Source organism: Pigmentiphaga aceris, assembly GCF_008119665.1.
GTDB lineage: Bacteria > Pseudomonadota > Gammaproteobacteria > Burkholderiales > Burkholderiaceae_B > Pigmentiphaga > Pigmentiphaga aceris.
Genome location: NZ_CP043046.1, coordinates 4,602,500 through 4,660,170 on the forward strand (window position 1 = coordinate 4,602,500; position 57,671 = coordinate 4,660,170).

Annotated in this window: 53 protein-coding genes and 1 tRNA gene (2 of these 54 running past the window's edge); 27 read left to right on the top strand and 27 right to left on the bottom strand. The window is 60.4% G+C overall.

The genetic code is table 11. The features are described 5' to 3' along the window. Together FXN63_RS19970 and FXN63_RS19975 are read right to left on the bottom strand one after the other, a co-directional pair. Positions 1-269, bottom strand: partial view of a peptidylprolyl isomerase gene (locus FXN63_RS19970; RefSeq protein WP_148816908.1) — the 5' portion only. It extends 13 nt beyond the left edge of the window; only the first 269 of its 282 coding nucleotides appear in the window; its start codon is at positions 267-269; the stop codon falls past the left edge of the window. An 80-nt stretch (positions 270-349) separates the two neighbouring features. After that, positions 350-1,468: an HD-GYP domain-containing protein gene (locus FXN63_RS19975; protein ID WP_148816909.1), complete on the bottom strand. Its 1,119-nt coding sequence runs from the start codon at positions 1,466-1,468 to the stop codon at positions 350-352. A 280-nt stretch (positions 1,469-1,748) separates the two neighbouring features. Here FXN63_RS19975 and FXN63_RS19980 point away from each other — a divergent pair, with 280 nt between their 5' ends. Next, the gene (locus tag FXN63_RS19980; RefSeq protein ID WP_246164907.1) at positions 1,749-2,558 is read left to right on the top strand and encodes a prephenate dehydratase; all 810 of its coding nucleotides are present in this window, start codon (positions 1,749-1,751) and stop codon (positions 2,556-2,558) included. A 31-nt stretch (positions 2,559-2,589) separates the two neighbouring features. On the opposite strand, the gene FXN63_RS19985 is transcribed toward FXN63_RS19980, so the two are convergent. The 3 genes from FXN63_RS19985 to FXN63_RS19995 all read right to left on the bottom strand — a co-directional run bounded on the left by FXN63_RS19985 (position 2,590) and on the right by FXN63_RS19995 (position 5,375). Next, complete coding sequence (locus tag FXN63_RS19985) at positions 2,590-3,501, bottom strand: DNA-3-methyladenine glycosylase family protein (protein ID WP_148816911.1); 912 nt, start codon at positions 3,499-3,501, stop codon at positions 2,590-2,592. 14 nt (positions 3,502-3,515) lie between these two features. Continuing rightward, a complete protein-coding gene (locus FXN63_RS19990; protein ID WP_148816912.1) occupies positions 3,516-4,055 on the bottom strand; it encodes a methylated-DNA--[protein]-cysteine S-methyltransferase in 540 nt (179 codons plus the stop codon). An 84-nt stretch (positions 4,056-4,139) separates the two neighbouring features. Beyond that, entirely contained in the window at positions 4,140-5,375 is a 1,236-nt protein-coding gene (locus FXN63_RS19995; RefSeq protein WP_148816913.1) for an MFS transporter, read from the bottom strand. Positions 5,376-5,509: 134 nt separating this feature from the next. On the opposite strand from FXN63_RS19995, the gene FXN63_RS20000 reads away from it, so the two are divergent. After that, positions 5,510-6,313 (top strand): AraC family transcriptional regulator, encoded by an 804-nt coding sequence (locus tag FXN63_RS20000; protein WP_222863948.1) that lies wholly within the window; start codon positions 5,510-5,512, stop codon positions 6,311-6,313. Positions 6,314-6,419: 106 nt separating this feature from the next. Here FXN63_RS20000 and FXN63_RS20005 read toward each other — a convergent pair whose 3' ends face one another. The 4 genes from FXN63_RS20005 to FXN63_RS20020 all read right to left on the bottom strand — a co-directional run bounded on the left by FXN63_RS20005 (position 6,420) and on the right by FXN63_RS20020 (position 11,168). After that, entirely contained in the window at positions 6,420-7,601 is a 1,182-nt protein-coding gene (locus FXN63_RS20005; RefSeq protein ID WP_148819613.1) for an MFS transporter, read from the bottom strand. A gap of 86 nt (positions 7,602-7,687) precedes the next feature. Next, positions 7,688-9,061 carry a 3-oxo-isoapionate kinase OiaK gene (oiaK, locus tag FXN63_RS20010; protein WP_148816914.1) on the bottom strand — a complete coding sequence of 458 codons (1,374 nt, stop codon included), beginning with the start codon at positions 9,059-9,061 and terminating at the stop codon, positions 7,688-7,690. Further along, positions 9,058-10,302: a ribulose-bisphosphate carboxylase large subunit family protein gene (locus FXN63_RS20015; RefSeq protein WP_148816915.1), complete on the bottom strand. Its 1,245-nt coding sequence runs from the start codon at positions 10,300-10,302 to the stop codon at positions 9,058-9,060. The genes oiaK and FXN63_RS20015 overlap by 4 nt, the downstream gene beginning before the upstream one ends. Positions 10,303-10,337: 35 nt before the next feature. Continuing rightward, positions 10,338-11,168, bottom strand: a complete 831-nt coding sequence (locus FXN63_RS20020; protein ID WP_148816916.1) for a phosphogluconate dehydrogenase C-terminal domain-containing protein — start codon at positions 11,166-11,168, stop codon at positions 10,338-10,340. A gap of 211 nt (positions 11,169-11,379) precedes the next feature. On the opposite strand from FXN63_RS20020, the gene FXN63_RS20025 reads away from it, so the two are divergent. The 6 genes from FXN63_RS20025 (at position 11,380) to FXN63_RS20050 (ending at position 18,889) form a co-directional block, all read left to right on the top strand. Next, complete coding sequence (locus FXN63_RS20025) at positions 11,380-12,096, top strand: transcriptional regulator NanR (RefSeq protein ID WP_148816917.1); 717 nt, start codon at positions 11,380-11,382, stop codon at positions 12,094-12,096. 149 nt (positions 12,097-12,245) lie between these two features. After that, positions 12,246-13,838, top strand: a complete 1,593-nt coding sequence (locus FXN63_RS20030) for an ABC transporter substrate-binding protein (RefSeq protein WP_148816918.1) — start codon at positions 12,246-12,248, stop codon at positions 13,836-13,838. Positions 13,839-13,906: 68 nt separating this feature from the next. Continuing rightward, positions 13,907-14,848, top strand: coding sequence for an ABC transporter permease (locus FXN63_RS20035; RefSeq protein WP_148816919.1), 942 nt, complete (start codon positions 13,907-13,909; stop codon positions 14,846-14,848). Positions 14,849-14,876: 28 nt separating this feature from the next. After that, positions 14,877-15,752: an ABC transporter permease gene (locus FXN63_RS20040; protein WP_148816920.1), complete on the top strand. Its 876-nt coding sequence runs from the start codon at positions 14,877-14,879 to the stop codon at positions 15,750-15,752. Further along, positions 15,749-17,365: an ABC transporter ATP-binding protein gene (locus FXN63_RS20045; protein ID WP_148816921.1), complete on the top strand. Its 1,617-nt coding sequence runs from the start codon at positions 15,749-15,751 to the stop codon at positions 17,363-17,365. Before FXN63_RS20040 ends, FXN63_RS20045 begins: the two co-directional genes overlap by 4 nt. 51 nt (positions 17,366-17,416) lie before the next feature. Continuing rightward, positions 17,417-18,889, top strand: a complete 1,473-nt coding sequence (locus FXN63_RS20050) for an amidase (protein WP_222863949.1) — start codon at positions 17,417-17,419, stop codon at positions 18,887-18,889. Between the two features lies 1 nt (position 18,890). Here FXN63_RS20050 and FXN63_RS26775 read toward each other — a convergent pair whose 3' ends face one another. The 5 genes from FXN63_RS26775 to FXN63_RS20070 are packed head-to-tail and all read right to left on the bottom strand — an operon-like array spanning position 18,891 to position 24,036. Further along, complete coding sequence (locus FXN63_RS26775) at positions 18,891-19,766, bottom strand: ABC transporter ATP-binding protein (RefSeq protein ID WP_187394958.1); 876 nt, start codon at positions 19,764-19,766, stop codon at positions 18,891-18,893. Beyond that, positions 19,763-20,770: an ABC transporter ATP-binding protein gene (locus tag FXN63_RS26780; RefSeq protein ID WP_187394959.1), complete on the bottom strand. Its 1,008-nt coding sequence runs from the start codon at positions 20,768-20,770 to the stop codon at positions 19,763-19,765. The genes FXN63_RS26775 and FXN63_RS26780 overlap by 4 nt, the downstream gene beginning before the upstream one ends. After that, the gene (locus tag FXN63_RS20060) at positions 20,767-21,585 is read right to left on the bottom strand and encodes an ABC transporter permease (protein WP_148816922.1); all 819 of its coding nucleotides are present in this window, start codon (positions 21,583-21,585) and stop codon (positions 20,767-20,769) included. Before FXN63_RS20060 ends, FXN63_RS26780 begins: the two co-directional genes overlap by 4 nt. Then, a complete protein-coding gene (locus FXN63_RS20065) occupies positions 21,582-22,505 on the bottom strand; it encodes an ABC transporter permease (RefSeq protein ID WP_148816923.1) in 924 nt (307 codons plus the stop codon). Before FXN63_RS20065 ends, FXN63_RS20060 begins: the two co-directional genes overlap by 4 nt. Before the next feature lie 7 nt (positions 22,506-22,512). Further along, on the bottom strand, positions 22,513-24,036 hold the full coding sequence (locus FXN63_RS20070; protein WP_148816924.1) for an ABC transporter substrate-binding protein: 1,524 nt from the start codon (positions 24,034-24,036) through the stop codon (positions 22,513-22,515). Between the two features lie 219 nt (positions 24,037-24,255). Between FXN63_RS20070 and FXN63_RS20075 the strand changes: the two genes are divergently transcribed. From FXN63_RS20075 to FXN63_RS20085, 3 genes are read left to right on the top strand one after another with little or no spacing between them, the layout of a single operon-like run. After that, positions 24,256-25,425: a M20 aminoacylase family protein gene (locus FXN63_RS20075; protein ID WP_148816925.1), complete on the top strand. Its 1,170-nt coding sequence runs from the start codon at positions 24,256-24,258 to the stop codon at positions 25,423-25,425. Next, positions 25,422-27,755 (top strand): molybdopterin-dependent oxidoreductase, encoded by a 2,334-nt coding sequence (locus FXN63_RS20080; RefSeq protein WP_148816926.1) that lies wholly within the window; start codon positions 25,422-25,424, stop codon positions 27,753-27,755. The genes FXN63_RS20075 and FXN63_RS20080 overlap by 4 nt, the downstream gene beginning before the upstream one ends. Positions 27,756-27,772: 17 nt before the next feature. Then, a complete protein-coding gene (locus tag FXN63_RS20085) occupies positions 27,773-28,240 on the top strand; it encodes a YybH family protein (RefSeq protein ID WP_148816927.1) in 468 nt (155 codons plus the stop codon). Positions 28,241-28,248: 8 nt separating this feature from the next. On the opposite strand, the gene FXN63_RS20090 is transcribed toward FXN63_RS20085, so the two are convergent. The 5 genes from FXN63_RS20090 to FXN63_RS20110 all read right to left on the bottom strand — a co-directional run bounded on the left by FXN63_RS20090 (position 28,249) and on the right by FXN63_RS20110 (position 31,386). Continuing rightward, the gene (locus FXN63_RS20090) at positions 28,249-29,211 is read right to left on the bottom strand and encodes an alpha/beta hydrolase (RefSeq protein WP_148816928.1); all 963 of its coding nucleotides are present in this window, start codon (positions 29,209-29,211) and stop codon (positions 28,249-28,251) included. Positions 29,212-29,244: 33 nt separating this feature from the next. Next, positions 29,245-30,024 carry an SDR family oxidoreductase gene (locus FXN63_RS20095; RefSeq protein WP_148816929.1) on the bottom strand — a complete coding sequence of 260 codons (780 nt, stop codon included), beginning with the start codon at positions 30,022-30,024 and terminating at the stop codon, positions 29,245-29,247. Between the two features lie 127 nt (positions 30,025-30,151). Then, positions 30,152-30,568: a GFA family protein gene (locus tag FXN63_RS20100; RefSeq protein ID WP_148816930.1), complete on the bottom strand. Its 417-nt coding sequence runs from the start codon at positions 30,566-30,568 to the stop codon at positions 30,152-30,154. A gap of 198 nt (positions 30,569-30,766) precedes the next feature. Continuing rightward, the gene (locus FXN63_RS20105; RefSeq protein WP_148816931.1) at positions 30,767-31,201 is read right to left on the bottom strand and encodes an SUKH-3 domain-containing protein; all 435 of its coding nucleotides are present in this window, start codon (positions 31,199-31,201) and stop codon (positions 30,767-30,769) included. 100 nt (positions 31,202-31,301) lie between these two features. Then, positions 31,302-31,386, bottom strand: a tRNA-Leu gene (locus FXN63_RS20110). 161 nt (positions 31,387-31,547) lie between these two features. Here FXN63_RS20110 and queA point away from each other — a divergent pair. The 9 genes from queA (at position 31,548) to FXN63_RS20155 (ending at position 42,701) form a co-directional block, all read left to right on the top strand. Then, positions 31,548-32,720, top strand: coding sequence for a tRNA preQ1(34) S-adenosylmethionine ribosyltransferase-isomerase QueA (gene queA / locus FXN63_RS20115; protein ID WP_425468743.1), 1,173 nt, complete (start codon positions 31,548-31,550; stop codon positions 32,718-32,720). Further along, positions 32,717-33,910, top strand: a complete 1,194-nt coding sequence (gene tgt, locus FXN63_RS20120) for a tRNA guanosine(34) transglycosylase Tgt (protein ID WP_148816933.1) — start codon at positions 32,717-32,719, stop codon at positions 33,908-33,910. The genes queA and tgt overlap by 4 nt, the downstream gene beginning before the upstream one ends. 62 nt (positions 33,911-33,972) lie before the next feature. Next, positions 33,973-34,323: a preprotein translocase subunit YajC gene (gene yajC / locus FXN63_RS20125; protein ID WP_148816934.1), complete on the top strand. Its 351-nt coding sequence runs from the start codon at positions 33,973-33,975 to the stop codon at positions 34,321-34,323. A 164-nt stretch (positions 34,324-34,487) separates the two neighbouring features. Next, positions 34,488-36,359, top strand: coding sequence for a protein translocase subunit SecD (gene secD / locus FXN63_RS20130; RefSeq protein WP_148816935.1), 1,872 nt, complete (start codon positions 34,488-34,490; stop codon positions 36,357-36,359). 1 nt (position 36,360) lies between these two features. Beyond that, on the top strand, positions 36,361-37,302 hold the full coding sequence (gene secF / locus FXN63_RS20135; RefSeq protein WP_148816936.1) for a protein translocase subunit SecF: 942 nt from the start codon (positions 36,361-36,363) through the stop codon (positions 37,300-37,302). A 298-nt stretch (positions 37,303-37,600) separates the two neighbouring features. After that, positions 37,601-38,119 (top strand): RNA polymerase sigma factor, encoded by a 519-nt coding sequence (locus FXN63_RS20140; RefSeq protein WP_148816937.1) that lies wholly within the window; start codon positions 37,601-37,603, stop codon positions 38,117-38,119. Positions 38,120-38,239: 120 nt separating this feature from the next. Continuing rightward, positions 38,240-39,319, top strand: a complete 1,080-nt coding sequence (locus tag FXN63_RS20145) for a FecR family protein (RefSeq protein WP_246164908.1) — start codon at positions 38,240-38,242, stop codon at positions 39,317-39,319. A 110-nt stretch (positions 39,320-39,429) separates the two neighbouring features. After that, on the top strand, positions 39,430-41,940 hold the full coding sequence (locus FXN63_RS20150; RefSeq protein WP_148816939.1) for a TonB-dependent siderophore receptor: 2,511 nt from the start codon (positions 39,430-39,432) through the stop codon (positions 41,938-41,940). Positions 41,941-42,020: 80 nt separating this feature from the next. After that, complete coding sequence (locus tag FXN63_RS20155; RefSeq protein WP_148816940.1) at positions 42,021-42,701, top strand: cytochrome b/b6 domain-containing protein; 681 nt, start codon at positions 42,021-42,023, stop codon at positions 42,699-42,701. 76 nt (positions 42,702-42,777) lie between these two features. Here the strand turns inward: FXN63_RS20155 and FXN63_RS20160 are convergent, their stop codons facing one another. Then, positions 42,778-43,242, bottom strand: a complete 465-nt coding sequence (locus FXN63_RS20160; RefSeq protein ID WP_148816941.1) for a c-type cytochrome — start codon at positions 43,240-43,242, stop codon at positions 42,778-42,780. Between the two features lie 142 nt (positions 43,243-43,384). Then, on the bottom strand, positions 43,385-44,317 hold the full coding sequence (locus tag FXN63_RS20165) for a LysR family transcriptional regulator (RefSeq protein ID WP_148816942.1): 933 nt from the start codon (positions 44,315-44,317) through the stop codon (positions 43,385-43,387). Positions 44,318-44,591: 274 nt separating this feature from the next. Between FXN63_RS20165 and FXN63_RS20170 the strand changes: the two genes are divergently transcribed. From FXN63_RS20170 to FXN63_RS20180, 3 genes are all read left to right on the top strand, one after another. Further along, positions 44,592-45,929, top strand: a complete 1,338-nt coding sequence (locus FXN63_RS20170; RefSeq protein WP_148816943.1) for a DUF3100 domain-containing protein — start codon at positions 44,592-44,594, stop codon at positions 45,927-45,929. Between the two features lie 12 nt (positions 45,930-45,941). Beyond that, positions 45,942-47,117 (top strand): M20 aminoacylase family protein, encoded by a 1,176-nt coding sequence (locus FXN63_RS20175; protein WP_246164909.1) that lies wholly within the window; start codon positions 45,942-45,944, stop codon positions 47,115-47,117. Positions 47,118-47,373: 256 nt separating this feature from the next. Continuing rightward, positions 47,374-48,774: an ATP-binding protein gene (locus tag FXN63_RS20180; protein ID WP_148816944.1), complete on the top strand. Its 1,401-nt coding sequence runs from the start codon at positions 47,374-47,376 to the stop codon at positions 48,772-48,774. A 33-nt stretch (positions 48,775-48,807) separates the two neighbouring features. On the opposite strand, the gene FXN63_RS20185 is transcribed toward FXN63_RS20180, so the two are convergent. After that, positions 48,808-50,256 carry an L-serine ammonia-lyase gene (locus tag FXN63_RS20185; RefSeq protein ID WP_148816945.1) on the bottom strand — a complete coding sequence of 483 codons (1,449 nt, stop codon included), beginning with the start codon at positions 50,254-50,256 and terminating at the stop codon, positions 48,808-48,810. A 97-nt stretch (positions 50,257-50,353) separates the two neighbouring features. On the opposite strand from FXN63_RS20185, the gene FXN63_RS20190 reads away from it, so the two are divergent. Further along, positions 50,354-51,277 carry a LysR substrate-binding domain-containing protein gene (locus FXN63_RS20190; protein WP_148816946.1) on the top strand — a complete coding sequence of 308 codons (924 nt, stop codon included), beginning with the start codon at positions 50,354-50,356 and terminating at the stop codon, positions 51,275-51,277. A 46-nt stretch (positions 51,278-51,323) separates the two neighbouring features. Here the strand turns inward: FXN63_RS20190 and FXN63_RS20195 are convergent, their stop codons facing one another. Next, entirely contained in the window at positions 51,324-52,211 is an 888-nt protein-coding gene (locus FXN63_RS20195; protein ID WP_148816947.1) for an HNH endonuclease signature motif containing protein, read from the bottom strand. Between the two features lie 35 nt (positions 52,212-52,246). Continuing rightward, complete coding sequence (locus FXN63_RS20200; protein ID WP_148816948.1) at positions 52,247-53,080, bottom strand: SIR2 family NAD-dependent protein deacylase; 834 nt, start codon at positions 53,078-53,080, stop codon at positions 52,247-52,249. 90 nt (positions 53,081-53,170) lie between these two features. Here FXN63_RS20200 and FXN63_RS20205 point away from each other — a divergent pair, with 90 nt between their 5' ends. Next, the gene (locus FXN63_RS20205; RefSeq protein WP_148816949.1) at positions 53,171-53,788 is read left to right on the top strand and encodes a hypothetical protein; all 618 of its coding nucleotides are present in this window, start codon (positions 53,171-53,173) and stop codon (positions 53,786-53,788) included. Positions 53,789-53,803: 15 nt separating this feature from the next. Further along, positions 53,804-54,217, top strand: coding sequence for a helix-turn-helix transcriptional regulator (locus FXN63_RS20210; protein WP_148816950.1), 414 nt, complete (start codon positions 53,804-53,806; stop codon positions 54,215-54,217). A 23-nt stretch (positions 54,218-54,240) separates the two neighbouring features. Here FXN63_RS20210 and FXN63_RS20215 read toward each other — a convergent pair whose 3' ends face one another. After that, complete coding sequence (locus FXN63_RS20215) at positions 54,241-55,074, bottom strand: SIR2 family NAD-dependent protein deacylase (protein WP_148816951.1); 834 nt, start codon at positions 55,072-55,074, stop codon at positions 54,241-54,243. Between the two features lie 281 nt (positions 55,075-55,355). Beyond that, a complete protein-coding gene (gene purB / locus FXN63_RS20220) occupies positions 55,356-56,741 on the bottom strand; it encodes an adenylosuccinate lyase (RefSeq protein WP_148816952.1) in 1,386 nt (461 codons plus the stop codon). A 185-nt stretch (positions 56,742-56,926) separates the two neighbouring features. On the opposite strand from purB, the gene FXN63_RS20225 reads away from it, so the two are divergent. Continuing rightward, the gene (locus tag FXN63_RS20225) at positions 56,927-57,541 is read left to right on the top strand and encodes a glutathione S-transferase (protein WP_148816953.1); all 615 of its coding nucleotides are present in this window, start codon (positions 56,927-56,929) and stop codon (positions 57,539-57,541) included. Positions 57,542-57,659: 118 nt separating this feature from the next. On the opposite strand, the gene mnmA is transcribed toward FXN63_RS20225, so the two are convergent. Continuing rightward, a protein-coding gene (mnmA, locus tag FXN63_RS20230; RefSeq protein ID WP_148816954.1) for a tRNA 2-thiouridine(34) synthase MnmA crosses the window boundary here: on the bottom strand, positions 57,660-57,671 show its end. It continues 1,086 nt past the right edge of the window; 12 of the gene's 1,098 nt are visible here — the last part of the coding sequence; its start codon lies beyond the right edge, outside the window — the gene reads right to left on this strand; the stop codon is at positions 57,660-57,662.

The following is a 57,671-nucleotide window of genomic DNA, read 5'->3' on the forward strand; positions in this document are numbered from 1 at the left end:
GCGGTGACTTCGAGCAGGTGATAACCGAACTGGGTCTTCACCGGGCCTTGAACCACGTTCACCGGGGCGCTGAACACGACTTCGTCGAATTCCTTGACCATCTGGCCGCGGCCGAAGGTGCCCAGGTTGCCACCGTCACGCTTGGACGGGCAGCTGGAGTTGTCCTTCGCCACTTGCGCGAAGTCAGCGCCGCCTTCGATGGCAGCCTTCAGTTCGTTGCACTTCTCTTCCGTGGACACCAGGATGTGGCGGGCGGTAGCTTGGGCCATGAGTCTTGCTCCTAAAAATTGAACCCTAGAGAGTAACGCACTCGCGGCAATCGCCGCTCACCGCGCGCAAAAGCGCCCTTTCAACACAGTGAATACAGCGTCTCCGATGACACCCGCGCCAGCACCAAGCGCTCTTCCAAGGTGGTGGAAATCGCATACTCGGGCGACGTGGTGTCGCGCATCACCGGTTCGACAATGGTGTCGCCATGGCAGCTGATGATGGCTGCGACAACAGGCGTGTTCGCGTTGCTGCCCCGCCGCACCACAATGGCAGCTTCACCCGATGCCAATTGCACGAAGCAGCCCGGCGGGAAGATGCCGAATTCTTTGATCAGCAAGGCGGCAAGCGGATGGCCTTGGCTTTGCAGATATAGCTCGCGCGCCACCTGTTGCGCAGGAATGGCACCCCGATCAGCCCGCCATGCATGCTTGGCGGCGAACTGGTCGGCGAAACGCAGAATCTGTGCACCATCGGTTGGTGTTTCGATGCCACGCGGGTAACCCTGTCCACTCATCTCTTCGTGGTGCTGCTCGACCTTGGCAAGCCACTCTTCGTCTACCAATCCCACTTCGCGCAGCATGGCTGCACTGGTCAACGGGTGGGCATGGATCAAGGCGCGATGCGCATCCGTCAGGGGATCGAGCCGGCCCGCAAGCGTGCCCTGCAGCTCGATGATCGACAGGTTCATGGTCAACGCGGCACACACCAGTCGCAGATGCCGCGTCATCGACCAGCCCAGACGCCGCGCCAGCACACTGCAGACCGTGGCGACGTGCAAGGAGTGCACCGAACCATAGATGGCAAAGCGCGTGTAGTCGTGACGAATGATCAGGAAGATCAGCTGATCCACATTGCGCTCGGTGAGGCTGGCAACGGCCTCTGCAATACCGCGAATGCGCGCGATGAAATCAGCCTCTTCGGGGTGGCTCAGCAACCATGCCAGCTCCAGTTTCAAAGAGGCGTATCGAACCGGCAACGGCGGCGGCACCTCGACCTCGCCCGTTGGTTTGCTGGCATCTCTGAGATGGACGCAGCCACCACGCGCAATCAGGTTTTCAAGGATTGAATCGTTCGCGAGAAGATGGCCACGCGCAAGCAGCAATTGCCCCTCGGCGTCATGCACATCCCAAGGCAGCGGCATGCCCGAACGCACATCCAGCGACGGAATCTCCGCAAGTAAAACCGATCTGATCTGCACAGCAATCCTCTGTGGTCCGGCCAACCTCCACAGGTCTACAGCCGACTGAAGCGCGAGATGCTATCGATTGATTGCGCGTATTTTGTGACTGGCAAGCAGAGTTGAGCCTTGCCAGCAGAGTATTGCGCTGTAGGACTGACAGGTTGACGAAGAGACGCCATTGGGACATTCCGTGACCCAACCGCCGGGACCTGCCGGTTTTTTTCACGATGGAAAAATCCTTGGAGTCACAGTGATGATAATTTCTGCTCCTGGCTTCCTGTCTGAAAACCGTTCCCTCATGAGCACCCACACTTCAGCTTCGGTTGGCTACATTGGTCCGCCAGGCTCCTGGACTCACCAGGCATGTCTCGACCTTTTCAACGACCAGCCACTGGTACCGCTATCGCGCGAGGATCTGTTCGAGCGCTACAGCAAAGGTGAGATCGCATGCATTTGCGTGCCGGTGGCGACCTCTGTCGTAGGCGTCACCCCTTACCTGGACGATGTGCTTGCATTACCCGTGCTGACGGTCGTCGCCGAGTACCCGAAGATGCTTGGCTACAGCCTGCTGGTGCGACCCGGAACCAGGCGGGAAGACATCACCGACGTGTTTGCGCACCCGGTTGCACTTGAAGAAGTGAAACCCTGGCTTGACCGCGAGATGCCTCATGTGCGCAGGATTCAGGCAAGCAGCGGAGGCGCGGCAGCGCAAACGGTCGCCAACAGCGCAGGGCTGGACAAGGCGTCTCTGGGCCCGATGGTTGGCAGCTCGCTTTATTCGCTGGTGTCGCTGGAAGATGGCATTGAAGAAGGCCCGCACAACGTCACGCGCTGGTGGGTGCTGGGCCGCGATGTGCCCGCGCCCAGCGGGCACGACAAGACCTCGTTGCTGGTGGACACGTCGGACGATCAGTTCGGTGCCGTGCTCGCCTTGCTTGCCAATGCTCGCGTGCAGATCCTGACCATCTATGAACGTCCGAGCAAGCAGACGCTGGACACGCATCGTTATCTCATCGAGGTAGCGGGCCATGCGGAAGACGATCATCTGGCTGCGTTGCTTGCGCAGCACGCCGTCTTCCGTGTGCTGGGGTCCTATCCAAGAAAGTGAAGCGCAACAACAAGGCCTGCATTCTGCAAGATCAATAATTCGACGACTTGTTCAGACTGGCCCACAGATGCGCCGCTGCCATGGTTCGGTGGGGTCGATAACGGGCCAGCAGCGTCTCGGCTGCGGCAATGCTTGGGCGCGTCTCATGGCCCCATAAATTGGCGATGGCGGCACGCACGGCAACGTCGCCGTGCAGCGAACAGTCTGCATATCCATAACCACGCAGCAAGGCGTAATTCACGGTCCACGGCCCGATCCCTTTGACCGCGAGCAATGCCGCGCAAATGGTATCCAGCGAGTTGGCCGGGCTTTCCTGAAGATCGATCTGCCCGCTTGCAAGCAAGTCGGCCAACCTTAACAAAGTCTCTGCCTTGGCGCGCGAGAACTGCCGTGACGTCAGTGCCTCGATATCGATGCGTGCCGCGTCCGCCGGACTCGGATAACAGATCAGTCCACTGCTGTGGGGCTGGCCCGCCAGTCGGATGAAACTGCGCCGCAAGGACACCGCAAACGCCACGTTGATCTGCTGGCCCATGATGGCCCAGGTGAGCGCCTCGAAGATCGACGCCGACTGTGCAATGCGCAAGCCCTGCTGGCGTGCGGTCAAGGGACCGAATACCGGGTCTGTCTCGACGAAGGCCAGGAACGCGGCCGGATCGATATGCAGCCCCAGCATGCTGGCTGCAATGTGTTTGGCCTGCGACTGCATGGCGATGTTGATCGGTGCATCGGACAGCGCCACGCAGCAAGCTTGCTCAAGGGACGTGTCGAGCGCGATGTCGATGACTGTCGGCACATCACCGAGCAACACTGCTTTCTTGATCTGTTTTGTTATCGGCGTGTCGCTGACGATTTCGGACAAGGCATCCTTGTCTCGGGCGTGAAAATTCAATATATCCGCAACGATGTAGCCGCGCGGCAGAGGCAGCGTGAAATCGAACATTGATGCAGAAATACTCACCACGCCAACACGGTCTGTGCAGGAGCCACACGTCCGCGAGCATCGTCGCGATCTGACGAATGTCCTTCCAAGGCAAGCAGCATTTCCTTCGCCTTCAGCCCGCCAGCAAACCCGGTAAGCGCACCCGTCGAGCCGATCACACGATGGCACGGCGCAATGATGGAAATGGGATTGCGGCCATTGGCGGCACCAACCGCCCGCACCGCAGCGGGCCGGCCGATCTGTCGGGCAATGTCGCCGTAGGTTCTGGTCTGCCCGAAAGGAATGGTCAGCAACGCCGCCCAGACCTCTTTCTGAAACTCGGTGCCTTGAAAGTCGAGCGGCAGGTCGAACACATCGCGACGCCGCTCGAAATACTCGGCCAATTGCTGTGCGGTCTGGTTCAGCACCGCATTGTTCCGGTTCTCGCTCATGGGCTGCAGCATGACGCGATTCTCGCGTTCCACTTCCCACAAGACACCCGCCAGCGCGGGGCCTTTCGCGATCAGCTTCAGTTGTTTGACTGGCGAATCGACCCACATGTATTCGTAGGACACATCAGCTCCTTAGGCGCAAGGTCATGCCTGAACCCGGCAATGGTGGGCAGAAGCTGATGGTAGCCCCGATGGTCGCTTCCTCTATCAGCGCACCGATTTCGTCTTCGGCAAGAAGGCCGTCGCAATCCCCAACAGCGGCAGATAGGACGTCAGGTTATACACCCACACCAAGCCGTGTGAATCAGCCAGCCTGCCCAGCTCTGCCGCCCCGATGCCGCTGATGCCGAACATCAAGCCGAACATCAACCCCGACACCATGCCGACCCGGCCGGGCACGGCTTCCTGCGCGTAGACCACCAAGGCTGCGAAGGCCGACGACATCACCAGACCGATGGTGATGACCAGCGCTGCCGTCCAGAACAGATTGGCATACGGCAGCGCCAACGCAAACGGTGCCACCCCCAGGAACGATACCCAGATGACCGCCTTGCGGCCGATGCGGTCCCCCACTGGTCCACCAAAGAACGTCCCCGCCGCCACGGCGGCCAGGAACATGAACAGGTACAGCTGGCTTTGCTGAACCGTCAGGCTGAAGCGTTCGATCAGATAGAACGTGAAGTAATTCGTGAAGGCGGCAATGTAGACAAACTTCGCAAACATCAGCACGCCAACCACCAGGATCGCACGCACGATCTCTTTACGGCCCAGCCCGACGGCGTGACCCCGGCTCAGGCTCTTTGCACGGGCTTGCCCATGACGCAGCGTCCAGCCAGTCAACGTAAGCCCCACCGCAATCGCCAGCAATGCGGCCAACATGAACCACGCAATTGCCGACTGTCCGTAAGGCACCACAATCGCTGCGGCAAGCAGCGGCCCGATGGCCGAGCCGGTATTGCCGCCAACCTGGAAGGTGGACTGTGCGGTGCCGAAGCGACCCCCCGACGCCATGCGCGCTACCCGGGAAGCTTCCGGGTGGAATGTTGCCGAGCCTACTCCCACCACCGCAGCGGCCAGCAGCAACATGGGATAGCTGCCTGCGAACGCCAACATGCCGATGCCAACCAGTGTTGCCAGCATGCCTATCGGCAACAGGTAAGGCTTGGGATGCTTGTCGGTATACAGCCCGATCCACGGTTGCAAGAGCGATGCCGTGATCTGATAGACCAACGCAATCCAGCCAATCTGCCCGAACGTGAGCGAATACTGGGTCTTCAGCATTGGATAGACCGACGGCAGCAAAGCCTGAATCAGATCGTTGAGCAAATGCGCGAACGCGGCAGCGCCCACGATGCGGATCAAGAAACCTTGTGGCGGTGGTGTTTGGGAGACGTCGACAGGGGGGACGGCTGCGGCCTGAAGCGCAGAAGAGGAGCCGGACATGTTGGGTGGCCTTCTATTATTGTTGCCTGCATCAGTCGCGAAAAACGGCCTGGGCAGAGACGATAGACAGAATTGTAGGAAGCGACATAAAGTCTGTCTTACGCAATCTGCCTAACTGTCTTCGCAAAAGAGACATGCCAAGCTCCGCTGAAACCGCCCACATGCGCGACATGCTGGCGCAAGTCGAGAATACGTCTTCGCCAGTGACGTGTCGGGCCACCGACTACGAATACGACCGGGTGATGGAACCTCATTCCCACACCCGGCACCAGCTTGTCTACGCGGTGCATGGGGTGATGAGCGTGCGCACCCAGACCGGTTACTGGGTCATCCCACCAAGTCGCGGGTTGTGGATTCCAGCGGGCACGACCCACGCCGTGCGGTGCATCGGCGAAGTCCATATGCGCAGCCTGTACGTTCGGCAAGACGCCGCCCCCGGGCTGATCACCATGTGTTGCGCAGTCGGCATATCGCCGTTGATGCGCGAGTTGATCCGTGCGGCGGCCGAGGTGTCACACCCCTATGCGCCTGATTCACGCGATGGACGGCTGATGCGCCTGTTGCTGGATGAGCTGCACGCACTGCCAGTGCTGCCCCTGCATCTGCCCATGCCCACTGACCCGCGCGCACTGCGCATCTGCAAGGCCTTGGAACAGCAGCCAGATGACCCGTCTACCCTGGCGGACTGGGCTGGGCGACTGGCGGTGGATGTGAAGACGATCCAGCGGCTGTTTGCCGCGCAGACCGGCATGACGTTCGGGCGCTGGCGTCAGCAGGCTCGGCTGCTACGGGCCTTGGAGTTGATCGCCAGCGGGGAGAAGATCATTGATGTGGCGCTTGCGCTGGGGTACGAAAGCCCTGGGGCGTTTGCGACGATGTTCAGAAAGCAGTTCGGGCTGGCACCAAGTCAGTTTTTTGAAGCGGCGGATTCAAATTGAAGCGTGGCAGCATGGCCTGGCCGCAGGACACGCCGTCATCAATGGTTTGCCTGACTTGCATCGGGATGCATACATCGACTGAGACACTGCGGTGTCGCACCATCCGCTAACGCGCCGTCGACGCAGGCAGCCACCGCGCGAACACCGCCGCCGCCACGATGCCGAGTACACCCACCCCGAAAGCCGCGGCACCCAGCGATGCCAAGGCCGTCACCGACGACAGCATCACCGGCCCGCCACAGGCCCCCAGGTCGGCAATCAGGCGCCAGATACCCAGGAACTGGTTGCGCGCGTTGGGCGGTGCCGCATCCGCACCAAGCGTCATTACAATGCCGGAGCCGATCCCGTTGCCGAATCCCAGCAGCAGGGACACCAGCACAAAGCTGGTGACGGTTTCAGTGAACGGAATCGCCATCAGGCTGCCGCCCATCAGCAGCGTGCACGGAATGGCGATCCACAGGCGACCGTACCGATCCATCACCTTGCCCGCCGGGTAGAACACCGACATATCGACGGCGGCGACCAGCCCGTAGACCAGGGATGCCGTGGCCGCGTCCATGCCAAGGTGGCTGGCCCAGAGCGGAATGACGACCTGACGCGAGGTTCGCAGCGCACTGATGAGCATGACGCCCACGCCGAGCGTGGCATAGACACCCCGATGACTGCGTGCAATCTGCGCCACGCCGATCCGCCCAGGGCCACGGGCCGAGGGCGAGGGCCTGACGATGTCGGGTGCCGAAACGGCGATGACGCCCGCGCCGAGCATGGCTGCGATGGCGACCCAGTAGGCTCCGTCCAGGCCCATCAGGAAGATCAGTCCCGCCCCCGCGAAAGGGCCGAGAAACGCGCCGATGCGGGTGGTGCCCGCCAGGGTGGACAAGGCGCGCGCCCGGTAGGCCGTGGGAACACTTTCGATCAGATAGCTCTGGCGGGCGAGCTGGAAGATGGATTGGGCGACCCCTTGCATCAGCATGGCGATCACCATCACCCACAAGTGCGGCACGGTGACCACCAGCAGCAAGCCGAGCACGCTGATCAGTGCTGCTCCCGTCAATGCTCGCCGCTCTCCCAGCCGGTCGGTGATCAGCGATGCGGGAATGTTGCCGAGCAGCGAGCCAATGCCGATCAGCGCTGCGATCAGGCCCGCCATGGCAACGGAGGCCCCCAGATCGCGCGCGGTAAGCGCGATCACCGGCAGAATCGCACCATTGCTCAGGCCATACAGCAAGGACGGCCCGAACACGGGAATCAGGATCTTCTTCCAATCGATCGTATCGTCTTGCTGCATCGGCGAGTCGGAGGGCGCGGTATCGGACAGCATGGTACCGGTACGCATGGCCAGATCGGGCGAAAAGATCGCACGTTTGTGTTGGGCTACGGCATGACAATCCCATCGCGTGCCAGACCAAAGAAATCTTCCAGCCCGATCTGCCCGCCCTTGAGCACCAGCTCCAGCCCCTCCCGGACCGGATGCGATGACCAGGCACGGCACAAGGGTGCGCCCGGCGTCAGTTCGGCCGCTACCGTCAAGGCGTCGATATCCAGCATGCTCATCACTTCGCCAGAGCTGTCACCGCCGGCAATGACCACGCGTTTCAATGGACGTTGATCGACAATGCCCTGCATCACGGCGGCAAGCGCCTGCCCGACCTTGCGTGCCGCATCCGAGCGCGACAGGCCAGCCTTGGTGGCGATTTCGTCGAAATTCACGACAGCGCTGTCGTTGGGGCCTTCTGCGCTGAAGATCAAAGGACTCCCCCCTGCGTCCAACACGCCCACGGCCAGAGCGACCAGGCGGGCGATTTCCTCGGCATAGCTGCTTTCTTTCAGCGCCTGATCCAGCGCCATGCGTTCGACCGTGAACCCGTTGTCACGCGCCCAGGCAATCTGGCCGGCGGTAACCGGCGAGCAGCTTCCGCTGACAGCGGCAATGCTGCGCACAGGCGCGGCACGCGGCAGCGCCACGTCCTTGGCAACCCAGCCCTGCGCGCGCCAGTAGGCGGTCAGCGCATACGGCAAGCCTGACGAAGACGCGCTGAACACGCCTTCTCCGCGCTGCTCCCACACCAGCCGGCCTGCTTCCACCAGCGTTTCATCATTCAACACGTCGATGAATACGGTGGGAACATCGTCTCCGCGCAGGTCGTTCAATTGTGCCGCCGCCGACCCATCGGCAAGCGCCACCATGTCGATCAGTTCAATGCGCCGCGTGGTCTGCTTGCCCAGGTGCAGACGCAAGTCCGCCTCGGCCATCGGGGTGACCGGGTGACGCGACATCGTGGGATGCCTGTCGATCCGATGAGCAACGCCCTTGACGGCCGCGAACAGATTGCCGAAGGCCTGATAACGCTTCAGCCGAGGCACACCCACAATGCTGGGTGACCAGTTTTGCCTGGCATGCTGCACGCCCAATTCGGTGGCACAGCCGATGGACCCGGTCGTGGGTGACGAATCGAAGGTCGAACACACTTTGTAGTGCAACACCGGCGGATTGAGCGCCGCCAATGACGAAAACGCAGCGGGCAATTCTCGCCGCATCCATGCTGGGTCACGACCGCGTGAGGAACCTGCGATGCCCACGCAGCGGGCGGTCGGAAAACGCGCCGCCAGCGCGGGGGTTGGCGGCGTCAGAAACAGTACCGTTTCGATGCCAGCCATGGTCATGGCCTCCATCGCATCGGTCGACCCGGTGAAGTCATCACCGTAGTAGGCTAGCAGCAGTCCTGGCGGAAGCGCCGATGCCGTCATTTCCAGAACTCCAGCGCGCGCGCCAATACCGGCACCTGGGCAGCACGCGCTGCGAGGGATTCCCCAGCCATTGCCGCATCCCATGAAGCACGCAGCGCCTCGACTCCCGCTGACACACCCTGCGGGTGACCGAAGATGCCGCCCCCCGCCGTGTGGATCAGGTCGGCGCAGCCGATGGCCGCGTAGGTGTCGTGTGCCTGCAAGCCGGTCTGACCAGAACTGAATACCGGCATGGCGGGCATGTCGACACCCGGCATGACCGGGGCCAGCACCGCACGTGCCGCCGCGATCACACTGTCATCAGGTTCACTGAATTTGTTGCGCAGGCCATTCACATGCAGATGGTCGGCACCTGCCAGACGCCAGATTTTCTGCAGCGGCGCATAGTCGAAACCCAGCGCTGGCGAGCGCGACAGCGCCCCCCAGCCGGCACGATGCCCGTGAATCGGCAACTGAGAATGTCGGCGCAGTTCATGCAGCCCCACCAGTCCGACCGCATTCAGGCACACCATCACGCAGGTGCCGCCGTGCGCCAGCACAATGTCGTGGCGGCGTCGCATGCGATCCAGATCGCCCGTCAGGTTGAAGGCCACCATGGCCTTCTTGCCCGTGCGCGCAGCATGGTCGTTGACCACATCCATTACCAGCCGCACCCGGTCTTCGAACGGGCAATGCGGGCCATCGGCCTGCAGCTCATCATCTTTGATGAAGTCGATACCGCCCGCCACCAGTTCACGAACCTGCTGGGCGGTTTCTTCAGGCGACAGGCCCACGCTGGGCTTGATGATGGTGCCGATCAGCGGCCCGGTCTGCACGCCGGCAAGCCCACGTGTGCCCTGGATGCCGAACGCCGGACCGGGGTAGGCAGCGGCGAACGACAGAGGCAATTGCAGATCGAGCAGACGCAGACCGGTGACCGAACGCAGTTCATACAAGTTGCCCGCCACCGTGGCCATCAAGGTCGGCAGGCAAGCGCCCAGGTTCTCGATCGGCCAGGACAGTTCCAGCAGACACTGGGTGTAGACCGACGACACCTTCGGGGTCGGCAGACTAGGCGTGGGGCTGGTGCCCAGCACCTCCAGGCGCTCTACCCGCGCCCCGGAACGGGCTTTCAATTCCGGGGTTTCGGTCGGCAGCGCCACGAAGGTGCCGCTGGACTGTTCACCAGCGATGGTGTCGGCGGCACGTGCGGGATCACCGCCCGTCTCGAACCAATAGCTGGCGTAAATGCGTTCGGCCATCGCGTATTCCTTGCGTTGTGCTTGGACAGGGAAGATCAGGTAATGCGACGGATGCTTTCTGCGATTTCGTCGCGATCGAAGACCTTGATCCAATCGTCACGCATCAAGCGGGGCTTGCCGAAGGTGATGGCCTTGTTGCATGCGTCCGAGAACGCACCTGGAATCTCATTGAAGATCACCGCGCCCAGGATGTTCATGTGACCCAGCAGGAAATCACGGGCGCATTTCTCGGGCACCCCACGACGCACCGTTTCGTCCATGGCTTCGCGCATCACGGCCAGCAAGGTGGCGCAGACCGTCTCGGACAGACCCGGCTCCAGCAAGGCCATCTGATCGACCGTCAGGCGGTAGGAATCCTTGATGGGCTGGTAGATGGTCTTGGCCACGTCTTCACCCAGGTCGAAGGCCGACTCCGGGCCTTGCATCAGTGCGCTGGTGATGGACTGGCGCGCTGCCACACCGCCGAAGTAGTCGCGTCGGGCGGCTTCTTCCACTTCGTCGTTGTAGATCGTCGGGTGGCACGGATGGCTGACGAAATACGTCAGGTCTTTTCGATCCGGCAGATGACCCGCAAATGGCGCGGCAGCATCCAGCAGCATGATCATCGTGCCCGGCTTGAGCTGATCCGAAATCTTGTGCGCGACCTTGCCGATAATGGTGTCGGGCACGGCGAGGATCACCACATCGGCATCGGCCAACGCCACGCTTTCCTCAACGCAGTCCAATCCCAGTTCGTCCTTGAGTCGCTTGCGACCGGCTTCGCCAGGTTCGACGTGGTGCACCCGATAGTCCGACTTCAACAGGTTCTTCGACAGGCGAACGCCCATCTTGCCGCCCGCACCGAACAAAGCAATGGTCTCTTTCAAGATTGTCTCCAGCAGACTGAAAAGGTGCCGCTCTGAACAAAACACAGATCGGCTCAAGTGGTGTGATGAGTAGACCACTTAAATAAAATATTGGATGCTCGGGTTTTCCATAGACGCAGTATTGCCCCGTGTTTTCCTGCCGTCACATGACCGGGAACCCTGTGATAAGGTCATCAGCCACCCCGGTATGACGACCCATTGGAGAGACCAGATGAATGAGCCGATCCGCCGCCGAAAGATTTTTCAAGAGGTTCACGATCGCCTCATGGAACGGATTCGTTCCGGTGCGTTTCAGCCCAATGCGCAGCTTCCCTCAGAGCGAGAACTGATGGAGGAATACGGTGTGGGTCGCCCTGCCGTGCGCGAGGCTCTGCAGGCGCTGCATCGCTCAGGTGTGGTCGAGATCGTCCATGGCGAACGCGCACGGGTGGTGGTGCCGACGGCGGAACGCCTGATGTCTCAGCTGGCCACCGGGGCCATGCACTTGCTGCGCACGCAGGCCGGCGCGCTGGAACACTTCAAGGAATTGCGCGTCTTCCTGGAGACAGGGACTGCGCGCCTGGCCGCAGAACGCGCATCTGAAGAAGACATCGCCAAACTGCGCCTGACGATTGCGCGACACCGGGCAGCCATCGCCAACGCCGAGCGCTTCATCGAGCTCGACAATGCCTTCCATCGGGAAATCGCCGGCATCAGCGGCAACCCGATCTTTCCGTCCATCGTGGACGCCATGTTCCAATGGGCCAGCGAGTACTACCGGTCCTTGGTTCGCGCGCCAGGTGCGGAAGCGCTAACGCTGGCTGAACATGAACGCATCGTGGATGCAATCGCGGCACACGACCCGGCCGGTGCCGCCAGCGCGATGGAAGCCCACTTGAATCGCGCCAACAAGCTTTATCGGCAGATCATCACGGCCTCTACTTCTTGAAGGCTGCGCTTACTCCGCACTGCTCCCCTCGTGTAATCGTAACCACCATTACACTTTATCGACTCAGATGGCATACTCATCACACCAGCTCATGACCGTTTGATGTATTGCGTGCACTTGCTCCCCACAAGCCGACAAAGGACAAACCCATGAAGAAAACGATGTTGCGTACCCTGATCAGCGCCGGTGTGATGGCGATGGCAGGACTGGCTGCCAGCCCTGCCATAGCGCAGGCAGATGCGCAGTCCACCTTGCGTATCGTGCCCACCACCAACATCACGGTGCTGGACCCGATCTGGACCACCGCCTACGCGTCACGCAACTTCGGCTACATGGTATACGACACGCTTTTCGGCACCGACGCCGAGGGCAATATCAAGCCGCAGATGGTGGACACCTGGACGGTGTCCGACGACCGCAAGACCTGGACGTTCAAGCTGCGCGCCGGTCTGGAGTTTTCTGATGGCACGCCGGTCACGGGTGAAGACGTGGTGTCTTCCATCAAGCGCTGGGCCAGCCGCGACAGCTTCGGCGGCCTGATGGCCAAGAGCGTCGATGCGTATGAGGCTCCTGACGCCAACACCTTTGTCATCAAGCTCAACGAGCCCTTCGGCATGGTGTTGGAAGCCCTGGGCAAGCCTTCGTCGAACGTGCTGTTCATCATGCCCAAGCGTCTTGCCGACACCCCGGGTGACACGCAACTGAAGGAAGTCGTCGGATCCGGCCCGTATCTGTTCAACGCCGACGAGTTCCGCCCCGGCGAACGCGTGGTGTTCGTGAAGAACCCCAAGTACAAGCCGCGCAGCGATCAGCCTTCCGGCACCGCAGGTGCCAAGAATGTCTACACGAACCGTGTGGAATGGGTCATCATCCGCGACCCGCAGACGGCCATGAATGCGCTGCTCAACGGCGAAGTCGACATCTACGAACAGCCTGCATTCGACCAGTACCCCACGCTGAAGGCCAACGCCGACATCCAACTGGCGGAAGCGGTCATCGCAGGCAGCCAGTTCATGCTGCGCTTCAATTTCCTGCAACCGCCTTTCGACAATGAAAAGGTACGTCGCGCGGCCATGCTGGCGCTGGGCCAGGACGCTATCTTGCGCACCCAGGTCGGTTCGCCCGAACTGTCGAAGTATTGCAAAAGCCTGTTCCCGTGCGGCACTCCTTACGAATCGCAGAACACAGGTGACTACACCGGCATCGCCAACCCGCAGAAGGCCAAGGCGCTGCTGGCCGAGGCAGGTTACAAGGGTGAACCGGTTGTGCTGCTGCGCCCCACCGACAACCCCACCATCGGCAAACTGCCACTGGTCGCCAAGCAGCAACTGGAACAAGCCGGTTTCAAGGTGGACATGCAGGCCATGGACTGGCAGTCGCTGGTATCACGCCGCGCTCGCAAGGACGCGCCCAAGGCAGGCGGCTGGAGCGCCTTCATGACCTCGTGGTCAGCGTCCGACATTCTGAACCCACTGACCATGGCACCGATGAACGCCACCGGCGAGAAGGGCTGGTTCGGCTGGTTGGAAGATGCCAAGCTGGAAGAGATCAAGCGCAAGTTCGCGATGGCGCAAACGCCGGAAGAAAAGAAGAAGTTCGCTGAAGAAGCGCAGTTGCGTGCGGTGGAAGTCGTGTCGCACGTGCCGGTCGGCCAGTACAGCCAGCCGGTAGCCATGCGCAAGAACATCAGCGGATTGCTGCCTTCCGGCGCGCAGATCTACTGGAACATCAAGAAGCAGTGACGCCAGCATGGGCGCCAATCGGCGCCCTGCTCGGCCCCGATATTTTCACTGAGTTCTAGGTCTGCCCCATGTTGAACTTCCTCGGCAAGCGCTTGCTTGCCACGCTTCCTGTGCTGCTGGTCGTCGCCATCGCGGTGTTCATGATCATCCGCCTGACACCCGGCGACCCGGCCGCGATCATTGGCGGCGACAGCGCCACCACAGAAGACCTGAACCGAATCCGCATGCAGCTCGGCCTGACCGAACCCCTGTGGACGCAATTTGCCATCTGGGCGCGCGGTGTGATCACCGGCGACTTCGGCTTCTCGTACTTCTTGAACAAGCCCGTCAGCACGCTGATCCTTCAGCGTATGGAACCCACGCTGTGCCTGGCTGCCGGCACGCTGCTGATGGCGGTATTGATTTCCCTGCCGCTTGGCACCTTGTCCGCATGGCGCATGGGTGGCTGGCTGGACCGCATCGTGATGGGCTTCTCCGTCACCGGCTTCTCCGTCCCGGTGTTTGTCATCGGCTACATACTGATTTATGTCTTTGCGCTTGAACTGCGCTGGTTCCCGGTACAGGGCTACAGCCGGATTGCCGATGGCATCGGTCCGTGGGCAATCAAGCTGCTGCTGCCTTGCCTGACGCTGGCCGTGACCTATGTTGCGCTGCTGTCGCGGGTGACACGTGCCGCAGTCAGCGAGGCGCTGACCGAGGACTACATCCGCACGGCACGCGCCAAGGGCGTGACCGAATGGACGGTGCTGGGTCATCACGCGCTGCGCAATGCAGCCGTGCCGGTCGTCACCGTGATCGGCATGAGCGCAGCGATGCTGATGGGCGGCGTGGTGGTGACGGAAACGGTCTTCGCCATTCCTGGTCTGGGACAACTGACGGTGGACGCCGTGCTCAGCCGCGACTTCCCGGTGCTTCAGGGCGTGGTCTTGTTCTTTGCACTGGTCTACGTGCTGCTGAACCTGCTCGTCGACCTGAGCTATCTGATCCTTGACCCCCGAATCCGCTACTGACATTCGTTATTGACATAGCAAAGCCACAATGACATCAACCTACCAAAAGCTCTGGCGCAACGTATCCATTCGCGCTGGCTTCGGCACGTTGGCAGTGCTGGTGCTGCTTGCCATTGCCACGCCACTGTTGGGCACCATCGATCCGGTCGCCATGGACGCCACGTTCATCTCGGTAGCCGCTGGCACCAAAGGCATGTTCACCTTGCCCGACGGCACCCAGATCGCCCACACCTTCTGGATGGGCAGTGACCCGATCGGACGTGACGTCTGGAGCCGTGTGCTGTATGGCACGCGCATCTCGCTGATCGTGGGCATTGCCACCGCGATGGTGGCCGTGTGCATCGGCTGCGTACTCGGCATGCTCGCAGGTTACTTCCGCGCCTTGGACGCCGTGCTGATGCGGATCATGGACGGCCTGATGGCGATCCCGTCCGTGTTGCTGGCGATCACACTGGTGGCCACATTGGGGGCCAGCCTGACGACCGTGATTCTTGCCATCGCCGTGCCGGAAATTCCACGCGTGACCCGCCTGGTTCGCGCGCTGGTGCTGAGCCTGCGTGAAGAACCCTTTGTCGAAGCGGCCCGAGCACTGGGCACACGCGACGCGTCCATTCTCTGGCGCGACATCCTGCCCAATTCGCTGGCCCCGCTGATCGTGCAAAGCACCTTCATTGCTGCGTCGGCAATTCTCACCGAGGCCATTCTCAGCTTCCTTGGCCTGGGCTTGCCTGCTGACATCCCGACCTGGGGCAACATCATGGCCGAAGGCCGCGTGCAGTTCACGCAGTCGCCTGGCAACGTGCTGTTCCCTGCCCTGTTCCTGGTGCCCACGGTACTTGCCATCAATATGTTCGGAGACGGCCTGCGGGACGTGCTGGACCCCAAGTTCGCAAAACGCCTATGACCGAATCAATTCTGGAAGTACGCGGGTTGCAGGTAGCGCTGCCATCCGATGCAGATCGCCCCTATGCCATCGAGTCGATGGACATTTCCATCCCGGCAGGACGCACACTGTGCATCGTGGGTGAATCCGGCTCGGGAAAATCGGTGCTGGCCACGACTGTGCTGGGCCTGCTTGCCAAGGGTTTGACCGTCAAGTCGGGCAGCATCAGACTGGCTGGCGAAGCCTTGGTAGACGGAGGCGTGCCCATCCCGCAAAAACGTTTGCGCGAGCTTCGCGGCACCGGCATGGGCATGGTGTTCCAAGAGCCGATGACAGCCCTGAACCCGGTGCACACCTGCGGCGAGCAAGTTGACGAACTGCTGCGCACCCACACTGACTGGAACGCAAGCGCCCGCAAGGCGCGCATTCTGGAAATTTTCGAGCGCGTGCGCCTGCCCTCGCCCGAGCGCATCTATGCAAGCTACCCGCACCAGTTGTCGGGTGGCCAGCGCCAGCGCATCGTGATCGCCATGGCGATCATCCTGAAGCCACGCCTGCTGATCTGCGATGAACCCACGACTGCGCTGGACGTCACCACGCAGGCCGAGATTCTGAAGCTGATTGCGGAACTACAGGCCGAACAGAACAGCGCCGTGCTGTTCATCACGCACGACATGGGTGTCGTGGCCGAGATCGCCGACGACATTCTGGTCATGCATCGGGGCGTGGTCGTGGAACAAGGAACCTGCGATCAGGTGCTGCGCGCACCGAGTCAGGCCTATACCCGCATGCTGCTGGACGCCGTGCCGGGCATGACGCCGCCCGCACCGCGCGAGCTGCCTGGCGGCCCGGCGCTGCTGGCTGGCCGCAACGTCGGCAAGACCTACATCCGTCGCGACTGGCTTGGCCGCGCCAAGCCCACCCAGGCATTGCAGGAAACCAGCGTGTCGGTGCACCAGGGCGAAACGGTTGGCGTGGTGGGCGAATCAGGCTCGGGCAAATCGACGTTTGCCCGCTGCCTGATTCGCTTGATCGAACCTACAGACGGTGTGGTGCACTGGGCAGGCAAGGAAGTGCAATCCTTGAAGGAATCCGAGCTACGCCCGCTGCGCTCGCAGGTGCAGGTGGTGTTCCAGGACCCGAACCGTTCGCTGAACCCGCGTCGCACCATTGGTTCGTCCATGGTAGAAGGCGCGATGAACTTCGGCATGAGCGCAGCGCAGGCGCAGGCCAAGGTCGAGGAACTGATGGACCGCATCCAGCTGCCACGCACTGCGCTGGAACGCTATCCACACCAGTTCTCGGGTGGACAACGCCAGCGTATTGCCATCGCACGCGCACTAGCCTGCCATCCCAAGGTATTGGTGGCCGACGAGGCCGTGTCGGCGCTGGACGTGTCAGTGCAAGCCCAGATTCTGGACTTGCTGCGCGAAATTCAGCGCGACCTGGGTATCGGCATTCTGTTCATCACCCACGACCTTCGCGTAGCGGCGCAGCTATGCGACCGCGTGGTGGTCATGCGGTCCGGCCGCGTCGTGGAACAAGGGCAGACGGCCAGCGTATTCGGCAACCCATCTGAAGACTACACGCGCGCCTTGCTTGCGGCGGCGCCATCAACCAACTTTTCGTCATAGCACACAGATCCGGCGCGATCTGTTGTTCTTGAAACCTGCACGGAGAATGAATTGAGCTTGGCAATGACCTGGGAAGAATGGTGTGCCCACGATGCGGTGGGCTTGGCACAACGCGTGAAAAAGGGCGAAGTCAGCGCAGCCGAGTTGGCGGCGCAGGCGGTCGAGGGCATCCGCAAGCTCAACCCCACGCTCGACGCGGTGGTTCAGGTCTTCGACGACGCCGTTGCCGACCCTGCCGTCGATGGCACGAATCTGGACGGCGTTTTTGGTGGCGCGCCTTTCCTGATGAAAGACCTGGGGCCCACGGTCAAGGGCAGGCTGCAGGAATTCGGCTCGAAACTGATGCAGGGCAACCGGCCGACTGAAGACGCCTTCCTGACCAGCAAGATTCGCAACGCCGGCCTGAACATCATCGGCCGCACGACCACGCCGGAATTCGGTGTGTGCAGCTCGTCGGAAAACGACTTGCACGTCACCCGCAATCCCTGGAATACCGACTACACCACCTGCGGGTCTTCCGCAGGCACGGCTGCAATGGTGGGCGCAGGCGTGCTGCCGCTGTCGCACGGGACCGACGGCGGCGGGTCCATCCGCATTCCCGCAGGCTGCAACGGCACTCTGGGGTTGAAGGTGTCACGTGGCGTGTATTCGCTGGCGCCCAACCTGTCGGACCTGACCGGACTGGTGTCGATCCAGGGTTGCCTGAGCAGCACCGTGCGCGACACGGCCGCGTTCGTGGACAACTGCCGGGGCGGCGCACCGGGTGAATTCATGCCCTTCTGGTCGCCGGAAGAACCGTACAGCGAACTGATCAAGCGTGATCCGGGTCGCCTGCGCATCGCCATGTCGCACGAATGGGGCGACTATCGGGCGGTGCCGCACTTCGTGGCCGAGCTGGAACGCGTCGGACGCTTCCTCGAAAGCCTGGGTCACCACGTCGAGTGGGCCTTGCCCGAAGTCGACTTCCGCGCAGCCTTCCAGGCGCAGACGCAGTGCTACATCGGCAACTTTGCCCAGGTAATCGCCGGCCACATGGAACGGCTTGGCCTTGACCAGCCGCCGCGTGACCTGCTTGAGCCGATCGACATCAAGATCTGGGAAGAAGGCCGCGACATCTCGTACAGCGAGCGCTACCAGATGCAGAAGGTGTTCAATACCACGTCGCGCGCGTTCGGCCGCTTCTTCGAAGACTGGGACATCATCCTGACGCCCGTGGTCGCATTGCCCACACCGAAGGTTGGCGAAAGCCAGAACCTTACGACCAGCACCAACCCGTCAGTGCTCGACTGGTTCGACATCAACTGGCGCAACTTTGCCTTCACCCCGCTTGGCAATCTGTGCAGCATGCCCGGCATTTCCATGCCGCTCGCGCGTCAGGAAAGCGGCTTGCCGCTGGGTATCCAAGCGCAGACACGGATGGCCAATGATGGCTTGCTGTTGCAGCTGGCAGCCCAGATCGAACGCGCGATCGACGGAAAGTGGAATGGCGGACAGCGGCCCGAGTGGCACGTGACGAATAAATAAGTCACTGCGACTGCATTGGGTCGACAGGTAACAGCGGCGGGCTGGGTCGGGGAACATCCAGCACCGAACTGAAAAGCTGCTGCGTGTAGGCATGCGTCGGGTTAGCGAAGACCGTCGCCGTAGCACCAGCCTCGACCACTTGCCCGTTACGCATCACCAGCACACGATCGGACATATGCCCGACCACCGCCAGGTTGTGGCTGATCAGAATCAGCGCCAGATTCAGATCCTTGCGTAGCGCCAGCAGCAGATTCAATATCTGCGCTTGCACCGATACATCCAGTGCCGACGTCGGCTCGTCGCAGATGATCAGACGCGGTTTGACGGCCAGGGCGCGTGCGATCGCCACGCGCTGGCGCTGTCCGCCTGACAGCGCGTGCGGATAGGAACGCAACACGCGTGCAGGCAGACCCACTTGTTCAAGCAGGCGCACGATGGCGGCTTGGCGGGTGCTGGCGTCCAGCGCGGTGTTGTGCAAGCGCAGGGGAAGGTCCAGCAATTGTGCAACGGTGTAAGCCGGATTCAGTGACCCGTAGGGGTCTTGGAATACCGGTTGAACAATGCTTGCAATCCGCTTGCGATCCAGGTTTGCAATGGGCTGCCCCAGCAGCGACACGCTACCTGCGCTGGGTCGATCCAGGCCCAGTAGAAGCCGGGCAAGCGTGCTTTTCCCCGACCCCGATTCGCCCACGATGCCGACAATCTCCCCTGGCCCGATCGACAGCGACACCTTGTCCAGCGCCGTGAACGGCGTGGCCGCGCGCGGCAGTATGCGGCGGACGGTGTAGTGTCTGGTCAGGTTGATGGCGTCCAGAATGCGCGCAGAAACCTGTGTGTTGGCGGCATGGTCATCCTGGGTGAAAACCTGTGTGTTCATACGCGCGCCTCGAACGGGGCATAACAGCGTCGTGTGTGTGCCGCGCCAATGGCGATCAGGTCTGGCGGCACGTTGTTGCACACGGGTGCGGCATGCGCACATCGGGGTGCGAATGCGCATTGCGTGGGCGGCTCAAGCAGCGCTGGGACCACGCCAGGGATGACTGCCAGTGGCTGTCCGGGGGCACGGGAGCCCCCCATGGGCAGACAGTCCAGCAGCCCTTGCGTGTACGGATGGCCGGCGTGCCGAAGCACGGTATCGGTTCGACCGGACTCCACAATCTGTCCCGCATACATGACAGACACGCGATCGGTGTAGTGGGCGACCAGGCCCAGGTCGTGGGTGATCAGCAGAATGGCCAGACCCATTTCCTGTTGCAGTGTTTTCAGCAGATCGAGAATCTGCTTTTGCACGGTGACGTCCAAGGCTGTGGTCGGCTCGTCAGCAACGATCAGATCGGGCCCGCACATCAGTGCCATGGCGATCAGCACACGCTGGCGCATGCCACCGGACAACTCGTGCGGATACTGTTCAAGCCGGCGCGCAGCATCGCCAATGCCGACTTTTTCCAGCAGATGCAGCGCGCATGCCTGAGCCTGCGCTCGCTCGCCGCGCCGATGGCTGAGATAGACCGCACGCAGCTGAGCACCGATAGTAAAAGTAGGATTGAGCGCAGTCATGGGTTCCTGAAACACCATGGAAATGCGGTCGCCACGCAAGCGGTTGATCGCCCGATCACCGACCGACAGCAGGTCATGGCCATCGAAAGCCATGCGGTCGGCGCGAACCTTTGCGCCGTGCGGCAGCAGCTTGAGCAGGCTCAGCGCGGTCAAGGACTTGCCACAGCCGCTCTCACCGACCAACCCGAGTGTTTCACCTTTATCGATGCGCAGGTCGATGCCGCGTACCGCATGCAACAGCCCTGCACGTGTGGGCAAGGTGATGTGCAGATTCCGCACGTCGAGCGTGGCCTGCGTCGCGTTGCTGATATCAATCGTACTCATGTCTGCCGCCGCGTCCGCAGTCCATCACCCACCAGGTTGATACCAAGCACCAGCAGTGCAAGCGCAGCCCCCGGCAACGCAATCAACCAGGGGCTGAAGAACATGAATGATTTGGCCTCTGACAGCATCAAGCCCCAGGACGGAAACGGGGCCGGTACACCCAGGCCCAGGAACGACAAGGCGGCTTCCACCAGAATGGCGTGGGCCATTTCCACCGATGCAATGACCAAGAGCGGTCCCCGCACGTTGGGCAGAATTTCCTTGATGAGAATGTGCAGATTCGAGCAACCCAGCGCACGCGCAGCGGTGACGTAGTCGGCCTGTCGCAGTTGCAGCGCAGCGCTGCGTGCCACCACGGCAAAGTGATCCCACAGCAGCAAGCCCAACACCAGAATCACGGTCGTCAGCGAGTTGCCCGTGACCGACACGATGGCAAGCGCGGCCAGCACGATGGGCATGCTGATGCGCGTGTTGATCAGGAAACTGATGACGGCATCGGTGACGCCACCGAAGTAGCCCGCAAGCAGGCCAAGGGTGATGCCGATGAAACCGGACACCAGCACGACTGCCACGCCGATGCCCAGCGAAATGCGTGCACCGTAGACCAGTCTGGCAAGGTAGTCACGACCAAGCTGATCGGTGCCAAGCACATGCGCAGACAGCGTCTTGTCATGCCAGAACGGCTGCGACAGGCGCTGACCAAGTGACTGCGTGAACGGATCATTGGGCAGCACCAACGGGCCGAGCACCGCAATGATGGCCAGCACGATGATGATGGCGATGCCAAGCTTGAAGCCCCAGCGTTTGGACATCATGAGGCGGCCCGTTTCATTCGGGGGTCGAGCAAGGTGTTGATCACATCACTAAGGAAGGTCAGCACGATGTAGGTCAGCGAGATCATCAGCACAACCGCCTGGATCACGGGCATGTCAGAACGGATCATCGACTGCCAGGCCAGATAACCAATGCCGTGTATGGCAAAGATGGATTCGATCACAATGGATCCGCCCAACATGAAGCCGAACTGCACGGCTCCCAAGGACACCACCGGCAGCAGTGCATTGCGCAGCGCACTGACGAACAAAATCTTGAAGGTGGGCAAGCCCATTGCCCGTGCGGTGCGGATGTAGTCCGACTCCAGTGCGTCGATCATGCCGCTGCGCGTCAGGCGGGTCAGTGCGGGCAAGGCGTACAGGCTAAGAGCTACCGTGGGCAGCACAAGGTGCGCCGCGGAACTGCTGCCGGAAATCGGCAGCCAACGTAGTTGCACGCCAAAAAAAATGATCAGCACCAAAGCGGCCCAAAAACTTGGTACGGCCTGCACCACCACGACAATCAGCGACACAATGCGGTCGGCCCAGCCTCCCCGCCTGGCGGCAGCCAGCACGCCAGCCGGCACCGCGATCAGCAAGGCCAGCAAGATGGCGGTGAAGGCCAGCATGGCGGTAACGCCGACGCGATCCGTCAACATCTTGCTGACGGGTTCACCCGTCAGTTGCGAGGTTCCCAGGTCGCCCTGCACCAGCCGCGCGAGATACGCGGCGTAGCGCTCGGGCAAGGGGCGGTCCAGCCCGTAGCGGATGCGCAGGGCTTGCAGATCGGCTTCGGTGGCACTGTCACCGGCAAGCGCCAGCGCAGGATCGACCGCCACGTTGGACAAGGTGAAACACAGCAACGACACGGTGATCGCGACCATGAGCGCCAGGCCCATGCGTCGCAAAAGCAAAGAGAGCATTCAAGTACTACTTTGCTGCCCAGCCCAGCTGGTAGTAGCGCGGGATGCCATCGGGCGATGGCACGTATTGAAGTCGCTTGTCGCTGACGTAACCCACCACAATGGTGTGCATGGGCACGAAGTAGGCACGTTCGGAGGCCAGCTTGATCGCGCGGCCATAGGCGGCTTTGCGGGCGGCCGGGTCGATGGCATTGTCGGCGAGCTTCACGATGTCACGAATCTCTGCGTCGTAAAAGCCGTCTTGCGGACTGAAGTTGAAGAAGGCGCTGAGCGACGCCGAGGTGTCGAACATCGAGGACGATCCCCAGTCGCCATACCAGAGGTCCAGCTTGCCTTCGCGCCATTTGCTGAAGCTGGCGCGCGATTGCAGCATTTCCAGGTTGGCGTCGATGCCCACCGCCGCCAGATAGGCTTTGACGGCCTCGGCACGCGGCTTGTCGCGGAACGAAGAAAGACTGACCTTGAATCCCTTGGGATAACCAGCCTGGGCAAGCAGTTCGCGGGCTTTTGCCGGGTTGTAGTCGTAGGTCACGGCAGCGGCTTCATCGCAGCCAAACTGCAGCGGATGGCACAGCGTCGTCAACAGGCGACCTTCCCCGCCCAGCAAGGTGTCGACGATTTTCTTGCGGTCGATGGCGTGGTTGATGGCCTGCCTGACCTTCACGTCTTTCAGCGGACTGCTTTCCCCGCTGGCACGGCCACGTGCATCCAGCAAAATCGTAGCGATGGTCAGCGTCGAACCAAACTGGGATTTCAGATTCGGGACTGCTTGCAGCTGATTGATTTGATCGGCCGATACATTCCAGGTCCAGTCGACGCCACCGCCCATCAATTCGGCAATACGCGTGGACTCATCGGGAATCACGCGAACGGTGATGCGATCCAGTTTGGCATTTCCCTTGGCACCACCAAAATACGCCTTATTCTTTTCGAGAATATATTCATTCCCGCGTGCGGAAGCCAGTTTGAAAGGACCGGTCCCAATAGGCTGCTTGCCAAAAGCGGGCTGGCCGACTTTCTCGAAATATGCTTTGGGGAAAATCGACAGCGAACCCGAGATGAATTCAAGCGCAGCGGGGAATGCCGCCTTGGAAACGATGCGAACTTTATGGCTGTCCACCTTTTCCACCCGCTCGATCCAGTCTAGCCAGCTGGTGGAACGCGCGCCGGAATCAGGGCGGGCGTAATGGGTCAGGGTGAAGACCACGTCGTCGGCCGTGAAGGCGTCGCCGTTGTGGAAGGTCACGCCCTGGCGCAGGTCGAATTCCCAGGTCTTGTCGTTGATACGCCGCCACGCCGTGGCCAAGGATGCGGTGTATTCGCCGCTGGCCAGATCACGTTCGATCAAGGTGTCGAATATCTGTTTCGACGCAACGATACCTTCGCGCGCGGTGCTCAGATATGCGTCGAAACTGGGCATTTCTTCGGTTAAGGCGATGACCGCAGTGTTGTCTTGCGGGCCTGCGTACGCAGCCGCCGATAAGCCTAATGTGGCAACCAGTGCGCACTGCAATAGGGTTTTGTTGAACATGAGAATATCGGTGGCCGGGCGATTGAAGACGGCAGATAGTAGAACAACAGGTTATGAAAGAGCGCGTTATGTTTAGCCGATTTAGCTATGTCCATATTCCAAAATAATAATCATGTGGCGAACCTTTGTTTGCCATAATCGCGCCTCGTTTTTTGCGCCGTGGTTCATCTGGTCAGCCACTGAATCCCAGGTGCGCGCACCCTGTCCAGGAACTCAGAAATGTCAGCTGTTGAATTCGCGCTCGATGATGCCGTTACCGAAGCGGGGGTATGGCGCCGTCATTTTCACGCCACACCGGAACTGCGTTACGAAGAGCATGCAACGGCTGCGTTTATCGCCGACAAGCTGCGCGCCTTCGGCTTCGATCGGGTTGAAACCGGCATCGGTAAAACCGGGGTGGTGGGCCTGCTGAAAGGCAAGCGCAGCGGCCCCGGTCGCAATGTGGGTCTGCGCGCAGACATGGATGCCTTGCCGATTCTGGAAGCCAACGAGGTCGCGCACAAATCCACCAACATTGGCGTGATGCACGCCTGTGGGCACGACGGCCACAGCGCAAGCCTGCTTGCCGCAGCGCGCTATCTGTCGGTATCGCGCGATTTCGCTGGCAGTGCGGTGTTCATCTTCCAGCCTGCGGAAGAAGGCGGTGCCGGCGGCAAGGCCATGATCGAAGATGGCTTGTTCGATCGCTTCGAAGTGGACGAGGTCTATGGCTTGCACAACATGCCCAACCTTGCGCTGGGCAAGTTCTCGACCACAGTCGGCCCCGTCACCTCGGCGTCGGACCGTTTTGCGATCGAGATCGAAGGACGTGGCAGCCATGCGTCGCGTCCGCAGGAAGGCATCGATACGGTGATCGTGGGCACCCAGATCGTCAACGCCTTGCAGACCATCGTGTCGCGCAACGTGCACCCGCATGAAAGCGCGGTGGTGTCGGTCACGATGTTCCAGGCCGGCCAGACCGACAACGTGATCCCGCAGACAGCACTGTTGCGCGGTACGGTCAGGACCTTCAATCCCGCAGTTCAAGACCTCGTCGAACGGCGTCTGAAAGAGGTGGTAACAGGTGTGGCGGGCCTGTTCGGCGCGCAGGCCACGGTCACCTACCTGCGTGACTACCCCGTCACCTTCAATCACGCGGAAAGCACGGCGCACGCGGTACGTATTGCTCAGGGCTTGGTGGGTGCGGCGTCCGTCGAAGCGGCCATGAAACCTGTCATGGGCGGCGAGGATTTCTCGTTCATGCTGCAAAAGAAGCCGGGTGCGTTCGTCTTCTTCGGCAACGGCCCGTCGTCCGGCCTGCACACGCCTACCTATGATTTCAACGATCAGGCAATTGCGTCGGCTGCCGCATTCTGGGTGCGCCTGGTTCAAGACCGCACTGCCGCATGAGCCTGACCCGGCATCCATCATTGGCGCATTGGGGGGCTTTCACGGCGGTTGTCGAGTCTGGCCGCCTGATCAATTGCGAGCCTTTTGACGCGGACGCATCCCCATCCCCGATGCTGGGGTCGATTGCCGAAATGGTGCACTCGCCGCTGCGGGTGAAGCGTCCGTCGGTGCGTCGCGGCTGGTTGATCGAGAACAGCGGGGAAAAAGGCGATGGTAAGCACAATCACAACCGCAACCGTGAAGGCGACGAGTATGTGGAAGTATCCTGGGACCACGCGCTGGATCTGGTTGCCGGCGAACTAACCCGCGTGCGCCGTGACCACGGGCCTGGCGGAATATTCGGCGGATCTTATGGCTGGTCGTCAGCCGGGCGCGTGCATCACGCCCGCAGCCTGATCCGCAGGTTCCTGTTCCAAGGCGGCGGGTGCGTCGATCAGGTCGGCAACTACAGCTGGGGCGCTGCACAGTTCCTGCTGCCCCACGTCATCGGCACGACAAGCCCGGTAAGCGGGGATGTGACCGATTGGGCCAGCGTGCTTGGTCACACTCGCCTGATCATCGCCTTTGGCGGCATGCCTTTGAAGAATGCTCAGGTCACCTCGGGTGGCGCGGGGCTGCACAACCTGCCCGGCTGGCTGGCAAAGGCCCAGCAGGCCGGTATCGCACTCGTGGTGGTCAGCCCCACACGCGCAGATATTCCCGAGGGCGTTGACGCGCTGTGGGTACCCATCCGGCCCAACACCGACACCGCGCTGATGCTGGGCATGGCCCACACCTTGTTGTCGGAAGGACGGCATGACGCGGCATTTGTGCAGAGCCATTGCGCAGGCTTTCCAGAATGGGCCGATTATCTGCAAGGCAGACACGACGGGCAGGTCAAAGATGCGCAGTGGGCCGCTTCTATCACCGGCATCGCACCCGACACCATCGTGTCCTTGGCCCGCCGCCTGGTTGCCCAGCGCAGCCTGCTGACAGCAGCATGGGCGCTGCAACGCGCCGAACATGGCGAACAACCGTATTGGGCCGTCATTGCGCTGGCTGCGTTGGTGGGGCAGATCGGCCTGCCGGGTGGCGGTTTCGCCTTCGGTCATGCCTCGCTCAACAATATCGGCCAACCTCGTCGCCCCCTGCCCGGCCCCGAAGTTCCGGTGCCTGCCAACCCGGCCAAGCTGGCCATTCCCGTGGCCCGCATCACCGACATGCTTCTGGCCCCTGGCGCACCGTATGCGTTCAATGGTGCCGAGTATCACTACCCGGACATCAAGCTGATCTACTGGGCGGGGGGCAATCCGTTCCATCATCATCAAGACCAGAACCGTTTGCGGCAGGCCTGGCAAAAGCCCGAGACCATCATCGTGCACGAGTCGTGGTGGACACCGCTTGCACGCCGCGCCGACATCGTGCTGCCCGCCACCACCTCACTTGAACGCTGTGACGTGGGTGGCTCGACTCGTGACCCTTACGTTTTTGCCATGCATCGTGCACTGGAACCGCAGGGCGAGGCACGCAACGATTTTGATATCTTCGCCGCCCTGGCACGCCGTGCCGGATTTGAAGACACCTTCACCGCCGGGCGCGACGAAATGGCGTGGTGCCGTCATGTGTATGAGGGCATGCGCGCCGGGTGCGCCGACAAGGGCGTGAAGCTGCCCGAGTTCGACGCCTTCTGGGCACACGGGCACGCCGAGCTGCCGCCACCCGAATCCGACTACGTGCTGTTCGACGCGTTTCGACGCGACCCCATCGCTCATCCGCTGAAGACGCCTTCGGGGCGGATCGAACTGCACTCAAAGGTCATTGCAGGCTTCCGCTACGACGACTGCCCCGGCCACCCCGCGTGGTTGCCGCCCCGCGAATGGCTGGGTGCCAAGCTAGCCAACAAATGGCCGCTGCACCTGCTGAGCAATCAGCCCAAGCACCGACTGCATAGCCAGATGGACCCGACGGTCTTGTCGCGTGAAGGCAAGATCAATGGCCGTGAGCCGATTGCGATCCACCCCGATGACGCCGCGAAACGTGGCATTGCAGACGGCGATCTGGTGCGTGTGCATAACGATCGCGGCGCATGCCTGGCCGGTGCCCGACTTGATGCAGGCCTGCTGCCCGGCGTGGTGATCATGGCCACCGGCGCATGGTCCGACCCAGACGGCAGCCTGGATCGCCACGGCAATCCCAACGCGTTGACTGCCGACATCGGCACGTCGCGCCTGGCCCAAGGGCCGAGTGCTCAATCGGCCTTGGTAGATGTCGAGCCGTACACTCAGCCCGCACCCACGATGCGCGCCTGGGATCTGCCCGATGTGCACCCAGCCGACCCGACCCATATTTGATTTTTCAGGAGAACACGATGAGTGTCCAAGCATTGGCACCGGTAGATGCCACTGACGTGCAACAAGTTCGAGATTGGTTCAAGGCCTTGTCCGACCAGGTTCAGGCGGTGGATTACGCAGCCGCCCGATATCTTTTCGCCGACGATTTCGTGGCCTTCGGCACCTTCACCAATTTCGTGTCAGGCCAGGCACTTGCCGAAAAGAACCAGTGGCGCAACGTGTGGTCCACCATCGACGGTTTCACATGGCGTCTGAATGACATTCACGCCTTCGTGTCGCCCGACCGCCTGTTTGCCGTGGGCCTGGCAGTATGGGATTCGACCGGCTACCACCCCGACGGCAAACCCTTTGATCGTCCGGGACGCGCAACCGTGTCGTTTGCACGTGAAACCGTGGGCGCGCCGTGGGTAGCCACCCACACCCACATGTCGCTGTTCCGGGACACGCCCAGCGTGTCCCACGGCAACAAGCCCGTAAAGAGCTAAGACCGCGCTTAGGCCAGGTGCTGCTTGAGGTGCGCGACCACATCATCGCGCGCCTGGCGTGCCTGCGGCAGGATGCGTGTCATGGCAATGAACCCGTGCGGCACGCCAGGATACACGCGCGGCACGATTTTTTGACCGGCCGACCCAAGTCGCTTGGTCAGATTCAAGGTGTCATCCAACAAAGGATCGAGCGCCGCCGCCAGCAGCAACAGCGGCGGTAGATTGCTCACGTCTGCGTACAGCGGTGCCACGCCGGGATCTTGCCGGCTGTCGGTGTATTGATCCCAGAACCAGTTCAGTTTCTCGGTGGACAAGCCGAAACGCCCGTCGCCCAGATCCCGGTGCGAATCAGAATCGTGATTGGCCGACAACATGCCGTAAACGATGACGCCGGTCTTCACAAACGCATCGGCCTCGTCGCGCAGGCGCAGCAAGGCATTGAGCGCCAGATTGCCACCTGCCGAATCACCGCCGACCGCAATGCGCTCGGCATCCAGACCCAGCACATCTGCCTGATCGCGCAACCATTTCAATGCGCCAATGACCTGCTCGATCGCCACCGGATAACGCGCCTCGGGCGACAGCGCATATTCAAGTCCTACCGTGACGATGCCCGCATCGTTGGCGATTTCGCGCTTCCAGCGATCCAGGCTGTTGATATCGCCCTGCGCAAACCCGCCGCCATGCACGTGCAGATAGGCAGGCAACGCAGCACTTGCGGTTGATGCGGGGTAATACAAACGCACCTTCACCGGATGCGCCAGGTGCGTCAGTTCATGCTCGACGATGCGGCCAACGTCAGGCACCGGTTCGTTCAGAAAACGCTGGAAAATTCGATTGGTTTCGCGCGACTCGGCCAGCGGCTGGGTCAGCACGTTCGATGCAGCAATACCTGCTGCCTTGACCTGTGCCTGCGCCTCTTTCACCTCGGGAGCGAGTGTAGGCACGGTGGTGTCTGCCTGTTGATTCATAGCGTGAGCCTTGGAAAGATGGAAAATGTGGATTCAGAACGTGCCGCGATAGTCGCCGCCGTCGATCAACAGATTCTGGCCGGTGATGAAGCCGGCGTGCGCAGAGCACAAGAACGCGCAGTAATTGCCCAGTTCGTCCGGGTCGCCGAAACGCTTGCTGGGGTTGCCGTCTGCGCGACGCTGCCAGATCGTGTCGAAGGATTCCTTGCCTTCCTCGGCAAGTTTTTCGACGTGATGAATCTGCGCGCCCGTGGCAAAGATGCCGGGCAGCAGATTGTTCACGGTCACATTGCGATGCGCATGCTGGCGGGCAATGCCGGCAACGAACCCCACCAGCCCGGAACGCGCGGCGTTCGACAACCCCAGTTCGGCGTGGGCCGCCTTCACGCTGCGCGACACGATGTTCACGATACGGCCGAAGCCGCGTTCGGCCATGCCATCGAAGGTGCCGCGAATCATCTCGATGGGGGCCAGCATCATCAGATCGATGCCGCTGATCCAGTCGTCCCGATTCCAGTTGCGGAAGTCGCCCGGCGGCTTGCCGCCAGCGTTGTTCACCAGGATGTCGGGGTTTGGGCAGGCACCCAGCACGGCGGCTCGGCCATCCGGGCTGGTGACGTCGGCGGCAACGATGTGCACAGTTGCCCCGGTATCGTTGCGGATGGCATTGGCGGTGTCTTGCAAAGTCTGCGCATCGCGCGCCACGATGGTGAGCTCAACCCCTGCGCGCGCCAAGGCATACGCACAACTTCTTCCCAAGCCCTTGCTCGCGCCAGTAACCAGGGCGCGACGCCCTGCGATATTCAAATCCATGTCGTTTCATGCCGGCAAACTACGGTCATGAAGCTTAGGCAAAACCGACAGACTTGCCAAGCGCGCTTAAGCCTGAATATCGGTTTTACGCGGTGTTTTTATTATTCTATGAGCATCAGGCCTGACCTCAGATTTTGGCATCACCACTTGGTGGCGCATATTGCTCAATCACCTGCTGCTCGGTAAGCATTGGCGTCTTATTAGCTAATGCGTAATACGCAGGTTTCTTGTCGATGTATATCTGCGTCGCAATTTCAAAATCGTCGGATTCGAATGCCCCGGCAGGAACGAAGTATTCCCCCGTTGCCAGCAGCTTGTAGTACAGATGGGTTCCGCATTGCTTGCAAAAGGCCCGCTCTGCCCACTCCGAAGAAGCGTAGACAGCGATCTGATCGGTTCCATTGAATGTAACGTTTGGCCCGCAATGCGCAGCAAGCAAAGGCCCACCGCCCCACCTGCGGCAAAAACCACAATGGCAGGCCCCGATTTCTTTTGCTTGAGCTGCGGAGAAGCTGACCGCACCGCATAAACAATGACCATTCATATACATATTCCTAGTAGAGATTAAGCAGAATCTTATCTCTGATTGGATGCCATACATACGGTACGAACCCTTGCGAGCCGACGCCTGCCGCGCCGGGCTGATCAAGGAATTGAAAACAGAGAATCGACACGATTATTTATTGCGACTTGCAGATACAACATCGCCACGCGCCCCTGGCGGGATCACCAGACGCGGGCTTCACGCGTCTTCGTCAATAGCAGAACCAAGTCGTCTGCCAAGCAGCAAGCACTCCATTGCTGCAATAAAGGAATGTCCGCCCAGGTAGAGCTTGCCGTCCGGGTAGGTATAGAAATAGTACGCACCGCCATCGGCAACCAGCACCATCATGTGATTGTGGTGAGCTTCGGCCACAGCAAACAGCGATGGCAAGGACTTATGCCAGTCAGCGACTTCCTCGTGTTGATCCGTGTGAGGCGCAGAGAAAAAGCACACGTCGCTGCTTGCCATCTCTTCCCCTCGCCCGCACTGCCCCACTTCCAGTCCGCCGAACTCACGGAAAATTGACTGGGCAATGTCAGCGGCGGTATGGCCTGCGCCCAGCACATTGCAAGACTCGCGGCTGAAGCCGGCGTTTTCGAACAAGGGGCGAATGCTTGAGGGGATGGGGGTCATTGGTTGGGTCTCGGGTTTGGGGCCAAATCAAACAGCCATCACAAAGAAAAACCGCAAGAAAAAAGCCGCTAACTCGTGAGAGCTAGCGGCTTTTCAAATTTGGTGCCCGAGGCCGGAATCGAACCGGCACGCCTTGCGGCGGGGGATTTTGAGTCCCCTGCGTCTACCAATTTCACCACCCGGGCAGGTTGCAGTCATTGACGGTTCGGAACCAAGTCCAGGCCATAGGTTTGTAAGCCACCTACTGCCACCACCAACTGCTGAGATGCGTTGTTGCGCACCCCGTGAAGCCACGCATTATAAGCATGAATTTGCCACTTCGTCACGCCGAACGCATTGAAGCGGTATCATTGCCGGCTTTTCTCAGGATTCTGCTGCCGTGCCTGGCCTTACCGTTGACGATTTCGACTATGTCCTGCCGCCGGAGCTGATCGCCCAAGCGCCCGCTGTGGAGCGTAGGGCCAGCCGCCTGCTGCACCTTGACCCCGCGAGCCTGCTGCATGATCGCCAGTTCGCCGATCTGCCGTCTCTGCTTCGCCCGAACGATTTGCTGGTGTTCAACGACACCCGCGTGATCAAGGCACGCCTGTTCGGGGAGAAATCCAGCGGCGGCAAGGTCGAGATCCTGGTGGAGCGCATTGTCGAGACGGACCGTGCCCTGGTACACATGCGCGCCAGCAAGTCGCCCAAGGCGGGGGCGCGTCTGCGTCTGTCGAATGCGTTCGACGCCACGGTGCTGGGCCGCGCCGGCGATGGCGGCGATCTGTTCGATTTGCGTTTTGCAGGCCCGGTGCTGGAATTGCTGGAAAAGCACGGCCAGACGCCCTTGCCTCCTTACATTACGCACACGCCCGACCAAGGCGACGATGCGCGTTATCAGACGGTGTATGCCCGTGAGCCGGGCGCGATTGCGGCCCCGACCGCAGGTTTGCATTTCGACGCGGATATGCTGGCCACGCTGAAGGCGCAGGGCGTGAACACGGCGTTTGTGACGCTGCACGTGGGCGCAGGCACCTTCCTGCCGGTTCGTGTGCAGAATCTGACTGAACACGTGATGCACAGCGAGCTGTATACGGTCACGCAGGAAACCGTCGATGCGATCAATGCTGCCCGTGCTGCTGGCGGTCGGGTGATCGCGGTTGGCACGACCAGCGTTCGTGCACTGGAATCGGCTGCGACCGCAACGGCGAAAACGCGCGCAAGCGTTGCTGCCCATCCCGCCTTGGACGGGACGAGCACCCTCCCCCGCCCGCCCGCCACGCTGGACGCGCAGTCTGGTGATACGCGTCTGTTCATCACTCCTGGCTTCACTTTCCACGTGATCGACGCGATGGTCACGAACTTCCACCTGCCCAAGTCGACGTTGATGATGTTGATCTCCGCCTTGGCTGGTACCGATGCAGTCAAGGCTGCCTACGCGCATGCGGTGGCCGAGCGCTACCGTTTCTTCAGCTATGGCGATGCCATGCTGATCGAGCGCCCTCTGATTGCGCCCCAAACTTCTGCAGGACAAGCATGAACGGTCTGACGAACGGTCTAACAAACGACAACGAGAACAAGGCCGGCAACGCGCCAACCAACGGTCTGAGTTTCGAACTGCTGGCCACTGACGGCCTGGCCCGCCGCGGGCGCATGACGCTCAATCACGGTGTGGTCGAGACCCCCATCTTCATGCCGGTCGGCACCTACGGCACGGTCAAGGCCATGGCCCCGAACGAGCTGGTCGAGATCGGCTCGCAGATCGTGCTGGGCAATACTTTCCACCTGTGGCTGCGTCCGGGCACGGAAATCATGGACGCCCACAAGGGCCTGCATGGGTTCATGCAATGGAACAAGCCGATCCTGACGGATTCGGGCGGTTTCCAGGTGTTCAGCCTGGAAGGCCTGCGCAAGATCACGGAAGAAGGCGTGAAGTTCGCCTCCCCCATCGACGGCACGCGTCTGTTCCTGACGCCGGAAGAATCGATGCGCATTCAGCGCAGCCTGAATTCCGACATCGCCATGGTGTTCGACGAGTGCACCCCATATATGGTGGGTGACCGTCCGGCCACGACCGAGGAAGCGGCGAAATCGATGCGCATGTCGATGCGCTGGGCGCAGCGTTCCAAGGACGAGTTCAATCGTCTGGAGAATCCCAATGCCTTGTTCGGTATCGTGCAGGGCGGCATGTACGAGCCGCTGCGCGACGAATCGCTGGCCGGGCTGACCGATATCGGTTTCCATGGCTATGCCATCGGCGGTCTGTCGGTGGGTGAGCCCAAGGAAGACATGCTGCGCATCCTGGACCATGTCGGTCCGAAGCTGCCGCAGAACGCCCCGCGCTACCTGATGGGCGTGGGTACGCCGGAAGACCTGGTCGAAGGCGTGACCAAGGGCATCGACATGTTCGACTGCGTGATGCCCACCCGCAATGCCCGCAACGGCTGGCTGTTCACCCGTTTTGGCGATGTGAAGATCCGAAATGCGCGATATCGCGCAGATATGGCACCGCTGGATGAAACTTGTGGCTGCTATACGTGTCGGAATTTCACTCGCAGTTACCTGCATCATCTGTTCCGCTCGAACGAGATCCTCGGCGCGCGGTTGAATACGATCCACAACCTGTATTTCTACCTGGATCTGATGCAGCAGATGCGAGACGCGATCGGTGGCGGTACCTTCGCTGCCTGGCGCGCTGCTTTCGCGGCAGATCGTGCGCGTGGTGTCTAGCGCTTACGGTCAGCTACAATCCCACGCTTAACTAGACGCAAGTCATTGATTACGGAGACAAAATGTCGATTTCTTCCACGCTCGGCGCGGTCGTTGCTCAAGCGGCGCCTGCCGCCGGCGGCGAAAGCGCGCTGATGGGCATGTTGCCCATCGCCCTGATGTTCGTTGTGCTGTATTTCCTGATGATTCGTCCGCAGATGAAGCGTCAGAAGGAACAGAAGGCCCTGATCGCCGCGCTCGCCAAGGGCGAAGAAGTCATTGCCGCTGGTGGTCTGGCTGGCCGCATTACCAAGGTTAGCGATGCATTCATCACGCTCGACATCGGCCGCGACGAGAACAAGCCGGTCGAAATCGTGGTGCAGAAGGCTGCTGTGGCTACCGTGTTGCCCAAGGGCACGCTGAAGACCCTGTAATCGACTGCGGTGGCAGCCTGACGAATCGTCATGGCTGCCCGTGCACGCTTAAAGAGGCGGGCCGGCTTGTCCGGCCCCTTCGTTCGAAGGGCCCGTGCAATGCCCGGGCCCTTCTCGTGTTTGTCGGCGCGCCGATCGTGGGCGTTTCCGAATCTGGATGACACATGAATCGCTATCCCCTTTGGAAGTACATCATGATCGCCGTGGCGGTCGTGATCAGCATCCTTTACACGCTGCCGAATTTCTTCGGTGAGTCGCCCGCGGTCCAGGTGTCCAGCGCCAAGACAACCGTCAAGGTCGATCCGGCAATGATGACGCGCGTCGGACAGATCCTCGACGCCGCGAAGCTGACCAACACCGGTTTGTATTTCGACCAGAATGGCCCGGTTGGCACGGTGCGTGCCCGCCTTCAGAACACCGACGCCCAGCTGCGTGCCAAGGACTTGCTTGAGCGCGAGCTGAACCCGAATCCGACTGACCCCAGCTACATCGTGGCGCTGAACCTGCTGTCGGCTTCGCCGTCCTGGTTGACCGCCATCCATGCGCTGCCGATGTACCTTGGTCTGGATCTGCGTGGTGGTGTGCACTTCCTGCTGCAAGTCGACATGAAGGGCGCGCTGACCAAGCGTTATGACTCCCTGACCAGCGACATTCGCACGCAACTGCGCGACAAGAACGTGCGCAACGCCGGCATCAACCGCGTTGGCGACACGATCGAAATCGTGTTCCGTGACGACGACTCGCGTGGTCGTGCCCGTGACGTGCTGCGTGACAACCTGCCCGACCTGCAAGTGGTCGAGCAAAATGCTGGCACCGACTTCAAGCTGATCGGCTCGCTGACCGCAGCGTCCGTGAAGGCCGCGCAAGACAGCGCACTGCGCCAGAACATCACCACCTTGCACAACCGGATCAACGAACTCGGCGTGGCCGAGCCGATCATCCAGCAGCAAGGTGCCGATCGTATCGTGGTGCAGTTGCCGGGCGTGCAGGACGTGGCCAAGGCCAAGGACATCCTGGGCCGTACCGCCACGCTGGAAGTGCGTCTGGTCGACGATTCACCTGAAGCCCAGGCCGCATTGGCGGGCGGCACCGTGCCGTTTGGCCTGGAGCGCTACAGCGAACGTGATGGCCGTCCGGTACTGGTGCGTCGTCAGATTGTGCTGACCGGTGAAAACCTGCAGGATGCCCAGGCCGGCTTCGACAGCCAGAGCCAGCAGCCCGCTGTTCACCTGACGCTCGACGCCAAGGGTTCGCGCATCTTCCGCGACGTGACCCGCGACAACGTCAACAAGCGCATGGCCATTCTGCTGTTCGAGAAGGGCAAGGGCGAAGTGGTGACGGCTCCTGTGATCCGTGGCGAAATCGCTGGTGGTCGCGTGCAGATTTCCGGCAGCATGACCTCGGCTGAAGCTAGCGACACCGCACTGCTGCTGCGCGCAGGTTCGCTTGCTGCGCCGATGGAGATCATCGAAGAACGCACCATTGGCCCGAGCCTGGGTGCCGACAACATCAAGAAGGGCTTTGACGCCACGATGTACGGCTTCATCGCCGTGTCGGTCTTCATCATCGTCTACTACATGCTGTTCGGTGTGTTCTCGGCCATTGCGCTGTCGGTCAACCTGTTGATGCTGCTGGCCGTGCTGTCGATGCTGCAAGCCACGCTGACGCTGCCGGGTATCGCGGCTATTGCCTTCACGCTGGGCATGGCCATCGACTCCAACGTGCTGATCAACGAACGTATCCGCGAGGAACTGCGCAACGGGGTAACGCCGCAGCAGGCCATCCACCTTGGCTTTGACCGCGCGTGGGGCACGATTCTGGACTCCAACATCACCACGCTGATCGCCGGTGTGGCGCTGCTTGCCTTCGGCTCCGGCCCGGTGCGCGGCTTCGCGGTGGTCCATTGCATCGGTATCGCTACCTCGATGTTCACGTCTGTGATGGTCTTCCGCGCCATGGCCAACCTCTGGTACGGCCGCAAGAAGAAGCTGACGAAGCTGTCGATCGGCACCGTCTGGAAACCCACTAAGGTCTGACATGGAATTTTTCCGCATTCGAAAGACCATACCGTTCATGCGGTATGCGCTGATCCTGAACCTGATCAGCCTGGTCACCTTCCTGGCCGCCGTCTTCTTCATCGCCACCAAGGGCTTCCACCTGTCCATCGAGTTCACCGGTGGCACGGTGATGGAAGTGGCCTACCCGCAGGCTCCCGAGCTGGACAAAGTCCGCACGGTGATCTCGGGCCAGGGCTACAGCGACTTCCAGGTGCAGAACTTCGGCACCTCGCGCGACGTGATGATTCGCCTGCCGATTCAGGCGGGCAAGGAATCCGCCACGCAAAGCCAGGAAGTGCTGGCTGCTCTGAAGGTCGCGGATCCAACGGTGGAACTGCGCCGCGTGGAATTCGTCGGCCCGCAGATCGGCAAGGAACTGGCACATGACGGCCTGATGGCGCTTGCCTTCGTGGTGATCGGCATCGTGATCTACCTGGCCTTCCGCTTCGAGTGGAAGTTCGCACTGGCCGGCGTGGTCGCCAACCTGCACGACGTGGTGATCATTCTGGGCTTCTTCGCGTTCTTCCAGTGGGAGTTCTCGTTGCCGGTGCTGGCGGCCATTCTGGCGGTGCTGGGCTACTCGGTGAACGAGTCGGTGGTGATCATGGATCGTATCCGTGAAAACTTCCGCAAGTACCGCAAGGCCAGCGTGAAGGAAGTGATCGACAGCGCTATTACCGCCACGATCTCGCGCACGATCATCACCCACGGCTCGACCCAGTTGATGATCCTGGCCATGCTGTTCTTCGGCGGTCCGACCCTGCACTACTTCTCAATGGCCATCACCATCGGCATCTGGTTCGGTATCTATTCGTCGGTGTTCGTGGCGGCATCCATCGCGATGTGGCTGGGCGTGACCCGCGAAGACATGATCAAGCCGGTGAAGAAGGAAGGCGAGAAAGGCGGCGAAGTGGTCGGCTGATGTCGGTCGCGGCAAGCGTGCGCCACGCGCCGTTTGCCGACTTGCCGTAGAAGACCCCACCAGGACAGCCCCCTCCAAAATCAGGGGGTGCTCCGCTGGATCGAACGGGCTGGTTCCGGGTTTGTATCGGAACCAGCCCGTTTTTCATTTCAGCTTGGGGAAGGCCCTGAACCGGCGATGATGCATTTCAAGAGTGGGACGCATTCTCATCACAAGGTAAGATTCCGGTTTCCTTGATTTGTCAGTCTGGACACAGCCCTGCCTGGGAAGGCCTGTTGTTTAAGACCGTGGCCGGACTGTGCTGACCCGCTATTACCGAGACTTGCTGAACTTCTGCCTGCGCAAGGCCAGAGACCGCGACACCGCGGCCGATCTGGCGCAGGAGAGCTTCGCACGTGTGCTCAAGATGCAGCAGGCTGGTCAGGCCATCCTCAGTCCAGCGGCCTTGTTGCGCCAAGTTGCCACCACCGCCAAAATCGATCTGGACCGCCGCACGGCTGTGCGACAAGCCGACAGCCTCGACGACCTTGACGACCTCAGCCATCCCGCCGGGCCGCGTCACCTGCAGCCAGAAGAAGCCTACGCATCTTCGCAGGCGGTACAGGCTTATCTCCAGGCCATCGACACCTTGCCGCCCCGCTGCCGGGAAGCTTTCAGCCTGTATGTGTTCGATGGTCTGTCCAAGCAGGAGATCGCCGACCGGATGGGCGTGTCGCTCAGCATGGTCAAGCAATATGTGACCCGTGCCAAAGCCGTGTGTGAAACATGCAGGCAAGCGCTGGCTGCCACGGAAAATGCCGACAAGCCGAAACCATGAGCCACTATCGCGTTTCTTCAGGTGTCCGTTCGACCGGACCTGTGCGCTTCCATTCCTGAGATGAGTCATCCCACGCCCCCAGTTGCGCGCCCCGACGCCTCATTCGATGAGGAGCGGGAGATGCGCGAGCACGACGCCTTCATGCGCACGCTCGATCCGGCGATCGCGGCGGCGGCCGAGTGGCATACCCGCCGGGAAGATGGGCTCGACGCCACTGATGAGGCGCAATTCCAGCAATGGCTGGCTGCCGACCCAGCCCATCTGAATGCCTACCGTCAGTTGGACCAGGGCTTCACCGTCTTGCGCAGCCTGGGGGACGAGCAAGCTGCGCAGCGCCGCGCGCAATCGTTGCCTGAGTCCGTCGCCTCGGCAGATGCCCCCACAGACATTCCTGCCACGACTCGGCCGCGCACCAATCGTCGACCTGCGCGGTCGCGCCTGGCCTGGCTCATGCCCAGCCCGGCTGCACTCGTGCTGGGATGCTTGCTGCTCCTGTCTGCGGGCATTGGCTGGCATTTGTGGCACGAGCCAAGCTTCACGCAGCACTACGCCACCCAGGCGGGGCAGCGCATCACCACCACCTTGCCGGACGGCAGCGAACTGGTGCTGGATGTGAAGACACGAGCCGAAGTCGCCCTGTACCGGGACCGACGCGAAGTCCGCCTGGACGAGGGCCAGATGATGTTCACGGTCTCACCAAACCCGGCCAAGCCCTTCCGCGTACTGGCCGGCCCCGCCAGCATCACCGTCGTCGGTACCCGTTTTTCGGTGCGTTACGACACCACCGGCAGCAAGGCGGGCACCGTGGAAGTTGCCGTCGAGGAAGGCCGGGTGGCAGTCGATGGCACCACCTCCCTCGCCACGCGCATCGGAACGATGCTGGGTGCCGGCCAGGCGGTTCAGGTCACCGCAAACGGGATCGTCGGCGAGGTGGCTGCCGTACCGGTCTCCAGCGTGGCGCCGTGGCGCAAGGGACAACTGCGCTTCTCCGATACCCCGCTGTCCCGCGCCATCGAAGAGATGGAGCGTTACGGCCCCACCGGCCTGGTGGTCACGGACCCGAAGGTGGCCGATCTGCGCCTGGGCGGCAGCTTCGAGATCGCCCGCCCCGATACCCTGGCCCAGGTACTTCCGCGCATCCTGCCGGTGAAACTCAGGCCTCGCGACGATGGCAAACGGGAAGTCGTTGGCACGCGTTGAAGACATCAAAAAAATTTAGCCGACCGAGGTGTCCGTTTCAGGGGGGTGTGCGTCTTTAACGGTAGTGGGAATTGTTTTCGTTCTCTTTGCCATCCAAGGAAGCCACCTTCATGCGTTACCCGCAGTCCACTCGTTTCCACCCAGCGCCGCTGGCGCTTGCCATTGCCCTGGCGCTGTCCGTGCCCGCATTGGCTCACGCGCAAGCCATCACGGACGCACGGCCCATTGCTCTTTCTATTGCCGCACAGCCGCTGGGCGATGCGCTGAACGAACTGGGTGCCGCCCTCGGCATGTCCTCCGTGGCGTTTTCGCATGTGCTCGTTGCCGGCAAGACGGCACCCGCCATCCAGGGATCGATGACTGCCCGGCAAGCGCTGGATCGACTGTTGGCGGGAACGGGCCTGGTTGGCACCATCAGCAACGGCGTGCTGACCGTGCAGCAGGCACCGCAGACTGGCCCGGCCACGCTTGCGCCGGTGACGGTCACCGCGCCAGTTGGTCACGACGATGCGACTGAGGGCACAGGTTCGTATGTCGCCCAGTCCTCGACCGTCGGCAGCAAGATGGGCCTGTCTCTGCGCGAGGTGCCGCAGTCCGTGTCGGTGGTCACCCGCCAGCAGATCGAGGATTTGGGCCTGACGACGCTGCCTGACGCCCTCAAGGCCATGCCGGGCGTGACCGGCTTCCAGGGTGCCATGCTGACCGACCGGGCGCTTGCACGCGGTTTCGAGGTCGGCATGACCAACATGCGGGTGGACGGCGGGGCAGGCGTCGATCGCGGTTACGGCATCGACAACGACATGGCGTTCTACGACCGCGTGGAAGTGCTGCGGGGTGCCGACGGTCTGTTCGGCGGCAACGGCGAGCCTGGCGGTGTCATCAATCTGGTGCGCAAGCGTCCCACCCGTGAAACCCAGACGATTGTTCAAGCCCAGTATGGAAGCTACAACTTCAAACGTGCCGACATTGATGTGAGCGGGCCTTTGACCGAGGACGGTCGCATACGCGGTCGTGCCGTCCTGGCCCGCGAAGACAAGCGTTTCTTCTTCGACGTGGCCGAGAGCGAACGTACCTTAGCGTACGGCATTCTGGAAGCCGACCTGACGCCTGACACTACCGTGACCCTGGGTGCCAGCTACGTCAAACGCGACTCGTCCGTCCAGGGTTACGGCCTGCCCCGTGCCAGCACCGGTGAAGACCTCAGACTGCCGCATACTATCTTCCTCAGCGGTGCCAATGACCACGCTGACAAAAGTATCAAGACGGTCTTCGGGCAAGTCGCCCATCGTTTCAACGAAGACTGGCGGCTGGACCTGGCCGTGAACCACGAGCGCGCCACGCAGGATCGATACGACCACTATTTCTTCGGTGCCCCGAACCTGAACACCGGTTACGGCACCTACAGCAATGGCACCAACCTCCAGAACGAGACGTGGCAAAACAGCTCGTTGGATGCATCCCTGAAAGGCCGCTTCGGGCTGCTTGGACGCCAGCATGACGTGATACTCGGTGCCGACTGGTCACGCTTTAAACTGGACACGGATTTCCTGCGGCACGAGCCCTATGTCACCGCAAGGATTCCCAACATCTACGCGTTCGACCCCTACGATTACCGTCAGCCGTCGTCTCCGATGACGATGTACCGGCGATACAGTCTGCCTCAGCAACAGGCCGGCATCTACGGATCGGTCCGGTTTCACGTCACGGATCCCTTGCACCTCATCGCAGGCGGCCGCCTGAGCCGTTATCACTACCGCTTTGAATTCAACAGCGTGAACGCCAGCGGCACACCGACGAGTACCTCAATCACCGACTACCGCGATGAGAATGTCTTCACTCCCTACCTGGCTGCGACCTACGACCTAAACCAGACCTGGACTGCCTACGCCAGTCTGGCTGAGACCTTCAAGTCCCAAGCCAGCTCCCTGGCGGGACCGGAACCTGGACGTCCGCTGGATCCGATCACCGGCAGGAATTACGAAGTCGGCGTCAAGGGCAGTCATCTGGGAGGACGACTGCAAAGTGCGTTTGCCTTCTATCGCATCAATAGAGAGGGCGAAGCCGTACGCGACCCCAACTACCGCGCCAGCAATGGTCCGATGGGCAGTAGCTGCTGCTACCTGGGCACGGGTCAGGTGGTAAGCGAGGGCTTCGATGCCGAGCTGAGCGGCGAACCCCTTCGTGACCTGCACGTCTCGCTGAGCTACAGCTACAACGACAACCGCAACGAAAACGCGGCGGGGCAACCGCGCTTCAATGGCCTGAACCCCGAGCACTTGGTCAAGGCTTTTGCCTCGTATCGTCTCCAGGGTTCCCTGAGCCGCTGGAAGCTTGGCGGCGGCATCACCGCGCAAAGCAAGACCTTTGTGAACGATTTCGCGTATGTGCGAAATGGCGATGGCACGGTCAGCAACCAGACCGCCCCATACCGCTTCATCCAGCGTGGCTACATTCTGGCGAGCGCCCACCTCGATTACACGATCAACAGCCGGTGGACGGCGTCGTTGAACGTGAACAACCTGTTCGACAAGCGGTACTACAGCACCATTGGCACGCTCGACTACGGCAGCTTCTACGGTACGCCTCGCACAGCCATGCTGACCCTGCGCGGCCGCTTCTGATCTGAACTAAGTCTTAAAAAAAGCGCCCGCACCCGGGCGCTTTTTTCTATGCTCTGGGTTTTCCCGCTGGAAGACCAAGCATGTCCGTTTCAGGCAAACGCATTCGCGTGTGGGACCTTCCCACGCGCCTCTTCCATTGGCTGCTGGCCACCTGTGTGATCGGTGCCTTCGTCTGTATCAAGGTAGGCGGCCTGTGGGTCGACTACCACTTCCTGTTTGGCTACGCCGCGCTGTCGCTGATTCTGTTCCGCCTGATCTGGGGCATTGTCGGCCCGCCGCGCGCCCGTTTCATCAACTTCGTGCGCGGCCCGGCAACGGTATGGGCGTATCTGCGTGGCCGCCTGCCCGACCAGCGTGGGCACAGCCCGCTAGGTGCCTTGTCAGTGGTGGCGATGCTGCTGGCCTTCAGCTTTCAGACGGTCAGCGGCCTGTTCACCAACGACGACATCATGAGCGAAGGGCCGCTGGTGGCACGAATCTCGAAAGAGACCTCGGATTGGATTTCCAGCCTGCATCATTCCAACGAATGGATCATGATCGGGCTGGTCGGTCTGCACATCGCCGCAGTAGCGTATTACGTGCTGGTGCAACGCAAGCGCATCGTGACCGCGATGATCACAGGCGACGACACCGCTTTGCCCGGCGATACCCGCGAGTCGACACCGGATAACGCTTCAGTCAGGGTACGTGGGCTGGTGGTGGCGCTGGTATCGGTGGGGATTGTGTGGTCGATTGTGCGTTTTGGGCCGGGCGGGTTCTGAATAAAAAAACCCACCAGCCAATGGCATGGTGGGTTTGATCGAGCCAGGCTAGAAGCCTGCGTCTACTCAAACCGGATCAACGATTCCGGAAGCTGTCGTGGCACGCCTTGCAGCTTTGTCCCACGGCACCGTAGGCAGCCTTCACCTGGGCCAGATCGCCGCTCTTGGCAGCATCGTCAAGCTTGGCCATGGCGGTTTGCATATTGGTTGCCGCTTGCTGGAACTTCGGCGTTTCTTTCCAGACGTCGTCACGCGCCTTGCCACCCTCGGTACCCGGACCAAAGGCTTCCCAGGGCAAGGCGGCCAGCTGCGTCAACAGGGCCGTCTGCTTCTGCACGGCAGCAGCATCGAACGGTGCCTGTTCACGAACCACCGGGGCCAGGCGACCGAACTGGGTGCCCAGCACGGACAGCGCCGATTGGCGGTACTTGATTGCGTCTTCAGGCTTCGCAAACGCGGACTGCGCCGATGCCGACGTGGCACCCAGCACAAGCAAGAGCGAGGTACAGGCCGTGGTCAGGATATAAGCGGTTCTTTTCATCGACATTCCTTGTAGAAAGAGGCTTGGGCAGACACAAGCATCAGAAAGGGGCAACTGAAGCGCACGGCTTCCGCACATGCGCATCCTACGGGCAAAACATGGCTTTTTGCTACCCCACCCTACCCACGGACTTGTCACTAGCTTATGGCACGCTGTGTCGGTCCTGAGCAGCTACGGTCAGACCGCGCACGATATGTTCAAGCAAGGCGCGGGCGGCAGGCGAAATCGGGCGGCCAGCCCGGCTCACCACGTGCAGCCCACCTTGGTTCAGCAACACGTTCTGCATGGGCAATGCGGCCAGCTCAAGGCTGGCCAGATCGCCAGGAATAGCCACGGTCGGCATCAGTGCATAACCAATGCCGGTGGCGGCGAACTGCCATAGCGCCTTGAACGAGGACGTCGTCAACACGTTGCGCAACCGGATCTGCTCACTGATTTCGGCGGCCTGAATATGCTGGCGCACCCCAAACCCTTCCTGCATGGTCGCGCCGGGATAAGGCATCAGGTCGGCCAGTGTCAGCGGCTCGCGTTGCCGGGTCAGCGGATGATCGCGACGCACAATGGCGCGTATGGGTTCCGGCCGGGAGTAATGCGTGTGCAGACGCGCATCCGCCGGAGGCTCGAACACCATGCCGATGTAGGCACGTCCATCGATAATGCGCTGGGCAATCTCCGTGGTGCGGGCAACATCGATATCCAGCGTCACTTCCGGGTAGCTCAGCCAATAGCCGCGCAACACCTGAGACACCAGCAACTCGATGAAACCTTCCCCCACCAGCAGGTCGACGTGACCACGTTCGGCGTGACGCAGGCTGTCGATCTCGGCGAAGAAGTGCTCTTCGTTGTTCTGCCGCCGTTTCAGGTGGGCAGCCAGTACCAGACCCGCCTCGGTGGCCACCACGCCACGACCGCGCCGTTCCAGTAGCGGGATGCCGCAATCGACTTCCAATGCAGCAACTGCCCTGCTGATCGCGGATGGGTCCATGTTCAATGCCTCGGCTGCACCTCGGACCGAACCGGTACGAATCACCTGCATGAAGTATTGGCTGCGCCGACTGTCGAGTTTTTCGTCCATCCAGACATTCCTTGCAGAACAACCGCCCGCTCGGCGGGCAGAAAATAAAGTCCTGTGGCATCTGGCACACACGGAAATGCGGCTTGCCAGGGAACCACACATCGTTGCATTTTACGCAACGGTTCGTGTCATTGGTTGTCATGGATGCATGCACGCCGATCGCCGACAATTGCGCGCCGCGGTCGATCCCGAATTCGACCGCAAGACCGAAGGCGTCCACGCCTCACTGATTTCACCCCTGATTTCCCCCGATTTCCCCTCGGAGACTTAAAGCATGTCCGCAGCACTGTCCGGTATGGATGCCAGCTCTCCCACCATGGCCGGGCGCATTCGCCTGATCATCGCCATCCTGCTGGTCGTTCTGATCGCGGAGTCGATCGGCACCTTCTCGTTTGCCGTCGGCAAGGGCAAGGTCGTGTTGCAGCCCATGCTGTGGGCCATCTTCATTGGTGCCATCGTGGCCATGCTGGCGCGCCGCGCGCCGTCGCCGATCGGCATCAGCGAACAACAACAGTCCTACATCAGCGGCTACCTGCAATTCGCCCTGATGCCCTTCCTGGCCAAGCTTGGCATGATGGTCGGCGGCTCGCTGCCTTCAGTGAAGGCGGCAGGTTTCGCCCTGGTGTTCCAGGAATTCGGTCACTTCTTCGGCACCATGGCCATTGGCCTGCCGTTGGCATTGCTGCTGGGCATCAAGCGCGAAGCCATCGGCGCGACCTTCTCGGTCGGCCGTGAGCCCAGCCTGGCCATCATTGCCGAGCGCTTCGGCATGCAGTCCCCGGAAGGCCGTGGCGTGATGGCGGAATACATCACCGGCACCGTGCTGGGCGCGTTGTTCATTGGTGTGCTGGCCAGCTTGATCACCTCGTTGGGCATCTTCGACCCGCGTTCGCTGGCGATGGGTGCCGGCGTCGGGTCGGGCAGCATGATGGCCGCTGGCGTGGCGGCGATCGCGTCGCAGTACCCGCCCGAAATGGCGAAGGAAATCGGCGCACTGGCTGCTGCCGCCAACCTGCTGACCACCGTGTTCGGCGTGTACTTCACCCTCTTCATCTCGCTGCCGACCACTATCTGGCTCTATGGCAAGCTTGAGCCCGTCATCGGTCGCTTCGGCAAGCAAAAGGCCAGCGCCGAGGCAGTCGCCAATGTCGACGCCAACAGCACCAGCCACGCTGCACCGCCGATGGGCTATGCCGACAAGCTGGTGGGCTGGTTCGCGTGCGGCCTGCTGACCCTGGTGGGCAACAAGTTCGGTTACGGCGTGCCGATCATGGACGCCCTGCCGGGCGCAATGATCATCATCGCTATCGTGATCGTTGCTGACCTGGTTTACCGCCTGCTGGGCAAGGTACCGATGGTCGCCATCCTGTCGCTGTTCGCGATGGCTGTCGGCTGCCCTGGCCTGCTGCCCTTCTCGGATGCCGCGATCGCGCTGGTCGCCAAGGTAAACTTCCTGCCATTCACCACGGTGATCCTGGCAATGGCCGGCCTGTCGATCCTGAAAGACCTGCCGGCGTTCCGCCGCCTGGGCTGGAAGATCATCGTCGTGTCGCTGGCCGCCAGCACCGGCACCTTCCTTGGCGCGACGGTTATCGCCGAGTTCTTCCACTAAAAAGGAACCGACATGGACATGAAGGCATTGCCCTGGTTGGCAGACGACACCATCGCCCGCATGACGGCGTGGCGTCGCGACTTGCACGCCCACCCCGAAACCGCTTACGAAGAACACCGTACCTCGGAAATCGTCGCCAACGCCTTGCAGGCCATGGGCATCGAGATCCATCGCGGTCTGGCGGGCACCGGCGTGGTCGGTACGCTGCGTAACGGCGACGGCCCGAGCATCGGCCTGCGCGCCGACATGGACGCGCTTGACATGACCGAACTGGGCGACAAGCCCTACATGTCGAAGACCCCCGGCAAAATGCACGGGTGCGGCCACGACGGCCACACGTCCATGTTGCTGGGCGCGGCCGAATATCTGGCCAAGCACCGCAACTTCCGTGGCACCGTGCACTTCATCTTCCAGCCTGCGGAAGAGAACGAAGGCGGTGGCAAGAAAATGATCGAAGACGGTCTGTTCGACCTCTTCCCCTGCGATTCGGTCTACGGCATGCACAACATGCCCAGCATGCCCGAAGGCATCTTCGGTGTTCGCAAAGGCCCGATCATGGCCTGCCTGGACACCTTTGAAGTGGTCATCACCGGCAAGGGCACGCACGCCGCCCAGCCGGAACGCGGCATCGATCCGATCGTGGCCTCGTCGCAGCTGATCAACGCGCTGCAAACCATCCCCAGCCGCCGCACCAGCGCGCTGGACGCATTGGTGGTCACGGTCACGCAGATCCACGGTGGCGACACCTGGAACGTAATCCCGGAAACCGTGGTGCTGCGCGGCACCGTGCGTTCCTTCGACCCGGACGTGCGCAACCGCGCTCAGGAATTGTTCGGCAAAGTCTGTGCGGGCGTGGCTGACACCACCGACACCAAGATCGACGTGAACTACATGCGCGGTTATCCCGCCACGGTGAACTCGGCAGCAGAAGCCGTGATCGCCACCGAAGTCGCGACGGCGCTGGTGGGTGCAGACAAGGTAGATGCCGACTGCGTACCCAACATGGCCTCGGAAGATTTCGCGTTCATGCTGGAAGCCAAGCCGGGCGCGTATGTGTTCCTGGGTGCAGGCAAGCAGGTGGGCAAGGATGCACCGCTGCACAATCCGTACTATGACTTCAATGACGATGTGCTGGGATTGGGCGCACGTTATTGGGTAGCGTTGACGGAACGAGTGTTGAAAGCTTAATCTAGCCTGAACCTTTATTTGTGACCTACCAAAGGCCGGATGACCGCAAGTCAGCCGGCCTTTTATCAGATAAAAATAGAAAATCCAAAATTATTAGTGGCCGACGCAATTACGTTTAGTCATGAGCACTGAGATTCAAAATCTTCCCCGAACGCCGCGCATCGAGAAAAAGGGGACCCAGAACTAACGTGAAAAGTTTATCGCAAATCGTCGCACCCCGCTCAAACCAACCATTATTGGCAACGATCTAAGGATTATGGTGAAAGCAAATATTATCGCAAATGAAGACCTGGAAGCCCTGTTAGCCCTACACGAAGATCATTTCAACGACATTAAGAGCAAAAGAATCGCTCCTGCAAAACTTCAAGAAACGTTTGTCGCTTTTGCAAATTCAGACGGCGGCGATCTTTATATTGGCATAGAAGACAAAGCCGTTGCTGGCCAGCGAGTTTGTGGGCTTACAGAACCGGAGGAAGCGAACGCGATTATCGCGACACTCCTGGAAGAAACTCAACCCGCAGTGGAAAATGTTGACATTGAATTCCTTCAAACCGAAAGAGACGGAATAATTCTTCACGTAGCAATTCCAAAAAGCCCAAAGGTTCACTACACCGCAAGCGGCGATTGCTTTATTAGAATTAACGCCGCTAAACGAAAAATAAAAGGCGAAAGAATTACTCAGCTTGGATATTCCAAGGGTGCAGAGTTATATGAAAAAAAGGCCGTCAAAGACGTAGACCTCGATGACATAACAGACGCTGAAAGTCTCAACGACTATATGGCGAGGGTAGGAAGCAAGCTAAATCCTGAAATTTTTTTGAGAAAACAGAGACTTCTTTCTGCAGAAGGAGCAAAGAAATTTCCCAATGTGGGATGCGTGCTTCTTTTTGGAGAGGAACCACAGGCCACATTAGATACTCGCTGCGCCGTTAAAGTTTACCGTCTGCGCACTACCGAGAAAGAGTATCGAAGAGAGCAACTTGAGGAGATGCCGGTAACAATAAACGGAAACATAGAAAACATCATCAAAGAAACCATTAAAAAAGTTGCGAACTATATTGACGGAGCGGCATTCCAAGAAAATGGAAGATTAGTTAAGCTTAGCTATCCTGCTGAGGCACTAAAAGAAATTCTTGTTAACTCAGTTTTGCACAGAGATTACAGCTTAAATGATGACATTCATGTTCGGGTCTTCGACAACCGGGTTGAAGTTCAGAGCCCTGGGCGCCTACCCGGGTACATGAGCCTAGAAAATCTTTACGAAGAGCGTTTTTCAAGAAACCCGAATCTCGTTCGAATGATGCACAACCTTCCAAACCCAGTAAATCACGATATTGGCGAAGGTCTCGATACAGCAAAAAACGAACTAAAAAAAGCTGGCCTAATCGCGCCAGTTTTTGAGGAAAAAGAAAATGCCTTCATCGTGACTATTAAGCACCAAAAAATTGCGTCCGTTGAGGAAGTCGTACTAGCTTATCTGAATGAAAACCCTACTGCCGAACTGACAAATAAACTGGTCAGACAACTTAGTGGCGAAGACGACATGCAAAAAGTTAAATCAGCCTTGCAAAAACTGCGCGCCAATGGACAAATAAGGCCCGTCGACGACAAAGCCAACGCCTTTAACTTTCGCTACGTAAAAACACAACTGCCTTGAAATTTTCTTGTGCGTGTAAATCGGCGCGTCAGCTTAGCAAGCGATGCGCGCCACCGCCAGCCCACCCAAGGAAGTCTCTTTGTACTTGTCCATCATGTCGGCACCTGTGTCACGCATGGTGCGGATCACCTGATCCAGCGAAATGAAATGTGTGCCGTCACCCGCCAGTGCCAACTGCGCAGCGTTGATCGCCTTGATCGATGCGATGGCATTGCGTTCAATGCATGGCACCTGCACCAAGCCGCCGACCGGATCACAGGTCAAGCCAAGGTTGTGTTCCAGGCCGATTTCGGCGGCGTTTTCGACTTGTTCCGGCGTGGCCCCCAACACTTCTGCCAAGCCTGCCGCTGCCATCGCACAGGCAGAACCGACTTCACCCTGGCAACCTACTTCAGCCCCAGAGATGGAAGCGTTCTTCTTGCACAGAATGCCGATTGCCGCGGCGGCCAATAGGAAGTCCACGACATCATCGTCACCGGCCGTCGACTCGAAACGCATGTAATACCGCAACACAGCGGGAATGATGCCCGCCGCGCCATTGGTAGGCGCAGTCACCACCCTGCCCCCCGCCGCATTCTCTTCGTTCACGGCCAGCGCAAACAGGTTCACCCATTGCATCGCCGACAGGGTGCTGCCGATCAGGTTCTGCTGCACAGTGGCTTGCAGACTGGTATGCAAACGGAAAGCACGACGCTTTACTTCCAACCCGCCCAGCAGGATGCCTTGCTGCTGCAGACCGCGATCCACACAGGCGTCCATCGTCCGCCAGATCTTCAGCAGCCCGGCGCGGGTGTCCGCCTCGGGACGCCACGCCTTTTCGTTTTCCATCATCAATTGTGAAATCCGCAGGCCATGACGCTTGCACAAGGCCATCAGCTCATCGGCGGTGGAGAACTCGAAAGGCAGCATTGTGCTGTCCTGATCGACAGCCCCGCTGGCAGCTTGCTCGGCTGTCACCACAAACCCGCCGCCAACCGAATAATAGGTGGCGGACAACAGCGCGCCTTCCTCGCCATAGGCATTGAAGGTCATGCCGTTGGGGTGATAGGCCAGACTCTTCAGCACCATGCGCACGTCGCGGTCGGCAACGAAGGGCAACGGGTAATTGCCGTCGATCAGCAAAGTGCGGTCTTGTTCAAGCTCGCGCAGATAGCCATCGACCAGGCTCGGGTCGATCGTGTCCGGACGATGGCCCATCAAGCCCAGAATGGCTGCACGGTCGGTCGCATGTCCGATGCCGGTGGCGGCAAGCGAGCCGTACAACACGACTTCGATGCGGGTCAGCGCAGGGGTGGATAATGTGGGCTGGGCAGCGTCAATGGCGTCAGCGTCGTCGTGTACAGCCAATGCGGGTTGCCGGTGCAACAGGCCACGCGCTGCCAGCAGTTCGACAAAAGAATTGGCCGCGCGCATCGGCCCGACAGTGTGAGAACTCGACGGTCCGATACCGATTTTGAACAAGTCGAAAACGCTGATAGCCATGCCTGCAACACCCGGATCTTTGATGCTGTCATTGTTGACAATGACCGACGCCGGTACAAACGAAAGTTCCTAACGCGCACATTAGCCGTGCTGATCAATGAGCCGCATTCGCCCCACCCAGCTTCACGCCGCCGTCCAGGTCTTCGCCTGTGCCGCGCGCCACATGTCCTTCACGCGTTGCGCCGAAGAACTGCACGTCACGCCTGGCGCAATCAGCCAGCAGATGCGACAGCTAGAAGAGCGGCTGGGATTCCGCCTGTTCCAACGCGACGGACGCGGCCTGGCGTTGACGGCAGAAGGACAACGACTGGCGCAAGTTGCCAACGAGGTGCATGGGCGTCTGGATGATGCGCTGCGGGAACTGCGCAGCGATGGTGTGGCTGGCGCATTCCGCCTGCGCTCGGTGCCATCATTTTTAAGCCGCTGGCTGATGCCGCGCCTGCCGGATCTGCAAGCACGCTTTCCCAACTTGCGACTACGCATTGAATCTGAAGACAGCAGCACGTCGCTGGGCACGGCCGAATTCGATCTGGCGATTGATCTGAACGACGGCAGTTACCCGGGACTGCTTGCCACGCCCTTGATGGACGAATCGATCTTCCCGGTGTGTGCGCCGTCCTTGTTGCCCGGTGGAGCACCGCTGACCGACCTGGCCTTGCAGTTGCCGCAGCTTCCGCTTCTGCACGACATGACAGCGTGGCGAGGCAGCTCTGATTACGCGGAATGGGAGTACTACCTTGCTGCAATCGGAGCACCCTCGCTGAACGTGCGACGCGGTCACGTGTTCAATCGCAATCACCTGGTGATCCGCGCCGCGATTTCAGGCATGGGCATCGCGATTGCACGGCGCACGCTGATTACCGATGAGTTGAAGCGCGGGATTCTGGTGGTGCCGTTCGGCACGGCGGTGCCGGTGAAGAAGCGGTATGTGCTGCTGTATCGCGAGGGTGCCCTGCAGCAGCCGGCCGCTAGGGCCGTGCACGACTGGATTGTGGCTCAGGCTGCCGAAACCGAGCAATGAACACGCTGTCAGTGCTCGATCCCGTCTGCAAAAGTCTATTTTTCCCCTACGCAACATATCCATGCTTTTGAGCATGGACAAGAAGATGTTTCTTCAGGTTCTCTTGCAAGGCGCTACGCTCTGCGTCCTTCAAATGATCCCAAGCCAATCTGAGCCCAGGTTCAACACCAAAAACTTTGGCTGCCTCAGCCCTCAATAGCTTGGACTCCAACATAAGCCCCTCAGCCGAAAAGGCGATATATCCTTGATCGAACAACACATCGAGTGGAGCAGCAAGCAATAGGCCATTATTGACATCCATCTTGGCTGCATCATCACTTTCCGCCCAAGGGACGATGTGAGAAGCGCGTAAATGGCCACCACACTCCAAGCCATGAACCGAGCATTTCCGCTGCCAACGAATCCAAAGATTGTCGCGGAAAACAGTGTGATGCTGGCCCCGCGTCCAAACGAAGCGTCTGACCTCGGATATGGCGTCTTTGGATAACGTTTTCATCGCTTCAGCAAGTTCAGCAGAAGTTGAGTCGTCCGCAGGCCTCGCAAGCTCTGCGCGAAGCACCCGAACTCGTGATGCGGCAGCTTTTTTGCCGTAGAACCTTTCGTACGTCACCTCGCTGAAGTCGACGAAACCCAGATGTGCGAAAGAATCTTTAACCCGGAAAATCCATTTTTCACCATCAGGACGTCGGCCACGAGTACCTGGAAGGATTTCGCCAGCCCATAGGTCAAATATTGCCGAACCTTCGCGCTCGATGGCGAGCACTATCACATGGGTTTCGACCTGGTCCCAATAGCCGGTTTTTCCACTTGATAGCCAAACCAGATTTCTTTCATGATTGCCGCTATTCGCCTTGCAAATCTGCACCGTTACTTCATCGTGGCGATAACACGGTTCGAACGCAAAAATCTCTTGAATACTCGATAGGCTACGCAAGTTAGTTCTCCATATTTAAAAACAAAAATTAGAAGTCAGCTGAGTTTTCCCAAACGAACATCGATCATTTGCAGTGCGGCCAGCGCCGTCGATCGCACGCTAACGCCCACCGTCGAATCTATCCGAAAATCCTCAGGATTTATCCGCACAACCCGCGGCCCATGCCGCTCGCTAAACTGACGAATCGTAGGTATCGCCAAGCCAGCGCCCAGTTCGATCACGACCAACCGATCTACCTTCCCCAGCCAAGCATCCAGCAAAGCGCGTTTTTGCAGCATGCGGTCGGGTACCCAGTCCCAATCATTGAACATCAGGATATTGGGGCGCGCTATGGCACCACATCTCGGACAAGTCGGCAGAGGTGACATCAGATGACATCGCACCTCATCAATTACAGGCTGCCATCCATCAGCAGGCCACAGTTCTGGCTCACATCTATTCAGGCATTGAAATGTGTGAATCGATCCGTGGCATTCGGTAATGCGCTCAGGTGCAAAACCCACCTTGGCGAAATGGCCGTCGACGTTGCTGGTGAATACGAAGGCACCGTGTGGTAAGGCATCGCCCCATGCTTTCAACAGGCCAAAGCCGGCATGGGGTTCGATTTGACGGTACATGTTCAGACGATGGCCATAGAAACCCCAGGCAAGCCTTGGCACTTCATGGAAGGCTCCAGGTGACGCGATCTCATGGAACAGCCTGCCTTGCAGGCCAAGCGCGGGATAGACCCGCCAAAAGCCGTGGTTGCCACGGAAGTCCGGCAGCCCCGAATCGATGCCCATGCCAGCCCCTGCGGTAATCAACAAGGCATCCGCATCGCGCAGCCATTGCGCGGCTTGTTCAACGGCGTCGTCCAGCTGAATACTCATGCGTTTCTGCCTCTTCTCGTCACGGCTCGAGTTGTGATGATCAGCCACACATGAGACATTTCCTGTCCCAAACTTAAACATTGGCTTCTTATGTCCGCCCGCGACGAGCATATTCTTTCAGTGCTCCCAACCCATAACGATGCAGCCAAATGGATGACGACGCCAAAGGTTGCTGAGCGTCTTCGCAACGCGGGCATCCCGATCACTCATGTCAAAACCGTACAGCGTTGGTTGGAGAAGCTAGAAACGCAAGGCGTGGTCAGTCGACAGCCGGCTGGCAACGCGCTGGCATGGCAACGGAAAGAGGGTGCCGGTGGCATTGCCGCACGCGCAGGCGGCTTGATGACCTTCAACGAAGCCCTGGCCTTGCAAGTATTGAAACGCTTCTCGGACCGACACGTTCCGGCAATGGTCAGCACGTCGCTCGATAGCATGTTCAAGGTGGCAGAACTGCGATTACGCGCGGGGACGCAAGACGGTGCCCAGCATGCGGCTTGGCATCACAAGGTTGCCGTGGTCGACAGCGGTTTCCAACCCAAAGCCCCGCTACTTGCCGATGCAATATTTCATGAAGTCTCAAACGCTTTGTTCACTGAACGCATGATGGAGCTGGTTTATGCGCGTCGCGACACTGTGCCAGGCACGTCATCTCGCAAACAACGCGTAATGCCACTAGGACTTGTCGAAACAGCGGCTGGCCTTGTCTAGTTGGTGGCGCGCAATGTGATCAAGGGTAAGGTCAAGCCCAATCCGACCATGTACCGACTAGATCGCGTGAGCGCGGCCGAAACACTGAACCAGCACTTCGAATACCCTGCCGACTTCTCGTTGGCAACCTATGTGGATACGGAACGCAAGTTCGATTTTTATCCAGAAGGTCAGATCAAACTGGTGCTGCGCTTCAAAGCACACGCTGCCCAGAGCGTGCTTGATGGAAAGATCGCTCCAGACCAGACGATCAAGAGAAACAACAACGGCACGACTACCGTGCGCGCCACAGTCACCTTGAGTGACAAGCTCCGCTGGTGGATAAGAGCCTTTGGACCAGGCGTTGAGGTGCTGTCGCCACGAAAGCTGCGTCAGTTGTTCGCCGACGAAACGCGCGACATATCAGCTTACTACGAACGCAAACGCTAAGAACGCTGGCGATTCTGAGGGCATTATGTCGCGACTTTCAACGCCGGTGCACGACATTCATCCAACTGCCGCAACCCATCGAGCGCCGTCGTCGCAAAGCCCAAGCCCACATCAGGCGAAATATCGAAATCAGTCGGGTGGATACGAATAACGCGCGGGCCGTGCTGCTCGCTGAAACGGCGAATCGCCAAGGTGCCGGCACCAACCTCCACCACCACTAGGCGTTTCATCGGGAACAGCCAGCTCGACAGCAGTGCATGCTGACGCATGGTGCGATTCGGCACCCAATCCCAATCCTTGGCGAGCGAGACATTCGGCCGGGCAACCGAGCCGCATTGCGGACAGGTTGGCACTACACCAGCCAGCCAACCGTTGGCCGGATTGATGCTTGGCGTGAGTTCGTCGGCTGACCACAGTTGCGGCGTGCAGGCTTTGACGCACTGCAACCAATGGATCGAACCCGCAGCTTCCACAATTCGGTCGACGGCAAAACCCGCCTTTTGAAAGTGGCCGTCGACATTGCTGGTGTAGACGAAGGAGCCTTGCGGTGCAGCATTAGTCCATCGTCGCAAAATGGCGTAACCCGGATGCGGATCGGTGTCGCGATATTGCTTCAGGCGTTTTCCGTAAGTGCCCCAGGCAGCCCGGGGAGAATCACGAAAGACATCTGGAGATCCAATATCGTCCTCGCCTGGGCGCACTCGGCCAATGACCGACAGTGCGCGTGCGAGACTCTTGCTGTCTCTGGTTTCTGACAAGCCGGCAGCCATGCCCGACCCAGCCACGATCAGCAAGCCGTCGGCGTCTTCCAGCCAGGCCACGGCCTGTGCAAGTTCCTGTCCGATTGGCGTACTCATCTTGCTTGCTCCCTATGAATGCTGGAGCTTGAGCAAGGATGGTGCCTGACAAGAGAACGCAAATATCGCGCCCACCCACCTGCATGGATCACGACGTCAACGTGATATCAACGTGCCGTCGTCAGACACGAATTCACGGCAATCGCTGAAGTCATGGGGATGGATTCGAGGTCAACGTCAGTGTGAAAAAGATGCCGGATTTCAACCCGTCATCTATCTCACCATGAATATTGTTGCCACGAGAACGGCCGGGCCGCCATAGCGGCACCCGGCCGAGAAGATCAACGACGTTGCAGGTCTGCGGCCAGCACAGCGCCCTTGCCGATGTAGCTGCGCGGGGTCATGTCCATCAGACGCGCCTTGGCGTCTTCCGGCAGTTCCAGGCCAGCGATGAAGGTACGCAGCGCCGATTCGGTGATGCCCTGGCCGCGCGTCAGGTCTTTCAGACGCTCGTAGGGTTGCGGCAGACCGAAGCGACGCATGACGGTCTGCACCGGCTCGGCCAGGACTTCCCAGGCGTTGTCGATGTCGGCGTCGATGGCGGCGGCGTTGACTTCCAGCTTGCCCAGACCCTTGGCGCACGAGTCGTAGGCCACCATACAGTAACCCAGCGCCACGCCCAGATTGCGCAGCACGGTCGAGTCGGTCAGGTCACGCTGCCAGCGCGAGATCGGCAGCTTGTCCGACAGGTGACGCAGCGTGGCGTTGGCCAGGCCCAGGTTGCCTTCGGAGTTTTCGAAGTCGATCGGGTTGACCTTGTGCGGCATGGTCGAGGAACCGACTTCACCCGCCTTCAGGCGCTGCTTGAAGTAACCCAGGGCGATGTAGCCCCAGACGTCACGGTTCAGGTCGAGCAGAATGACGTTGGCGCGGGTGATCGCGTCGAACAGTTGCGCCATCCAGTCATGCGGTTCGATCTGGATGGTGTGGCGGTTCTGCGCCAGGCCCAGGCCGTTCAGCACCTTGCGGCTGAAGACTTCCCAGTCGACTTCCGGGTATGCAGCCATGTGGGCGTTGTAGTTGCCGACGGCACCGTTCATCTTGGCCAGCGGCTGGATGCGCAGGATTTCGTCCAGCGCACGGCCCAGGCGAGCGGCGACGTTGGCGAATTCCTTGCCCAAGGTGGTGGGGCTGGCCGGTTGGCCATGGGTGCGCGACAGCATGGGCTGGGCAGCTTGATCTTTCGCGATCGCTTCCAGCTTGTCGTACAGACCACGCAGCGCGGGAACGATCACCTGGTCGCGTGCGGCGGTCAGCATCAGCGCGTGCGAGGTGTTGTTGATGTCTTCCGAGGTGCACGCGAAGTGGATGAACTCGGCAGCCTTCGACAGCTCGGCGTCGTCGGCAACCTTTTCCTTCAACCAGTATTCGACAGCTTTCACGTCATGGTTGGTGACGCGCTCGATGTCCTTGATGCGTGCAGCATCTTCTTCGCTGAAGTTGGTCACCAGTGCGGACAGGCGGGCCTGCGCCTCGGCGCTGAAGGGCGCGAGTTCCGGCAGGCCGGCTTCGGCCAGCGCGGACAACCACGCGACTTCGACCTGGACACGGTGATACATGAAACCCGCCTCCGACAGCAGAGGGCGCAGGGCATCGCCACGGCTGGCGTAGCGACCATCCAGCGGCGACAGAGCATTAAGGGGGCTGAGCTGGGCGGCGGTTTTCATAAACTTCATAAACGATTGATAGTAAAGGAAAATTGTAGCATTGAGAGACGTTTGCACGGGGATGGCCCCGTTGCCCCGATGCTATTATCGACGCCTTGTGCCGGCCTCTCCACCGGTCTGTCCCACGCACGCGCCGACCTACGGTCCGCCTGTTTTCTCCGGCTGCCAGCCAGGTTTACGTCTTCATGAAGCTGATCGGATCGCTCACCAGTCCTTTCGTCCGCAAGGTACGAATCGTTCTCGCTGAAAAGCGTCTGGACTATCGATTCGAGCTGGAAGACGTGTGGGCAGACGATTCGCAGATTCAGCAGTTCAATCCGCTTGGCAAGGTGCCGGTGCTGATCACCGACGACGGCAGCGCCATCTTCGATTCGCGTGTGATCGTTGAATACGTCGACACACTGTCACCAGTCAGCCGGCTGATTCCCAGTGCCAGTCGCGAACGCGTGGACATCAAGTGCTGGGAAGCGCTGGCCGATGGCCTGCTGGACGCTGCCGTGCTGATCAACATCGAGAAAACGCAGCGCGACGAAGGTGCACGCAGTGCCAAGCTGGTGGCACGCCAGCAGCGCAAGATCGATCATGCGCTGGTGATGCTGTCGAACCAGCTGGGCGACAAGGCGTTTTGTACCGGGCGCAATTACACGCTGGCCGATATCGCCACGGGTTGCGCGCTGGGGTACCTGGACTTCCGCCGTCCACAGCTGGACTGGCGCGCCAGGCATGCGAATCTGGCGGTGCTGTTTGAGAAGCTCAGCCAGCGCGCTTCGTTCATCGACACCGTGCCCTTGGTGCCCTGACAGGCGTTACGTCTTCGCGAGCGTTACGCAGACGCGTCCTGTTCGCTTACAGACGGTCGGCACCGCAGTTGGCTGGTTGCCAACACTCGACGCCGACATGACAACAACATCGCTTACCTCAAGAAGCGAT

Coding starts and splice junctions, on each gene's coding strand:
- FXN63_RS19980 (WP_246164907.1), top strand. CDS start 1,749: ATGAGCACCCACACTTCAGCTTCGGTTGGCTACATTGGTCCGCCAGGC.
- FXN63_RS19985 (WP_148816911.1), bottom strand. CDS start 3,501: ATGTTCGATTTCACGCTGCCTCTGCCGCGCGGCTACATCGTTGCGGAT.
- FXN63_RS19995 (WP_148816913.1), bottom strand. CDS start 5,375: ATGTCCGGCTCCTCTTCTGCGCTTCAGGCCGCAGCCGTCCCCCCTGTC.
- FXN63_RS20000 (WP_222863948.1), top strand. CDS start 5,510: ATGCCAAGCTCCGCTGAAACCGCCCACATGCGCGACATGCTGGCGCAA.
- FXN63_RS20005 (WP_148819613.1), bottom strand. CDS start 7,601: ATGCAGCAAGACGATACGATCGATTGGAAGAAGATCCTGATTCCCGTG.
- oiaK (WP_148816914.1), bottom strand. CDS start 9,061: ATGACGGCATCGGCGCTTCCGCCAGGACTGCTGCTAGCCTACTACGGT.
- FXN63_RS20015 (WP_148816915.1), bottom strand. CDS start 10,302: ATGGCCGAACGCATTTACGCCAGCTATTGGTTCGAGACGGGCGGTGAT.
- FXN63_RS20025 (WP_148816917.1), top strand. CDS start 11,380: ATGAATGAGCCGATCCGCCGCCGAAAGATTTTTCAAGAGGTTCACGAT.
- FXN63_RS20030 (WP_148816918.1), top strand. CDS start 12,246: ATGAAGAAAACGATGTTGCGTACCCTGATCAGCGCCGGTGTGATGGCG.
- FXN63_RS20035 (WP_148816919.1), top strand. CDS start 13,907: ATGTTGAACTTCCTCGGCAAGCGCTTGCTTGCCACGCTTCCTGTGCTG.
- FXN63_RS20040 (WP_148816920.1), top strand. CDS start 14,877: ATGACATCAACCTACCAAAAGCTCTGGCGCAACGTATCCATTCGCGCT.
- FXN63_RS20045 (WP_148816921.1), top strand. CDS start 15,749: ATGACCGAATCAATTCTGGAAGTACGCGGGTTGCAGGTAGCGCTGCCA.
- FXN63_RS26775 (WP_187394958.1), bottom strand. CDS start 19,766: ATGAACACACAGGTTTTCACCCAGGATGACCATGCCGCCAACACACAG.
- FXN63_RS26780 (WP_187394959.1), bottom strand. CDS start 20,770: ATGAGTACGATTGATATCAGCAACGCGACGCAGGCCACGCTCGACGTG.
- FXN63_RS20060 (WP_148816922.1), bottom strand. CDS start 21,585: ATGATGTCCAAACGCTGGGGCTTCAAGCTTGGCATCGCCATCATCATC.
- FXN63_RS20065 (WP_148816923.1), bottom strand. CDS start 22,505: ATGCTCTCTTTGCTTTTGCGACGCATGGGCCTGGCGCTCATGGTCGCG.
- FXN63_RS20070 (WP_148816924.1), bottom strand. CDS start 24,036: ATGTTCAACAAAACCCTATTGCAGTGCGCACTGGTTGCCACATTAGGC.
- FXN63_RS20075 (WP_148816925.1), top strand. CDS start 24,256: ATGTCAGCTGTTGAATTCGCGCTCGATGATGCCGTTACCGAAGCGGGG.
- FXN63_RS20080 (WP_148816926.1), top strand. CDS start 25,422: ATGAGCCTGACCCGGCATCCATCATTGGCGCATTGGGGGGCTTTCACG.
- FXN63_RS20085 (WP_148816927.1), top strand. CDS start 27,773: ATGAGTGTCCAAGCATTGGCACCGGTAGATGCCACTGACGTGCAACAA.
- FXN63_RS20090 (WP_148816928.1), bottom strand. CDS start 29,211: ATGAATCAACAGGCAGACACCACCGTGCCTACACTCGCTCCCGAGGTG.
- FXN63_RS20095 (WP_148816929.1), bottom strand. CDS start 30,024: ATGGATTTGAATATCGCAGGGCGTCGCGCCCTGGTTACTGGCGCGAGC.
- FXN63_RS20100 (WP_148816930.1), bottom strand. CDS start 30,568: ATGAATGGTCATTGTTTATGCGGTGCGGTCAGCTTCTCCGCAGCTCAA.
- FXN63_RS20105 (WP_148816931.1), bottom strand. CDS start 31,201: ATGACCCCCATCCCCTCAAGCATTCGCCCCTTGTTCGAAAACGCCGGC.
- tgt (WP_148816933.1), top strand. CDS start 32,717: ATGAACGGTCTGACGAACGGTCTAACAAACGACAACGAGAACAAGGCC.
- yajC (WP_148816934.1), top strand. CDS start 33,973: ATGTCGATTTCTTCCACGCTCGGCGCGGTCGTTGCTCAAGCGGCGCCT.
- secD (WP_148816935.1), top strand. CDS start 34,488: ATGAATCGCTATCCCCTTTGGAAGTACATCATGATCGCCGTGGCGGTC.
- secF (WP_148816936.1), top strand. CDS start 36,361: ATGGAATTTTTCCGCATTCGAAAGACCATACCGTTCATGCGGTATGCG.
- FXN63_RS20145 (WP_246164908.1), top strand. CDS start 38,240: ATGCGCGAGCACGACGCCTTCATGCGCACGCTCGATCCGGCGATCGCG.
- FXN63_RS20150 (WP_148816939.1), top strand. CDS start 39,430: ATGCGTTACCCGCAGTCCACTCGTTTCCACCCAGCGCCGCTGGCGCTT.
- FXN63_RS20155 (WP_148816940.1), top strand. CDS start 42,021: ATGTCCGTTTCAGGCAAACGCATTCGCGTGTGGGACCTTCCCACGCGC.
- FXN63_RS20160 (WP_148816941.1), bottom strand. CDS start 43,242: ATGAAAAGAACCGCTTATATCCTGACCACGGCCTGTACCTCGCTCTTG.
- FXN63_RS20165 (WP_148816942.1), bottom strand. CDS start 44,317: ATGGACGAAAAACTCGACAGTCGGCGCAGCCAATACTTCATGCAGGTG.
- FXN63_RS20170 (WP_148816943.1), top strand. CDS start 44,592: ATGTCCGCAGCACTGTCCGGTATGGATGCCAGCTCTCCCACCATGGCC.
- FXN63_RS20175 (WP_246164909.1), top strand. CDS start 45,942: ATGGACATGAAGGCATTGCCCTGGTTGGCAGACGACACCATCGCCCGC.
- FXN63_RS20180 (WP_148816944.1), top strand. CDS start 47,374: ATGGTGAAAGCAAATATTATCGCAAATGAAGACCTGGAAGCCCTGTTA.
- FXN63_RS20185 (WP_148816945.1), bottom strand. CDS start 50,256: ATGGCTATCAGCGTTTTCGACTTGTTCAAAATCGGTATCGGACCGTCG.
- FXN63_RS20190 (WP_148816946.1), top strand. CDS start 50,354: ATGAGCCGCATTCGCCCCACCCAGCTTCACGCCGCCGTCCAGGTCTTC.
- FXN63_RS20200 (WP_148816948.1), bottom strand. CDS start 53,080: ATGAGTATTCAGCTGGACGACGCCGTTGAACAAGCCGCGCAATGGCTG.
- FXN63_RS20205 (WP_148816949.1), top strand. CDS start 53,171: ATGTCCGCCCGCGACGAGCATATTCTTTCAGTGCTCCCAACCCATAAC.
- FXN63_RS20215 (WP_148816951.1), bottom strand. CDS start 55,074: ATGAGTACGCCAATCGGACAGGAACTTGCACAGGCCGTGGCCTGGCTG.
- purB (WP_148816952.1), bottom strand. CDS start 56,741: ATGAAAACCGCCGCCCAGCTCAGCCCCCTTAATGCTCTGTCGCCGCTG.
- FXN63_RS20225 (WP_148816953.1), top strand. CDS start 56,927: ATGAAGCTGATCGGATCGCTCACCAGTCCTTTCGTCCGCAAGGTACGA.